The 57,430-nt window shown below is 72.3% G+C and carries 47 protein-coding genes and 1 pseudogene (2 of these 48 cut by a window edge); 28 read left to right on the top strand and 20 right to left on the bottom strand.

Annotated elements, in window-relative coordinates:
* Together IE294_RS05430 and IE294_RS05425 are read left to right on the top strand one after the other, a co-directional pair.
* Positions 1-747, top strand: partial view of an ABC transporter ATP-binding protein gene (locus IE294_RS05430; RefSeq protein WP_189882793.1) — the 3' portion only. Its footprint begins 987 nt before the window's first position; only the last 747 of its 1,734 coding nucleotides appear in the window; its start codon lies beyond the left edge, outside the window; it ends in the stop codon at positions 745-747.
* A complete protein-coding gene (locus IE294_RS05425) occupies positions 747-2,675 on the top strand; it encodes an ABC transporter ATP-binding protein (RefSeq protein ID WP_189882791.1) in 1,929 nt (642 codons plus the stop codon). The genes IE294_RS05430 and IE294_RS05425 overlap by 1 nt, the downstream gene beginning before the upstream one ends.
* Positions 2,676-2,706: 31 nt before the next feature.
* On the opposite strand, the gene IE294_RS05420 is transcribed toward IE294_RS05425, so the two are convergent.
* The gene (locus tag IE294_RS05420) at positions 2,707-3,906 is read right to left on the bottom strand and encodes an RNA polymerase sigma factor (protein WP_306433360.1); all 1,200 of its coding nucleotides are present in this window, start codon (positions 3,904-3,906) and stop codon (positions 2,707-2,709) included.
* A gap of 147 nt (positions 3,907-4,053) precedes the next feature.
* Between IE294_RS05420 and IE294_RS05415 the strand changes: the two genes are divergently transcribed.
* Positions 4,054-4,332, top strand: coding sequence for a hypothetical protein (locus tag IE294_RS05415; protein ID WP_189882787.1), 279 nt, complete (start codon positions 4,054-4,056; stop codon positions 4,330-4,332).
* Positions 4,333-4,338: 6 nt separating this feature from the next.
* Here IE294_RS05415 and dnaG read toward each other — a convergent pair whose 3' ends face one another.
* From dnaG to IE294_RS05395, 4 genes are all read right to left on the bottom strand, one after another.
* Positions 4,339-6,243: a DNA primase gene (dnaG, locus tag IE294_RS05410; protein WP_189882785.1), complete on the bottom strand. Its 1,905-nt coding sequence runs from the start codon at positions 6,241-6,243 to the stop codon at positions 4,339-4,341.
* 47 nt (positions 6,244-6,290) lie between these two features.
* Complete coding sequence (locus IE294_RS05405; RefSeq protein ID WP_189882783.1) at positions 6,291-7,556, bottom strand: NAD(P)/FAD-dependent oxidoreductase; 1,266 nt, start codon at positions 7,554-7,556, stop codon at positions 6,291-6,293.
* Between the two features lie 104 nt (positions 7,557-7,660).
* Positions 7,661-8,935 carry a deoxyguanosinetriphosphate triphosphohydrolase gene (locus tag IE294_RS05400; protein WP_189882781.1) on the bottom strand — a complete coding sequence of 425 codons (1,275 nt, stop codon included), beginning with the start codon at positions 8,933-8,935 and terminating at the stop codon, positions 7,661-7,663.
* A gap of 68 nt (positions 8,936-9,003) precedes the next feature.
* On the bottom strand, positions 9,004-9,786 hold the full coding sequence (locus tag IE294_RS05395) for a sirohydrochlorin chelatase (protein WP_189882779.1): 783 nt from the start codon (positions 9,784-9,786) through the stop codon (positions 9,004-9,006).
* A 155-nt stretch (positions 9,787-9,941) separates the two neighbouring features.
* Between IE294_RS05395 and IE294_RS05390 the strand changes: the two genes are divergently transcribed.
* The 4 genes and pseudogenes from IE294_RS05390 to IE294_RS05375 all read left to right on the top strand — a co-directional run bounded on the left by IE294_RS05390 (position 9,942) and on the right by IE294_RS05375 (position 15,345).
* The gene (locus IE294_RS05390) at positions 9,942-10,625 is read left to right on the top strand and encodes a SanA/YdcF family protein (RefSeq protein ID WP_189882777.1); all 684 of its coding nucleotides are present in this window, start codon (positions 9,942-9,944) and stop codon (positions 10,623-10,625) included.
* Positions 10,626-10,627: 2 nt separating this feature from the next.
* Positions 10,628-12,017, top strand: a pseudogene (locus IE294_RS05385) (membrane-associated oxidoreductase).
* A gap of 110 nt (positions 12,018-12,127) precedes the next feature.
* On the top strand, positions 12,128-14,431 hold the full coding sequence (locus IE294_RS05380) for a molybdopterin oxidoreductase family protein (protein WP_189882775.1): 2,304 nt from the start codon (positions 12,128-12,130) through the stop codon (positions 14,429-14,431).
* 53 nt (positions 14,432-14,484) lie between these two features.
* Entirely contained in the window at positions 14,485-15,345 is an 861-nt protein-coding gene (locus tag IE294_RS05375) for an arylamine N-acetyltransferase family protein (protein ID WP_189882773.1), read from the top strand.
* A 1-nt stretch (position 15,346) separates the two neighbouring features.
* Here the strand turns inward: IE294_RS05375 and IE294_RS05370 are convergent, their stop codons facing one another.
* Positions 15,347-15,775 (bottom strand): gamma-glutamylcyclotransferase family protein, encoded by a 429-nt coding sequence (locus IE294_RS05370; RefSeq protein WP_189882771.1) that lies wholly within the window; start codon positions 15,773-15,775, stop codon positions 15,347-15,349.
* A gap of 150 nt (positions 15,776-15,925) precedes the next feature.
* On the opposite strand from IE294_RS05370, the gene IE294_RS05365 reads away from it, so the two are divergent.
* From IE294_RS05365 to IE294_RS05355, 3 genes are all read left to right on the top strand, one after another.
* Entirely contained in the window at positions 15,926-17,575 is a 1,650-nt protein-coding gene (locus IE294_RS05365; protein ID WP_189882769.1) for a M4 family metallopeptidase, read from the top strand.
* Positions 17,576-17,863: 288 nt separating this feature from the next.
* A complete protein-coding gene (locus IE294_RS05360; protein WP_189882767.1) occupies positions 17,864-18,373 on the top strand; it encodes a hypothetical protein in 510 nt (169 codons plus the stop codon).
* 121 nt (positions 18,374-18,494) lie between these two features.
* Positions 18,495-19,160, top strand: coding sequence for a class F sortase (locus IE294_RS05355; RefSeq protein ID WP_189882765.1), 666 nt, complete (start codon positions 18,495-18,497; stop codon positions 19,158-19,160).
* Positions 19,161-19,180: 20 nt separating this feature from the next.
* Here IE294_RS05355 and IE294_RS05350 read toward each other — a convergent pair whose 3' ends face one another.
* Positions 19,181-19,528 carry a winged helix-turn-helix transcriptional regulator gene (locus tag IE294_RS05350; protein ID WP_189882763.1) on the bottom strand — a complete coding sequence of 116 codons (348 nt, stop codon included), beginning with the start codon at positions 19,526-19,528 and terminating at the stop codon, positions 19,181-19,183.
* A 98-nt stretch (positions 19,529-19,626) separates the two neighbouring features.
* On the opposite strand from IE294_RS05350, the gene IE294_RS05345 reads away from it, so the two are divergent.
* The 4 genes from IE294_RS05345 (at position 19,627) to nirD (ending at position 24,805) form a co-directional block, all read left to right on the top strand.
* Entirely contained in the window at positions 19,627-20,514 is an 888-nt protein-coding gene (locus IE294_RS05345) for an NAD(P)-dependent oxidoreductase (RefSeq protein ID WP_189882761.1), read from the top strand.
* Positions 20,515-20,633: 119 nt separating this feature from the next.
* The gene (locus IE294_RS05340; protein WP_189882759.1) at positions 20,634-21,848 is read left to right on the top strand and encodes an NAD(P)/FAD-dependent oxidoreductase; all 1,215 of its coding nucleotides are present in this window, start codon (positions 20,634-20,636) and stop codon (positions 21,846-21,848) included.
* Positions 21,849-24,458, top strand: a complete 2,610-nt coding sequence (gene nirB / locus IE294_RS05335; protein ID WP_189882757.1) for a nitrite reductase large subunit NirB — start codon at positions 21,849-21,851, stop codon at positions 24,456-24,458. It abuts the gene before it with no gap.
* Complete coding sequence (gene nirD, locus IE294_RS05330) at positions 24,455-24,805, top strand: nitrite reductase small subunit NirD (RefSeq protein WP_189813232.1); 351 nt, start codon at positions 24,455-24,457, stop codon at positions 24,803-24,805. The genes nirB and nirD overlap by 4 nt, the downstream gene beginning before the upstream one ends.
* Positions 24,806-24,851: 46 nt before the next feature.
* On the opposite strand, the gene IE294_RS05325 is transcribed toward nirD, so the two are convergent.
* Positions 24,852-25,835 (bottom strand): NADPH:quinone reductase, encoded by a 984-nt coding sequence (locus tag IE294_RS05325; protein WP_189882755.1) that lies wholly within the window; start codon positions 25,833-25,835, stop codon positions 24,852-24,854.
* 99 nt (positions 25,836-25,934) lie between these two features.
* On the opposite strand from IE294_RS05325, the gene IE294_RS05320 reads away from it, so the two are divergent.
* Entirely contained in the window at positions 25,935-26,519 is a 585-nt protein-coding gene (locus IE294_RS05320; RefSeq protein WP_189882753.1) for a TetR/AcrR family transcriptional regulator, read from the top strand.
* Positions 26,520-26,595: 76 nt separating this feature from the next.
* Positions 26,596-27,363, top strand: a complete 768-nt coding sequence (locus IE294_RS05315) for an SDR family NAD(P)-dependent oxidoreductase (RefSeq protein ID WP_189882751.1) — start codon at positions 26,596-26,598, stop codon at positions 27,361-27,363.
* A gap of 13 nt (positions 27,364-27,376) precedes the next feature.
* On the opposite strand, the gene IE294_RS05310 is transcribed toward IE294_RS05315, so the two are convergent.
* The 4 genes from IE294_RS05310 to IE294_RS05295 form a co-directional block, all read right to left on the bottom strand.
* Positions 27,377-28,210, bottom strand: a complete 834-nt coding sequence (locus IE294_RS05310) for a carbohydrate ABC transporter permease (RefSeq protein WP_189882749.1) — start codon at positions 28,208-28,210, stop codon at positions 27,377-27,379.
* Positions 28,203-29,105 (bottom strand): carbohydrate ABC transporter permease, encoded by a 903-nt coding sequence (locus IE294_RS05305; protein WP_189882747.1) that lies wholly within the window; start codon positions 29,103-29,105, stop codon positions 28,203-28,205. Before IE294_RS05305 ends, IE294_RS05310 begins: the two co-directional genes overlap by 8 nt.
* Entirely contained in the window at positions 29,102-30,349 is a 1,248-nt protein-coding gene (locus IE294_RS05300; protein ID WP_189882745.1) for an ABC transporter substrate-binding protein, read from the bottom strand. The genes IE294_RS05305 and IE294_RS05300 overlap by 4 nt, the downstream gene beginning before the upstream one ends.
* Before the next feature lie 501 nt (positions 30,350-30,850).
* Complete coding sequence (locus tag IE294_RS05295) at positions 30,851-31,216, bottom strand: ATP-binding protein (protein WP_189883343.1); 366 nt, start codon at positions 31,214-31,216, stop codon at positions 30,851-30,853.
* Positions 31,217-31,481: 265 nt separating this feature from the next.
* Between IE294_RS05295 and IE294_RS05290 the strand changes: the two genes are divergently transcribed.
* Positions 31,482-32,738, top strand: a complete 1,257-nt coding sequence (locus tag IE294_RS05290; protein ID WP_189882743.1) for a helix-turn-helix domain-containing protein — start codon at positions 31,482-31,484, stop codon at positions 32,736-32,738.
* Positions 32,739-32,751: 13 nt separating this feature from the next.
* Positions 32,752-33,108: a hypothetical protein gene (locus tag IE294_RS05285; protein ID WP_189882741.1), complete on the top strand. Its 357-nt coding sequence runs from the start codon at positions 32,752-32,754 to the stop codon at positions 33,106-33,108.
* 127 nt (positions 33,109-33,235) lie between these two features.
* Here IE294_RS05285 and ppdK read toward each other — a convergent pair whose 3' ends face one another.
* Together ppdK and IE294_RS05275 are read right to left on the bottom strand one after the other, a co-directional pair.
* The gene (gene ppdK, locus IE294_RS05280; protein WP_189882739.1) at positions 33,236-35,956 is read right to left on the bottom strand and encodes a pyruvate, phosphate dikinase; all 2,721 of its coding nucleotides are present in this window, start codon (positions 35,954-35,956) and stop codon (positions 33,236-33,238) included.
* Between the two features lie 418 nt (positions 35,957-36,374).
* Positions 36,375-37,595, bottom strand: a complete 1,221-nt coding sequence (locus IE294_RS05275) for an ROK family protein (protein ID WP_189882737.1) — start codon at positions 37,593-37,595, stop codon at positions 36,375-36,377.
* A 120-nt stretch (positions 37,596-37,715) separates the two neighbouring features.
* Here IE294_RS05275 and IE294_RS05270 point away from each other — a divergent pair, with 120 nt between their 5' ends.
* The 3 genes from IE294_RS05270 to IE294_RS05260 all read left to right on the top strand — a co-directional run bounded on the left by IE294_RS05270 (position 37,716) and on the right by IE294_RS05260 (position 43,152).
* Positions 37,716-39,302 (top strand): MGH1-like glycoside hydrolase domain-containing protein, encoded by a 1,587-nt coding sequence (locus IE294_RS05270; RefSeq protein ID WP_189882735.1) that lies wholly within the window; start codon positions 37,716-37,718, stop codon positions 39,300-39,302.
* Entirely contained in the window at positions 39,299-41,236 is a 1,938-nt protein-coding gene (locus IE294_RS05265; RefSeq protein WP_189882733.1) for an amylo-alpha-1,6-glucosidase, read from the top strand. The genes IE294_RS05270 and IE294_RS05265 overlap by 4 nt, the downstream gene beginning before the upstream one ends.
* 149 nt (positions 41,237-41,385) lie before the next feature.
* Complete coding sequence (locus IE294_RS05260; RefSeq protein ID WP_373315785.1) at positions 41,386-43,152, top strand: alkaline phosphatase family protein; 1,767 nt, start codon at positions 41,386-41,388, stop codon at positions 43,150-43,152.
* A gap of 36 nt (positions 43,153-43,188) precedes the next feature.
* On the opposite strand, the gene dusB is transcribed toward IE294_RS05260, so the two are convergent.
* On the bottom strand, positions 43,189-44,319 hold the full coding sequence (gene dusB / locus IE294_RS05255; RefSeq protein WP_189882731.1) for a tRNA dihydrouridine synthase DusB: 1,131 nt from the start codon (positions 44,317-44,319) through the stop codon (positions 43,189-43,191).
* A gap of 175 nt (positions 44,320-44,494) precedes the next feature.
* Here dusB and IE294_RS05250 point away from each other — a divergent pair, with 175 nt between their 5' ends.
* Positions 44,495-45,946: an MFS transporter gene (locus tag IE294_RS05250; protein ID WP_189882729.1), complete on the top strand. Its 1,452-nt coding sequence runs from the start codon at positions 44,495-44,497 to the stop codon at positions 45,944-45,946.
* A 41-nt stretch (positions 45,947-45,987) separates the two neighbouring features.
* Here the strand turns inward: IE294_RS05250 and IE294_RS05245 are convergent, their stop codons facing one another.
* Complete coding sequence (locus IE294_RS05245) at positions 45,988-46,860, bottom strand: helix-turn-helix transcriptional regulator (protein ID WP_189882727.1); 873 nt, start codon at positions 46,858-46,860, stop codon at positions 45,988-45,990.
* 190 nt (positions 46,861-47,050) lie between these two features.
* On the opposite strand from IE294_RS05245, the gene IE294_RS05240 reads away from it, so the two are divergent.
* Together IE294_RS05240 and IE294_RS05235 are read left to right on the top strand one after the other, a co-directional pair.
* Positions 47,051-48,478: an MFS transporter gene (locus IE294_RS05240; RefSeq protein WP_189882724.1), complete on the top strand. Its 1,428-nt coding sequence runs from the start codon at positions 47,051-47,053 to the stop codon at positions 48,476-48,478.
* A 160-nt stretch (positions 48,479-48,638) separates the two neighbouring features.
* Positions 48,639-49,691, top strand: a complete 1,053-nt coding sequence (locus IE294_RS05235) for a chitinase (RefSeq protein ID WP_189882722.1) — start codon at positions 48,639-48,641, stop codon at positions 49,689-49,691.
* Positions 49,692-49,760: 69 nt separating this feature from the next.
* Here IE294_RS05235 and IE294_RS05230 read toward each other — a convergent pair whose 3' ends face one another.
* Entirely contained in the window at positions 49,761-51,143 is a 1,383-nt protein-coding gene (locus IE294_RS05230) for a glycine--tRNA ligase (RefSeq protein ID WP_014672583.1), read from the bottom strand.
* Positions 51,144-51,303: 160 nt separating this feature from the next.
* Between IE294_RS05230 and IE294_RS05225 the strand changes: the two genes are divergently transcribed.
* The 4 genes from IE294_RS05225 to IE294_RS05210 are packed head-to-tail and all read left to right on the top strand — an operon-like array spanning position 51,304 to position 54,456.
* Entirely contained in the window at positions 51,304-52,293 is a 990-nt protein-coding gene (locus tag IE294_RS05225; RefSeq protein ID WP_189882720.1) for a metal ABC transporter substrate-binding protein, read from the top strand.
* A gap of 11 nt (positions 52,294-52,304) precedes the next feature.
* Positions 52,305-53,075, top strand: coding sequence for a metal ABC transporter ATP-binding protein (locus IE294_RS05220; protein WP_189882718.1), 771 nt, complete (start codon positions 52,305-52,307; stop codon positions 53,073-53,075).
* The gene (locus tag IE294_RS05215; protein ID WP_189882716.1) at positions 53,075-53,977 is read left to right on the top strand and encodes a metal ABC transporter permease; all 903 of its coding nucleotides are present in this window, start codon (positions 53,075-53,077) and stop codon (positions 53,975-53,977) included. Before IE294_RS05220 ends, IE294_RS05215 begins: the two co-directional genes overlap by 1 nt.
* 59 nt (positions 53,978-54,036) lie before the next feature.
* On the top strand, positions 54,037-54,456 hold the full coding sequence (locus IE294_RS05210) for a Fur family transcriptional regulator (RefSeq protein WP_189882714.1): 420 nt from the start codon (positions 54,037-54,039) through the stop codon (positions 54,454-54,456).
* Positions 54,457-54,478: 22 nt separating this feature from the next.
* On the opposite strand, the gene IE294_RS05205 is transcribed toward IE294_RS05210, so the two are convergent.
* The 3 genes in view from IE294_RS05205 to recO are tightly spaced (at most 40 nt apart) and all read right to left on the bottom strand, a layout consistent with a single transcriptional unit that may run on beyond the window.
* Positions 54,479-55,804: a histidine-type phosphatase gene (locus IE294_RS05205; protein ID WP_189882712.1), complete on the bottom strand. Its 1,326-nt coding sequence runs from the start codon at positions 55,802-55,804 to the stop codon at positions 54,479-54,481.
* Positions 55,805-55,844: 40 nt separating this feature from the next.
* The gene (locus tag IE294_RS05200) at positions 55,845-56,693 is read right to left on the bottom strand and encodes an isoprenyl transferase (protein ID WP_189882710.1); all 849 of its coding nucleotides are present in this window, start codon (positions 56,691-56,693) and stop codon (positions 55,845-55,847) included.
* 30 nt (positions 56,694-56,723) lie between these two features.
* Positions 56,724-57,430 carry the 3' portion of a DNA repair protein RecO gene (gene recO, locus IE294_RS05195; RefSeq protein ID WP_014672589.1) on the bottom strand. Its footprint extends 40 nt past the window's final position, so only the last 707 of its 747 coding nucleotides appear in the window; the start codon falls outside the window, past its right edge; it ends in the stop codon at positions 56,724-56,726.

Genomic DNA, 57,430 nt, shown 5'->3' with positions numbered 1-57,430 from the left:
GCGCACGGGCACCTGGAGATCCGGGGTGCGGGCTTCCGCTACCCGGGTGCCGAGGAGCCGGTGCTGAAGTCCATCGACCTGGTGGCCCGGCCGGGGCAGACGACCGCCGTGATCGGCTCCACCGGCAGCGGCAAGTCGACCCTGCTGGGTCTCGTCCCCCGGCTGTTCGACGCCACCGAGGGCGCGGTCCTGGTGGACGGCGTGGACGTGCGCGAGGTCGAGCCGCACCTGCTCGCCCGGACGGTCGGACTCGTGCCGCAGAAGCCGTACCTGTTCGCGGGCACCGTCGCGACCAACCTGCGGTACGGCAATCCGGACGCCACCGACGAGGAGCTGTGGCACGCGCTGGAGGTGGCGCAGGCCAAGGACTTCGTGCGGAAGCTGGACGGCGGCCTGGACGCGCCGATCGCGCAAGGCGGCACCAACGTCTCCGGTGGCCAGCGGCAGCGGCTCGCCATCGCCCGCACGCTGGTGCAGCGCCCCGAGATCTACCTCTTCGACGACTCCTTCTCCGCGCTCGACTACGCCACGGACGCGGCCCTGCGCGCCGCGCTCGGCCGGGAGACCGCCGAGGCGACCGTCGTGATCGTCGCCCAGCGGGTGGCGACCATCCGGGACGCGGACCGGATCATCGTGCTGGACGAGGGCCGGGTGGTCGGTTCCGGCCGGCACGCCGAGCTGATGGCATCCAACGAGACCTACCGGGAGATCGTGCTCTCCCAGCTGACGGAAGCGGAGGCCGCCTGATGGCCGGGCCCATGGGACGCATGATGGCCGGGGGCGGCCCCGACCAGCGCTCGATGGACTTCAAGGGGTCGGGCAAACGGCTCGTCGCCCAGTTCAGACCGGAACGCCTCACGATCTACGGCCTGCTGCTGTGCGTGGTCATCAGCGTGAGCCTGAGCGTCATCGGCCCGAAGATCCTCGGCCGGGCCACCGACCTGGTGTTCGCGGGCATCGTCGGCCGGCAGTTCCCGGCCGGCGCCACCAAGGAGCAGGTCCTCGACTCCCTGCGCGAGCGCGGCCGGGGCGGGATCGCGGACGTGCTGGGGGGCACCGACTTCACGCCCGGCAAGGGCATCGACTTCGACGCCGTCGGGCACGTCCTGCTGCTCGCGCTCGGTGTGTTCCTGGCCGCCGGCCTGCTGATGGCGGTCGCGACGCGGCTGGTCAACCGGGCCGTGAACCGCACGATGTATCGGCTGCGGGAGGACGTGCAGGCCAAGCTGTCGCGGCTGCCGCTGTCGTACTTCGACAAGCGCCAGCGCGGTGAGGTGCTGTCCCGGGCGACCAACGACATCGATAACGTCGGGCAGACGCTCCAGCAGTCGATGGGGCAGCTGATCAACTCGGTGCTCACCATCATCGGCGTGCTCGTGGTGATGTTCTGGGTGTCCTGGCTGCTGGCGCTGGTGGCGCTCGTCACCGTACCGCTGTCGTTCGTGGTCGCCACCCGGGTCGGCAAGCGCTCGCAGCCGCACTTCGTGCAGCAGTGGCGCACCACCGGCCAACTGAACGCGCACATCGAGGAGATGTACACCGGGCACACCCTGGTGAAGGTGTTCGGGCGGCAGGAGGAGTCGGCCCGGCAGTTCGCCGAGCAGAACGAGGCGCTGTACCAGGCCGCGTTCAAGGCGCAGTTCCACAGCGGTGTGATGCAGCCGCTGATGATGTTCGTGTCGAACCTGAACTATGTGCTGGTGGCGGTCGTCGGCGGTCTGCGGGTCGCGTCCGGCGCGCTCTCCATCGGTGATGTGCAGGCCTTCATCCAGTACTCGCGGCAGTTCTCGATGCCGCTGACGCAGGTCGCGTCGATGGCGAACCTGGTGCAGTCCGGTGTCGCCTCGGCCGAGCGGATCTTCGAACTCCTGGACGCGGAGGAGCAGGAGGCGGATCCGGTGCCGGGCGAGCGGCCCGGGGAGCTGCGCGGGCGGGTGCGCCTGGAGCACGTGTCGTTCCGGTACGACCCCGAGAAGCCGCTGATCGAGGACCTGTCGCTCACGGTGGAGCCGGGGCACACGGTGGCGATCGTCGGCCCGACCGGCGCGGGCAAGACCACGCTGGTCAACCTGCTGATGCGGTTCTACGACGTCTCCGGCGGCCGGATCACCCTGGACGGGGTCGACATCCGGACGATGACCCGGGACGAACTGCGGTCCGGGATCGGCATGGTGCTCCAGGACACCTGGCTGTTCGGCGGCACCATCGCGGAGAACATCGCGTACGGCGCCTCGCGCGAGGTCACGCGCGGCGAGGTCGAGGAGGCGGCCCGGGCGGCCCACGCGGACCGCTTCATCCGCACCCTGCCCGACGGCTACGACACCGTGATCGACGACGAGGGCACGGGCGTCAGCGCCGGTGAGAAGCAGCTGATCACCATCGCGCGGGCGTTCCTGTCCGACCCGGTGATCCTGGTGCTGGACGAGGCGACGAGTTCCGTGGACACGCGCACGGAGGTGCTGATCCAGAAGGCGATGGCCAAGCTGGCGGCCGGCCGTACGTCGTTCGTGATCGCGCACCGGCTGTCGACCATCCGGGACGCGGACACGATCCTCGTGATGGAGAACGGGTCCATCGTCGAACAGGGCGCGCACGAGGAGCTGTTGGCGGCGGACGGGGCCTACGCCCGGCTGTACAAGGCCCAGTTCGCGCAGGCGGTGGCCGAGGTGGACTAGGCACGGGGGGCCGTCGCACGGCGGCGGCCCCTCAGTCCAGATAGCCCCTCAGCTGGTCCGCGAACGCGTGGTCCCGGAGCTTGTTCAGCGTCTTGGACTCGATCTGCCGTATCCGTTCGCGGGTCACACCGAAGATGCGGCCTATCTCCTCCAGGGTGCGCGGGCGGCCGTCGACCAGGCCGTACCGGAGCTGGACGACCTTCCGCTCGCGCTCCCCCAGCGTGGACAGCACCGCTTCCAGGTGCTCGCGCAGCAGCAGGAAGGCGGCGGACTCGACGGGGCTCGTCGCGTCGCCGTCCTCGATGAGGTCGCCGAGGGCGACGTCGTCCTCCTCGCCGACCGGGGCGTGCAGCGACACCGGCTCCTGGGCGAGCCGCAGCACCTCGCCGACCCGCTCGGGCGGCAGGTCCAGATGGGCGCCGACCTCCTCCGCCGTCGGCTCGTAGCCGCGCTCCTGGAGCATCCGCCGCTGGACCCGCACGACCCGGTTGATCAGCTCCACGACATGGACCGGGACCCGGATGGTGCGGGCCTGGTCGGCCAGCGCCCGGGACATGGCCTGCCGGATCCACCAGGTGGCGTAGGTGGAGAACTTGTAGCCGCGCGCGTAGTCGAACTTCTCCACGGCCCGGATGAGCCCGAGGTTGCCCTCCTGGACGAGGTCGAGCATGGTCAGGCCGCGGCCGACGTACCTCTTGGCCACGGAGACGACGAGCCGCAGGTTCGCCTCGATGAGCCGGCGCTTGGCCACGCGGCCCATGACGACGAGCCGGTCCAGGTCCAGCGCGAGTTCGCTGTCCAGGTCGGGGGTGGTGCCGAGCTTCTCCTCCGCGAACAGGCCGGCCTCCACCCGGCGGGCCAGTTCCACCTCCTCGGCGGCGGTGAGCAGCGGGATGCGGCCGATCTCGCGCAGGTACTGGCGGAACAGGTCGGCGGAGGGGCCGCCGGATTCGATCCGGGCGACGGCCGGGACCTCGACGGGTTCCTCGGGTTCGTCCGCGAGCGCGTCGGCGGGCGGCTCCGCCTCGGGCCGCAGGGCGGCACGGCTCTGCGGGGGCACGGCCGCGAGGACGTCCGCCTCCGCGTCCGGCTCGTCCGCGGTGATGCCGGTGGCGCTGGTGCTGCTGTCGGTCTGGGTGAGGGTCTGGGTCTGCACGGGGGCGACCTCCAGGATGATCGCTGCTGAAGGTGTGCGGCAGCGTGCGCTCCGAGGCTCGGGCACCGCCCCCAGTGTGGAGTACGACACAACCCCGCCACGAGGGTCGTGCCGTGACTTTTTGCGTCCGGTCCGTCACCGGCCGGTTACTCGTCTCGTTGGACTATGCGATTGGCAACTGCGGGGTCCTGGGCCCGGCCGGCTCGGGGGAGGTTGGAAGGCATGAGCGAGATCGAGGAGCTGCAGCGGTGTCTGGAGGCGCTGGAGGCACGGGTGGACGAGGTCGAGATGATCCGCACCCTGCGGGATACGCAGCTGGAGCACGGCAAGCTGCTGGAAACGCACGGCAAAGCGCTGGAAGCACACACCAAGACCCTCCAGGAGCACGGCAAGCTGCTCGGCGCCCTGGTCTCCGGTCAGGTGGCGATGATGGAGCAACTCCAGGCCGTCACCGACCACCTCGGCGTCACCCCGCCCGAGCAGCCCGGCGAAGAGAACTAGCCCCCGCTACAGCGCCTCCGCGCCCCGCTCGCGCAGCGCCTGGTCGTACTGCTGGAGGATCCACATCTCGTTCTGTACGGCGGCCAGCTGGGCCGGGTCGCCGGCGCTGGACAGGCGGGTCATCTGGGACTGGATGTCGCGGATGCGGCGTTCCACGGCGCGGCGGCGGATCTGTACGAGGACCGTGCCGGCGTACGTCTCGTCCACCGTGCGGCGCAGGATCGGCTCGACGGCCAGCTCCGTGACCATCGCGCGCACGGTGTCGTCGGGCGCCGCCTCACGGACGCGGACCAGGTACTCCTGCGGGTCGGCCACGCCGTACTCGGCGCCGCCCGCCTCCGCGACGGCCTGGCGCACGGCGGCGTACGGCGGGGCGGTGAACTCGTCTACGCCGTAGGCGTCGAAGGCCGGGGAGACCAGTTCGGGGCGCTGGAGGGCGAGTTTGAGCAGTTCGCGTTCGGCGGCAAAGACCGGGTTGCGCAGGGTCAGGGCGGGCCCGGAGTTCGCGGGGCGGGGCGCCTGCGCCCACTGGTCGTCGGCCGGGCGGCGCCGGTCCTGCTGCTGGGGGCCCTTGCCGTCGCGGGCCCAGCGGGCCAGCTGCGCCACCCGGCGGACCACGAACTGGGTGTCGAGGATGCCGAGCATCCCGGCCAGCTCGACGGCGACCTCGTGCTGGGCACCGCTGTTCTTGATCCGGGCGACGATCGGCGCGGCCTCGTCCAGCGCCGCCGCGCGGCCCGCCGGGGTGTCCAGGTCGTAGCGGCTCACGATCTGGCGGAGCGCGAACTCGAAGAGGGGCGTGCGCGGTTCGACGAGGTCCGCCACCGCCTCGTCGCCCTTGGCGAGGCGCAGGTCGCACGGGTCCATGCCGTCCGGTGCGATGGCGATGTACGTCTCGGCGGCGAACTTCTGGTCGTCCTCGAAGGCGCGCAGGGCGGCCTTCTGCCCGGCCGCGTCGCCGTCGAAGGTGAAGATCACCCGGGCCGAGCCGTTGTCCATCAGCAGCCGGCGCAGGATCTTGATGTGGTCGCCGCCGAAGGCCGTACCGCAGGTCGCGATGGCCGTCGGCACGCCGGCGAGGTGGCAGGCCATGACGTCGGTGTAGCCCTCGACCACCACCGCGCGGCTGCTCTTCGCGATCTCCTTCTTCGCCAGGTCGATGCCGTACAGCACCTGGCTCTTGCGGTAGATCGGCGTGTCGGGGGTGTTGAGGTACTTCGGGCCGTTGTCCGCCTCGTACAGCTTGCGGGCGCCGAAGCCGACGACGTCGCCGCCGATGTCCCGGATCGGCCACATCAGCCGGCCCCGGAACCGGTCGATGGGGCCGCGGCGGCCCTCCTGGGACAGCCCGGAGAGGATCAGCTCCTTGTCGGTGAAGCCCTTGCCGCGCAGGTAGCGGGTCAGGTGGTCCCAGCCCTGGGGGCTGTAGCCGACGCCGAAGTGGACGGCGGCGGCCTGGTCGAAGCCGCGCTCGGCGAGGAACACCCGGCCGGTCTCGGCCTCGGGGCTGGTGGCGAGCTGCTCGGCGTACCACTGGGCGGCGATCTTGTGCGCCTCGACCAGGCGGATGCGCTCACCGCGCTGGTGGGCCGGGTTGTACCCGCCCTCCTCGTACCGCAGCGTGATGCCGGCCTGCGCGGCGAGGCGCTCCACCGCCTCCGAGAAGGAGAGGTGGTCCACCTTCATCACGAAGGTGATGGTGTCGCCGCCCTCCTGGCAGCCGAAGCAGTGGAAGAGACCCTTGCTCGGGCTGACCTGGAAGGACGGCGACTTCTCGTCGTGGAACGGGCACAGGCCCTTGAGGTTGCCGCCGCCCGCGTTGCGCAGCTGGAGGTACTCGGAGACCACGGCGTCGATCGGGACCGCGTCCCGTACCGCCTTCACGTCCTCGTCGTTGATCCGTCCTGCCACGCGTGAATTCTACGGGGGCGCGGTGACAGTCCCGGTGCTCGCGGAGGTCAGGGGGCGAGGCTGTCGAGGGGTACGTGCGGGTCGGAGAGCGCCTCGACGTTCACCTGGGCCCGGGAACGGATGAGCTTCTGGATCGGCTCTGTGACATCCCACACGTTCACGTTCATCCCGGCCAGCACGCGTCCCTCCTTCACCCAGAACGCGATGAACTCGCGCTTGCCGGCGTCGCCCCGGATCACCACCTCGTCGTACGACCCCGGCGGCGCCCATCCGCTGTACTCCATGCCCAGGTCGTACTGGTCGGTGAAGAAGTACGGCACACGGTCGTAGACCACTTCCTCGCCGAGCATCGCGCGCGCCGCCGCCGGGCCGCCGTTCAGCGCGTTCGCCCAGTGCTCGACGCGCAGCCGGGTGTCGAACAGGGCGAGCGGGAAGGACGCCACGTCGCCGGCCGCGTAGATGTCGGGGTCGGACGTGCGCAGCCGTTCGTCGACGACGATGCCGCCGCCGTGCGCCCGGTCGGCGATCTCCAGGCCGGCCGCCTCCGCGAGGGCGACGCGGGGTGCCGCGCCGATCGCCGCGAGGACGTCGTGCGCCGGGTGCTCCTCGCCGTCGTCCGTGCGGGCCGCGAGGACCACGCCGTCCTGGCCGACGATCTCGGTGAGCCGGACACCGAAGTGGAAGCGGACGCCGTGCTCGCGGTGCAGCTCGGCGAAGACGTTGCCCAGCTCGGGGCCGAGCACACCGTGCAGCGGGGTCGGCGCCGGTTCGATCACCGTGACCTCCGCGCCGTAGCCCCGGGCCGCCGCCGCGACCTCCAGGCCGATCCAGCCGGCGCCCGCGATCACCAGGTGCCCGTTGTCCCGGCCGAGGTGGTGCAGGACGCCCTTGAGGCGCTCGGCGTGCGCGAGGCGGCGCAGGTGGTGGACGCCCGCCAGGTCGGTGCCGGGGATGTCCAGGCGGCGCGGCTCGGCACCGGTGACCAGCAGCAGCTTGTCGTAGCGGACGATGGTGCCGTCGTCACCGAAGCGGACCGTCTTCGCCGCACGGTCGATCCGGTCCACGGTCTGGCCGAGGTGCAGCTCGACGTCGTTGCGCGCGTACCAGGCGGGTTCGTGCACGAAGACGCTGTCCCGCTCCTCCTTGCCGAGCAGATATCCCTTGGACAGCGGCGGGCGCTCGTAGGGGTGGTCGCGTTCGTCGCAGATCAGTATCACGCGGCCGGTGAAACCCTCCGCCCGGAGCGTCTCGGCCGCCTTCGCACCGGCGAGACCGCCTCCCACGATGACGAATGTCTGATCCGCGTCGACCACTTGATGCCTCCTCATAAGGGTGCCGCCACATGCGAGCGTCCCGCACGCGGCGTGATGCGGGAAGAGGGTGTGACCCGATCAGGCCACGGAGAGTCATGTTCCTCTCACATATGCCCCGTAAGTCTCGCGTGCAGGGAGAGCGCCGAGGCGTCGGTCAGGGAGGCGATCTGGTCCACGATCACCCGCTTGCGCGTCTTGTCGTCGTCCGCCGCGTCGAACAGCGCCCGGAACTGGGGGTCCAGGCCCTCGGGCGCGCGGGCGGTCAGCGCCTCGGCCAGCTCGGCGACGATGACCCGCTGGTCGGCGCGGAGCCGCTCCTGCTCCGCGCGCTGCATCACGTACCGGTCCGCGACCGCCTTGAGCACCGCGCACTCCATGCGGGTCCCCCGGGGTACGACGAGTTCGGCGTCGTAGCGGGTGAGCGGCCCGGTGCCCCACGCGGCGCGGGTGGCGGCCTCGGCGGCCAGGCAGAACCGGCCGATGAGCTGACTGGTGGCGTCCTTCAGCCGGGCCTGGGCGACCGCCGTGCCGTCGTAGCCGTGCGGCCACCACTCCTCGTCCTGGAGGCGGTCCAGGGCGGCGGCGAGTTCGGCGGGGTCGGTGTCCACGGGGACGTACCGGCCGACGGCGACCTCGAACACCGCCCGCCGTTCCGGCCCGGCGCGCAGGCAGCCGGGGTCGATGTGGCCGGCGTGCAGGCCGTCCTCGACGTCGTGCACCGAGTAGGCGACGTCGTCCGACCAGTCCATGACCTGTGCCTCGAAGCAGGTGCGGGTGCCGGGGGCGTGCCGTCTGACCCAGTCGAACACCGGGCGGTCGTCCTCGTACACGCCGAACTTCGGTGACGCCGGGTCGGTGGGGTGGGTGCCGCGCTGCCACGGGTACTTGGTGGCGGCGTCCAGGGCGGCGCGGGTCAGGTTCAGGCCGACGGAGCCGTCCGGGGTGAACCGTTTGGGCTCGATGCGGGTGAGGAGCCTGAGGGACTGGGCGTTGCCCTCGAAGCCGCCGCAGTCGTCGGCGAACTCGTTCAGGGCGGTCTCGCCGTTGTGGCCGAAGGGGGGATGACCGAGGTCGTGGGCGAGGCAGGCGGCCTCGACCAGGTCGGGGTCGCAGCCGAGGGCGGCGCCCAGTTCCCGGCCGACCTGGGCGCATTCGAGGGAGTGGGTGAGCCGTGTCCGGGGGCTGGCGTCCCATGCCTGGCTCCTGGTGCCCGGCGTCACCACCTGCGTCTTGCCGGCGAGACGCCGCAGGGCGGCGGAATGGAGGATGCGGGCGCGGTCGCGCTGGAAGGCTGTGCGGCCGGGGCGCTTGTCGGGTTCGGGGGCCCAGCGCTCGACTGACGTCGGGTCGTATGCCGTGGAGAGTGCGGTGCCTTCCATGGGTCGACAGTAAGCCCAATCGCCCGCCGTGTTCGGTTTCGCCGGCGGGGGCGGGTGCGGTGTGGCCCTCAGGCAGCCGCCGTGGACCGTTGCGTCAGGCTCTGGTCGTAGCGGTGCAGGACCAGACGCGCCATCGCCCCGTGGGCGCCCAGGGGTGCCGAAGCGATCCACGGCGCCGCCTGCGCGCACTGGGTCGCGAAGCGGCCCGGGGCCGTGAAGTACGACGCCGTCGCCACCCGGTGCCGGCCGCGTGCCGCCAGTGCGCGCACCGCCGTCGGAACCGTCGGGGTCGCCGCCGAGGCGTAGGCGGGGATCACCGGGACGCCCAGGCGGGCGGAGAGGAGGCGGGCCGTGTGGCGGGTGTCCGTGGCCGAGTCGGGGTCGCGGGAACCGGCCGCGGCGAGGACGACCGCGCTCTCGCGGCGGGCGGTGTCGTCCATGGCCGCCGGCCAGCCGGCCTCCAGGAGGCGGGCGTGCAGGGCCTCGGCGAGCAGGGGGTGGGGGCCGAGCGGGGCGGCCATGTGTGCGCGGACCGGTGAGGCCGCCGCCATCCCGGGGATGTCCTGCTTGACGTGGTAGCCCCGGCCGAGGAGGAGCGGGACCAGCACGGCCGGGGTGTCACCGAGGGCGGCGAGGGTGTCCGGGAGCAGGGGCTCGTTCAGCTCGATGTGGCCCAGGTGGACGGGGAGGCCGGGGCGCAGCGCGCGGACCCGGTCCATGAGGGCCCGTACGGTGGTGAGCGCCCGGGGGTCCCGGCTGCCGTGGGCGACCAGCACGAGGGCCGGCGGGGCCGGGCGGCGGCCGGGCGGGGAGCCGAGCCGGCTGGTGCGAAGGGGGGTGGACGCCGTCATGGAAACGATCCTGACCGGGAGACGTTGCGTGCCCGTTGCACGGCCGTCACGGGTATTTTCCGCGGGTTCACCGCGTACGGATGCACGGTGTGAGGCGAACCGGGACGACGCCGGCGGCGTCCTCCCTGATCGGGAGCGATCACTGGGGGGGCCGTATGAGGATGCGTCGACCGCGATGGCCGCGCACGCGAACCGGGCAGCGGCGGCTGGTGCAGGCCGTGATGGCCGGGTGCGTGCTGGCACTGCTGCCGTCGGCCTGGCTGTACGTGTCCACGGCGGACCGGCTGCGCACGACGGCGGACGTACCGCGCACCGAGGTCGCGGTGGTGTTCGGGGCGGGGCTGTGGAAGCAGGGGGAGCCGTCGCCGTACCTCGCGCACCGGCTGGACGCGGCGGCCACGCTGTACCGGGCGGGGCGGATCGAGGTGGTACTGGTCACCGGGGACAACAGCCGGGAGGACTACGACGAGCCCGACGCCATGCGTGCCTACCTCACCCGGCACGGGGTGCCGGACGCGCGGATCGTCAGCGACTACGCCGGGTTCGACACCTGGGACTCCTGTGTCCGGGCGAAGAAGATCTTCGGGGTGGACCGGGCGGTGCTGATCAGCCAGGGCTTCCACATCCGGCGGGCGGTGGCCCTGTGCGAGGCTGCGGGGGTGGACTCGTACGGGGTCGGGGTGGCCGACAAGCACGACGTGACCTGGTACTACGGCGGGACGCGGGAGGTGTTCGCGGCGGGCAAGGCGGCGCTGGACGCGGTCTTCCAGCCGGATCCGACGTTCCTGGGGCGGAAGGAACCGGGGGTCGCCAGGGCACTGGCGGGGACGAGGGACTGAGCATGTGGATCACCGAGCTGACGCCCGCCGAGTGCCGCGTGCGGGACGCCTTCCCGCTCGGCGAGGGGGTCGACTTCCGCCAGGGCGACGACGAGGATCCCGAGCGGGACGGCTCGTGTGGACCGGAGCGCACCCTGCGGGCGGAGGTGCTGCGAGAACTGCTGCTGGACGGGCCGGTGCGGGAGGGGCGGATCGCCGGCCTGACGGTGACGGGCGCGCGGATCACCGGGCGGCTGGACCTCGAGTACGGCACGGTCGGCCATCCCGTCCGGTTGCGTTTCTGCCACTTCGACGAGGCGCCCGATCTGTACGGGGCGCAGGTCGGCGCCCTGGTCCTGACCGACTCGGCGCTGCCGGGGCTGACGGCCGGGAACCTGCGTGCCGACGGGGTCGTGCGGATCACCTGCTGCCGCTTCACGGGGCCGGTGCGGTTGCAGGGAGCGAGGCTGTCCGGGGCGCTCTTCGCCAACGGTGTACGGCTCGGCAGGCCCGGCGAGGTGCCCGAGGAGCCCGTGCTCCAGCTCAACCACGCCGAGGTGGGCACGGACGTCTGGGCCCCGGGTCTGGTGGCGCACGGCAGGGTCCATGTGAACGGGGCGGTCGTCCGCAACCAGGTGAACCTCGACGACGCGGAGCTGAACGCCCCCGGGCAGACCGCGCTGCACGCCGAGGTCCTGACGGTCGGCACCGACCTGCACGGCATGCGGCCGCGCGTCCGGGGCCGGGTGAATCCGGGCGGTGCCCGGATCCCCCGGCAGCTCAATCTCACCCAGGCCCGCCTGTCCCGTCCGGGCGGGCAGGCGCTGCGCGCCGGCAGCAGTGTGATCGGCGAACTGTGGCTGCGGGAGGCCGCGCCCATAGAGGGGTCCGTCACTCTTCGTCGTGCCCAGGTCGGCCTGTTGCACGTGCCGCCCGAGGTGTGGCCGCCCGGGTGCGCTGGCAGATGAACGGCTTCAACCGCAGCCCCGGCGCCACCGCCCACCGCACGGTCGGCGACGACGAGGCCGCGCGCACCGTCCAGCCGGCCAGGCTCCGCCGCCACCGCCGCACCCTGCCGCCGTACGCCCGCTGTGGGGCTGCCTCCAGGACGCGGCCGTCGGCTACGGCTTCCGCCCGATGCGGGCCGCGGGATGGCTGCTGTTGCTGCTGTGCACCGGCACGCTCGCGTTCGCCCTGCGCCATCCCCCGGCGCTCAAACCCTCGGAGGCGCCGCAGTTCAACCCGCTCGTCCACGCCCTCGACCTGTTGCTGCCGATCATCGACTTCGGCCAGGAGAACGCCTTCGCGCCGCGCGGCGGGTACCAGTGGCTGTCGTACCTGCTGATCCCCACCGGCTGGGTGCCGGCCACCACGATCGCGGCGGGCGTCACCCGCTCCCTGAGCCGGCAGTAGGGACGCCCCGGGACCTCACGCCGTCGCCGGTCCGGCGGGGAGGTCGCCGTGCCGGGGGTGTAACCGGGGGCGACCCGGGGCCGTAACACGTACGACGCACGCTGGGCGGCATGGAGAACACCTCGACGCCCACCCACTGCCCGTACTGCGCCTTGCAGTGCGGGATGAACATCACGCCCCTGCCCCAGGGGGGCGTCGAGGTCACCGAGCGCGCGGACTTCCCGGTGAACCGCGGCGCGCTGTGCGGCAAGGGCCGTACGGCGGCCGAGGTGCTGTCGCCTGCGGTGCGGCTGACCGCGCCGCTGGTGCGCGACGGCGGCCGGCTGGTGGAGGCGGGCTGGCCCGAGGCCCTGGACCGGATCGCGGAGCGGCTCGGGGCGACGCGGGAGCGGTACGGCGCCGACGCGCTGGGGGTGTTCGGCGGGGGCGGGCTGACCAACGAGAAGGCGTACGCGCTCGGCAAGTTCGCGCGGGTGGTGCTGGGCACCTCGCAGATCGACTACAACGGCCGGTTCTGCATGTCGTCGGCGGCGGCGGCCGGTACGAAGGCGTTCGGTCTCGACCGGGGGCTGCCGTTCCCGCTGGAGGACATCCCGGGGACCGGGTGTGTGATCCTCGTCGGGTCCAACCCGGCCGAGACCATGCCGCCGTCGCTGCGGTTCTTCACGGAGCTGCGGGAGAACGGCGGCACGCTGATCGTCGTCGACCCGCGCCGGACCCGGACCGCCGAGCAGGCGGACCTGCACCTCGCCCCCCGGCCCGGCACCGACCTCGCCCTCGCGCTGGGCCTGCTGCACCTGGTGGTGGCCGAGGGACGCACGGACGAGGAGTACATCCTGGAGCGGACCACCGGGTGGGAGGAGGCCCGGGCCGCGGCGATGGCGCACTGGCCGGAGTACGTGGAGCGGATCACCGGGGTGCCGGTGCCGCAACTGCGCGCGGCGGTGCGGATGTTCTGCGAGCCGGAGGCGGCGATGGTGCTCACCGCGCGCGGCCCGGAGCAGCAGTCCAAGGGCACGGACACGGTGGGCGCCTGGATCAACCTGTGCCTGGCGACCGGCCGTGCGGGCCGCCCCTTCTCCGGGTACGGCTGTCTGACCGGGCAGGGCAACGGGCAGGGCGGACGCGAACACGGGCAGAAGGCCGACCAGTTGCCCGGCTACCGCAAGCTGGACGACCCGGCGGCACGGTGGCACGTGGCCGGGGTGTGGGGCGTGGACCCGGACAGCCTGCCGGGCCCCGGGCGCAGCGCCTACGAACTCCTCGACGCCCTCGGCACGGACGTCCGGGCGCTGCTGCTGATGGGCTCCAACCCGGTGGTGTCCGCCCCGCGCGCGGCCCACATCGAGCGGCGTCTGCGCTCGCTGGACTTCCTCGCGGTGGCCGACGTCGTCCTCTCGGAGACGGCGGAGCTGGCGGACGTGGTGCTGCCGGTGACCCAGTGGGCGGAGGAGACGGGCACGACGACCAGCCTGGAGGGCCGTGTGCTGCTGCGCCGCCGGGCCGTCGCTCCCCCGCCCGGTGTCCGCAGCGACCTGTACGTCCTGCATGAGCTGGCCGGCCGTCTCGGGGTGGAGAAGGGCTTCCCGGCCGACCCGGAGGAGGTCTTCGAGGAACTCCGCCGCGCGAGCGCCGGCGGCCCGGCGGACTACTCCGGCATCACCTACCGCCGCCTGGCCGAGGAGAACGGCGTCTTCTGGCCGTGCCCGGAGGGTTCGGGCGAGACGGGGGGTACCGGTGTGGCCGACGGCGAGGACGCGGTCCCGGACACACTGCCGGACGGCCCGGGGCCGCACCCCGGCACCCTGGCCGACACCCGGCCGGCCCACCGCACGGCGGCAGCCGGGGTCACCGCGGCCGGCGCCCCCCTCGGCGCGCCCACGGGCGACGTCCGCTCACTGCCCGGCGCTCCCGTGACGGCCGCCGGCCCCGCCGGCGTGCATCCCGGCACCCCACGCCTCTTCCTCGGCCGTTTCGCCACCCCGGACGGCCGGGCCCGGTTCGTGCCCGTGGTGCACCGGGCCACGGCCGAGGAACCGGATGCCGAGTACCCGCTGCTGCTGACCACCGGGCGGGTGGTGTCGCAGTACCAGTCGGGGGCGCAGACCCGGCGCGTGGCGGAGCTGAACGCGGCGGCGCCCGGACCGTTCGTGGAGCTGCACCCGCGGCTCGCGGCCCGGCTGGGGGCGGCCGACGGTGATCCGGTGGCGGTGGTGTCCCGGCGCGGCCGGGCCGTCGCGCCCGCGCGGATCACCGCTGCCATCCGGCCGGACACCGTCTTCATGCCCTTCCACTGGCCGGGCGAGGGCCGCGCCAACACGCTCACCAACCCGGCCCTGGACCCGACCTCCCGGATGCCGGAGTTCAAGTCCTGCGCGGTGCGGGTGGAGGTCCTGGGTCCGGCGGAGCAGTGAGGTCCGGTCCGCCGGACGGGGCACGGGCGGCGGGGCTCGCATAGGTTCGGGGTATGTCCGACACCGACCTGACCGAACCGAGCGAGCCGTACGACCTCGACGCCTATCTCGACCGCATCGGCTTCAAGGGCGAGCGGCGGGCCGACCTGGCCACCCTGCGCGGGGTGCACCTGGCGCACGCGCTGTCGCTGCCCTTCGAGAACCTGGACCCGGTGCGGGGCACGGCTCCCTCCCTCGCGCCCGCCGACCTGATGGCCAAGATGATCCACGGCCGGCGCGGCGGCTACTGCTACGAGCACGACATCCTGCTCCGGCTGGCGCTGGAGGCGCTCGGTTTCCGGGTGGCCCAGCTGGCCGCACGGGTCGTGGTGGGTGCGCGGACGCCGGAGAGCCGGCCGCGGACGCACGCGATGCTCCGGGTCGAGGTGGCGGGCGAGCCGCTGCCGTACCTGGCGGACGTCGGCTTCGGCGCGCCGGGCGCGCTGCTGCTGCCGGTGCCGCTGGTGACCGGCACCGAGTTCGAGGGCGCCGGCCGTCGGCACCGGCTGGTGCGGCTGCCGCACGACGGGCCGCTGGAGCTGTGGGAGTTGCAGGTCCGCGACCCTCGGGGCGGTCCGGGCGAAGGGGCGTGGACCGGGCAGTACGCGTTCACCCAGGAGCCGTTCGCCGCGCCCGACCTGGAGGTGTTCAACTGGTTCGTCGGCACCCACCCCCGGTCCCCGTTCACCCGCCGTCCCTACCTCCAGCGCACCACCGCCGATCGCCATCTCTCCCTGGACGGCGCCCTCTTCACCGAGACGCGCGCCGACGGCACGGTGACCGGGCGCACGCTGGCCGGGGAGGCGGAGGCGCGGCGCGTGGTGGAGGAGGAGTTCGGCATCGAGGTGCCCGAGGGGGTCACCCTGCTGTCCTGACTCAGCGGCGGGAGAGCCAGTCGCCGTCCGCGATGCGGGTGCCGGTGGCGCGCAGCCCGGCGGCGACGCGCGGGGCGGCCAGGTAGACCCAGGCCCGGACGGTGCCGCCGGCGGTGCGTACGGCGTCCCGGGCGAGGCGTTCGTAGAGGTTGCGCGGGTCGCCCGGCACGTACTCCTCCAGCCGGTCCAGGGCGGCCAGCAGCTCCTCGTACGCCTCGGGCCGGGCGGTGACCAGTTCCCCGCGCACGGTGCCGCCGGGCTCCTCCACGGCGTAGGGGTAGCCGGGGCCGTCGTACAGCACGGCGCCGCTGAGGCGGGCCGGTTCCTCGGCGAGGGTGCGTCCGCGCAGGAAGAGGTCGTGGTTGGCCTCGCCGGGGCGGAGCGTGCCGTAGACGAAGAAGGGCAGGGGGCGGGGGTCCTCGGCGATCACGGAAACGATTCTGGACCCTCGCCGGCTCCCCACACATCTCCCCGAAGATCCATGGACGCGCTATGGACATGACATGTCATGCCCTCTTAAATCTCGGTGACAGGTCAGCGCCATCCCCACTCCCAGCCTGGCGCCTCCCCGAGGAGACAGATGAGCCGGATACGGCAGCACATCCGAGGAACCCGCCGCACAGCCACCGCCGGTGTCGCCCTGACCACCGCGACCCTGCTGGCCGTCAGCCTCTCCCCCGCCGCCCACGCCGACGCCAGACCCACCCGGGCCACCGCGATCGAGAACGCGGCGTCGGCCCTCCTGGCCCACGCGACGACCCTGGGCCTCACCGCTCCGCAGGACACCAGCGTCCGGGACGTGGTCGTGGACAAGGACGGCACCCAGCACGTCCGCTACGACCGCACCTACCGTCAGATCCCGGTCCTGGGCGGCGACTTCGTCGTCCACCTCGCCCCCGACGGGGCCTACCGCGGCGCCGACCGGGCCACCCGGCAGGCGGTCTCCGTGCCCTCCGTCACCCCGCGGGTCTCCGGCCCCAAGGCCGCCGGTCTCGCGGTGAGCGCCCTGCGCGCGGCCAACCGCGGCACGACGCTGAAGCAGGCCAAGGCCAAGCCGGTGCTGGTGGTCGACGCCCTGCACGGCAGCCCGAAGCTGGCCTGGCGCACCGACGCGGTCGGCCTGGACTCGCTCGGCAACCCCGTCGCCCGGACCGTGCTGACCGACGCGCGCACCGGCGCGCAGATCGACGCCTGGGACAGCATCGAGACGGCCACCGGCGACGGCACGGCCCTCTACAGCGGCACGGTCGCGCTGGAGACGACACAGTCGGGGACGTCGTACCAGCTCAAGGACCCGACGCGGGGCAACACCTACACCGGTGACGCCGAGGGCAAGACCGACCTGTGCATCTTCGGCATCTGCTTCAGCCGGGCCCCCGCGACCCTGTTCACGGACGCCGACAACCACTGGGGCTCGGGCACCACCGCGGACCGCGCCTCGGCCGCCGTCGACGCCCAGTACGGCACCAACGAGACCTGGGACTACTACAAGAACATCCACGGCCGCAACGGCATCGCGGGCGACGGCAAGGGCTCGTACAACCGCGTCCACTACGGCAGCAACTACAACAACGCCTTCTGGGACGACAGTTGCTTCTGCATGACGTACGGCGACGGTGACGGCACCACCTTCGGGCCGCTGGTCGCCCTCGACGTCGCCGGGCACGAGATGACCCACGGCGTGACGTCCAAGACCGCCGCGCTGACCTACTCGGGCGAGTCGGGCGGGCTGAACGAGGCCACCTCCGACATCCTCGGCACGATGGTGGAGTGGTACGCGAACAACTCCTCCGACACCGGTGACTACCTCATCGGCGAGAAGATCGTGAAGCCCGGCTTCGGCAAGGCGGCGCTGCGCTTCATGGACAAGCCGTCCAAGGACGGGAGTTCGGCCGACTACTGGAGTTCGTCGGTCGGGAACCTGGACGTCCACTACTCCTCGGGCGTCGCCAACCACTTCGCCTACCTGCTCGCCGAGGGCAGCGGCGCCAAGACCGTCAACGGCGTCGCCTACGACTCGCCGACGTACAACGGCTCGACGGTCACCGGCATCGGCCGGGACAAGGTCGGCAAGATCTGGTACCGGGCGCTGACGGTCTACATGACCTCCTCGACGAACTACGCGGGCGCCCGCACGGCCACCCTCAACGCGGCCAAGGACCTCTACGGCGCGGGCAGCACCGAGTACAACGCGGTGGCCGCCGCCTGGAGCGCGGTCAACGTCGGCTGAACCGGCGCGGCCTCCCCGGCCGGCCGCCCCTGCCGCCGACGGCCCCGGCTGTCGGCCACGGGGTGCGGCCGGCGGGTGGGGGCCAATCGTGTGCTCTTCGCACCCGGCCCCTCACACGGCCCTGACCTGCCGGAACACCCTCCGGCTAGGCCGTGTGGGGGGCCTTGCGCGCCACCCGTTCACCGCATTCCCGGCGCCGCCTCGGGAAGCGGATCCCCGCGACTGCGACTTACCTCGGTAGGGCAGGGGCGCACCCCTGGACGAGTCGGACAAGCCCTGGGGAGCACCATGCGACGCACTGCCCGTCTGCTGGCCGGTACCGCGCTCGCCGTGGCCGCCGCGGCACCCGCCCACGCGGCCGGAACCGGCCGTCTGGACCTGTACCCGGCGACCGTGGCACCCGGTGGCCAGGTCACGGTGAACACGGCCGCGTGCGGGGACACGGGGGCCGCGACCGGGGACGCGGGCGCGCTCGGTGCCGGAACGTTCATGCTGGCGCCCACCGCGCACGAGGGTGAGGCGATCGGACAGTTCCGGGTGCCGCCGGGCGCGCAGCCGGGGACGTACGAGATCGTCGCCCGGTGTGCCGAGGGCGACCGGCAGGTGGCGGGCGACCTGGTGGTGGCGTTGAGCGCGGTGCACCAGCAGGTGCTGCCGCGGGGAAGCGTGAAGACGGGGGTCGGCGGCGGACTCGGCCCCGACCCCGTACAGACCGCGGCGGGTGTGACGGCACTGGCCGTCGCCGCCGCGGGCGGTACCTGGCTCCTGCATCGCCGGGCGAGAGGCGACGGGATCTGACGGACACCCTCCGCTGTCCGTCCGCCGGTACCGCACATCCCGCCCCCTCCGGGTCCGACGCCCCTCGCGGCCCGGAGGGGGAAGGGGTCTTCGGGGTCCGCCCCCGGGAGAGGGGATTGGCATGCGCGAGGGCGCCGGGAAGCGCAGGACCGCTCGGAGCGCCGGGACCGCCCGGCTCGGCGACACCGCCATAGCCGCCGTCACCGTGGTGGCCCTCGGCTCGGGCGTGTGGCTGCTGGGCGGCGGCACCGGCCCACACGCCCCACCGCAGCCGTCCGCCGCCGAGGGCCGCCCCGACCCGGGCGGTGCGCGGGTCGCGGCGCCCGGACTCGCGCCGTCCCCGCCGCTGCGCATCCGCATCCCCGCGATCCGGGTGGACGCGCCCCTCATGGGCCTGGCCCTCACCCGCTCCGGCAGCCTGGACGCGCCGCCCGCCAAGGAGAAGAACCTCGCCGGCTGGTACGAGGCCGGCACCACCCCCGGCGAGACGGGCACCGCGATCGTCGCCGGCCATGTCGACAACACCGAGGGCCCCGCCGTCTTCTACGACCTCGGCGCGCTCAAGCGGGGCGCCCGCGTCGAGGTGGACCGCCGGGACGGCACCGTGGCCGTGTTCACCGTGGACGCGGTGGAGGTGTACTCGGCCCACGACTTCCCCGACGACAAGGTGTACGGCGCGGCCCCCCGCCCCGAACTCCGCGTCATCACCTGCGGCGGGGGCTACTCCAGGACCACCGGCTACCAGGGCAACGTGGTGGTGTTCGCCCACCTGACGGGCAGCCGCTGAAGGCTTCGGGCCCAAACGGCTCAGCGCGGTGCCGGTGCCCCGCCCAGAACGTGTCTCCTGCCCCAGCTGCCGAGCGGCTCCAGCGCCTCGTTCAGCTGGAGGCCGCTCCGGGTGAGCGTGTACTCGACGCGGGGCGGCACCTCGTCGTACTCCTCGCGGTGCACGACCCCGTCGGCCTCCAGTTCGCGCAGCTGCGCGGCGAGCACCTTCTCCGTGACGCCGGGCAGCCGCCGGCGCAGCTCACCGAAGCGGCATGTGCCGCGTTCGCCCGGCACCCACAGGATCGACACCTTCCACTTGCCGTCGATGATGTCCATCGCCGCGTCGGTCCCGCACAGGTACGCCCCCGGCCGCCGTCCCACCGGCATGGTCCTCCCCCTTCCGGCCCGCATGCTTTCCCGCTGGTAACCACCCACTTGGAAGTACGTACTTCTGCGCGGCGGCTCCACGGGCGAGCCTAGTCGCCATGACCGACACATCCCTCTCCTCCGTGCCCCCCACTCCGCTGACCCTGCTCGGCACCGGCGCGATGGGCACCGCGCTCGGGCGGGCCTGGCTCGCCGCCGGGCATCCGCTGACCGTGTGGAACCGCACGCCCGGGCGGACGGCCGCGCTGACCGCCGAGGGCGCGGTGGCGGCGGGGAGCGCGGCCGAGGCGGTGGCCGCGAACCGGCTCGTCGTGATCTGTCTGCTGGACGACGCCTCGGTGGGCGCCGCCCTGGACGCCGCCGAGCCGGCCGGCCGGGACCTGGTGAACCTCACCACCGGCACCCCCGCCGACGCCCGGGAGCGCGCCGCCTGGGCCCGGAAGCGGGGCGCCCGGTTCCTGGACGGCGGGATCATGGCCGTACCACCGATGATCGGCGCGCCCGGCGCCTTCGTCCTCTACAGCGGCGACCCGGAGCTGTTCGAGGAGCACCACGAGACCCTCGCCGTCCCGGCCGGCACCGAGTACGTCGGTGCCGACCCCGGTCTCGCCGCGCTGCACGACGTGGCGCTGCTGAGCGGGATGTACGGCATGTTCGCCGGGATCACCCACGCGTTCGCGCTGCTGCGCGGGACGCGGGTGGCGCCCGGGGACTTCGCCGCGCTGCTCGTGCCCTGGCTGAACGCGATGGCCGGCACGGCCGAGGAGACGGCCGGCCGGCTGACGTCCGGTGACTACACCACCGGGGTCGTCTCCCACCTGGCCATGCAGGTCGCCGGCAGCGGGACGCTGCTGCGCACGGCCGCGGAACAGGGCGTGAGCGCGGAACTGCTCACCCCGTTCCTGGACCTGATGCGCGACCGCGTGGCGGCGGGCCACGCCACGGAGGACACCACCGGCCTGGTGGACCTGCTGCGCACCCGCTGACCGCGCCTTCGCGACCGCCGGGCCCCTCACATCCAGGGCGCCGCCCCGCTGAGGGCAGCGTTCCTCCCGGGAAACAGACGTGATGCCGCCGGGTAACGTCGGGGCCGCACGCTCGGGACATGACCTCGAATACGCGTGTGGTGGTGATCGGCGCCGGCCTCGCGGGCGTACGGCTCGCCCGGCGGCTCGGCGAGCTGGGCACGCCCGCGCTGCTCGTCGGCGAGGAGGAGCACGCGCCGTACAACCGGGTGCTGCTGGCCGAGGTCCTGGCCGGCCGGTACGCCCCGGAGGTGATCGCCCTCCCGCCGCCCGCCGGCCTGCTGCGCACCCGGGTCACCGGCATCGACCGGGCCGCCCGGACCCTCGCCTGCGCCGACGGCACGTCGATCGGATACGACGCCCTGGTGCTGGCCACCGGCTCCAACCCGGTGCTGCCGCCGCTGCGCGGCCTGTTCAGCCCCGACCGCCAGCTCCCCGAGGGCGTCCACGCGTTCCGCACCATGGACGACTGCCTGGGCCTCGGCAAGGCCGTGCGGCCCGGGGTGCGGGCGGTCGTCATCGGCGGCGGGCTGCTCGGCGTCTCCGCGGCCCGCGCGCTCGCCGTGCGCGGCGCCCAGGTGGTGCTCGCGCAGCAGGCCGAGCGGCTCATGGAGCGCCAGCTCGACCCGGATGCCTCCCGGCTGGTGCTGCGGCACCTGACCGAGCTGGGCGTCGAGGTGCACACCGAGTGCCGGGTGCGGGACGTGGCCCTCGTCGCCGGCGCGGTCCGCTCGGTGGAGATGGCCGACGGGTACGCGCTCGACGCCGACCTCGTGGTCCTCGCCTGCGGGGTGCGGCCCCGCACGGGTCTCGCCGAGCAGGCGGGCCTCGCCGTCCACAAGGGCGTCCTCGTGGACGACGAGCTGCGCACCTCCGACCCGCACATCCACGCCATCGGCGACTGCGCCCAGCACGACGGCACGGTCTACGGCCTGGCCGCCCCGGCCCTGGAACAGGCCGACGCGCTCGCCGAGCTGCTGGCGGGCGACGCCCGTGCCCGCTACACCGGCACCCGCTCGCTGACCCGGCTGACCCTCACCGGTCCCGACTCCCCCTTCGACCTCGCCGCGTTCGGCGAGACCGAGCCGCGCGCGGGCGACGACGTCGTGCGGATCGCCGACGCCACCCGCGGCACCTACCGCAAGGTCGTCGTCCGCGACGACCGCCTGGTCGGCGGGGTCCTCGTCGGCGAACTCGGCACCGTCGGCGCGCTCGCCCGCGCCTGGGAGACAGCGGAGCCGCTCCCCGACGACGGCCCCCTGCTCCACCTGCTCACCAACGATGGAGGCTCCTGAATGACCGCCACCCCGGGGGCCACCCCCACGATCGTGCTCGTCGGCCACGGCATGGTCGGCCAGCGCTTCCTCGAAGCGCTCGCCGAGCGCGGCCTGACCGCCACGCACCGCGTGGTCGTGCTGTGCGAGGAACCGCGCCCGGCCTACGACCGCGTCCAGCTCACCTCGTACTTCTCCGGCAGGACGCCCGAGGACCTCTCCCTGACCGACAGGGGGTTCATCGAGGACCACGGCATCGAGCTGCACCTCGGCGACCCGGCGGAGACGATCGACCGCGAGGCGCGCACCGTGACCGCCCGCTCGGGTCTGGTCGTGGACTACGACGTCCTGGTCCTGGCCACCGGCTCCTACCCGTTCGTGCCGCCGGTGCCGAACAAGGACGCCACGGGCTGCTTCGTGTACCGGACCATCGAGGACCTGCTGGCGATCGAGGAGTACGCGAGGACCCGGGCGACGACGGGTGCCGTGGTCGGCGGCGGTCTGCTCGGCCTGGAGGCCGCCGGGGCGCTCAAGGGGCTCGGACTCGACGCGCACATCGTGGAGTTCGCGCCGCGCCTGATGCCGGTGCAGGTGGACGACGGCGGTGGCGCGGCCCTGCTGCGGACCATCCGGGACATGGGCCTGACCGTCCACACCGGTGTGGGCACCCAGGAGATCGTGACGGACGACTCCGGTGCCGTCACCGGCATGAGGCTGTCCGACGGCTCCGAACTCGCCACCGACATGGTGGTGTTCAGCGCCGGCGTCCGCCCCCGCGACCAGCTGGCCCGCGACGCGGGTCTCACGGTCGGCGAGCGCGGCGGCATCGCGGTGGACGAGCGGTGCCGGACCGTGCGCGACCCGCACGTGTTCGCGATCGGCGAGTGCGCGCTGGCCGCCGACGGCCGGGTCTACGGCCTGGTCGCACCGGGCTACGAGCAGGCGGAGACGGCCGCCGCGACCATCGCGGCCGACGAGGCCTCCTTCACCGGCGCCGACCTGTCCACCAAGCTCAAGCTGCTCGGTGTGGACGTGGCCTCCTTCGGCGACGCGCACGGCACCACCGAGAACTGCCTGGACGTCGTCTACTCCGACTCCCGCGCGGGCCTGTACAAGAAGCTGGTCATCGGCGCGGACGGCACGCTGCTCGGCGGCATCCTGGTCGGCGACGCGGAGGCGTACGGCACCCTGCGCGCGCTCACCGGCTCGGTGCCGCCCGTCTCCCCCGAGTCGCTCGTCCTGCCCGCCACAGCGGGCTCGGGGGCCCCGCTCGGCCCGTCCGCGCTGCCGGACGAGGCGATCATCTGCTCCTGCCACAACGTCAGCAAGGGCACGATCCGCGGTGCGGTCACCGAGCACCGGTGCACCACCGTGCCCGAGGTCAAGAAGTGCACCAAGGCCGGTACCGGCTGCGGCAGTTGCGTGAAGGTGCTGGGCCGGCTGGTCGACGCCGAGCTGGAGGCGTCCGGCGTCGAGGTCGACAAGGGCCTGTGCGGCTGCTTCTCCCAGACCCGCGAGGAGCTGTACGAGATCGTCCTGGCCCTGCGCGTCACGTCGTACCGGGAACTGCTGGACCGCCACGGCCGCGAGGGCGCCCGGGGCGGGGACGGCTGCGAGGTGTGCAAGCCGGCCGTCGGCTCGATCATCGCCTCCCTCGCCCCGGCGATCGGCGCCAGCGGCTACGTCCTGGAGGGCGAGCAGGCCGCGCTCCAGGACACCAACGACCACTTCCTCGCCAATCTCCAGAAGAACGGCTCGTACTCGGTGGTGCCGCGCATCCCCGGCGGGGAGATCGCGCCCGAGAAACTGATCGTGATCGGCGAGATCGCCCGGGACTTCGGCCTCTACACGAAGATCACCGGCGGTCAGCGGATCGACATGTTCGGCGCCCGTGTCGAGCAGCTTCCGCTGATCTGGGCCCGGCTGGTGGACGCCGGCTTCGAGTCCGGCCACGCCTACGGCAAGTCGCTGCGCACGGTGAAGTCCTGCGTGGGCTCCACCTGGTGCCGCTACGGCGTGCAGGACTCGGTCCGGATGGCGATCGACCTGGAACTGCGCTACCGGGGCCTCAGGTCCCCGCACAAGCTGAAGTCGGCGGTGTCCGGGTGCGCCCGCGAGTGCGCGGAGGCCCAGTCCAAGGACTTCGGGGTGATCGCCACGTCCAACGGCTGGAACCTGTACGTCGGCGGCAACGGCGGCGCCACCCCGCGCCACGCCGACCTGCTGGCCCAGGACCTGTCCGACGCCGAACTGATCCGGCTGATCGACCGGTTCCTCATGTTCTACATCCGTACGGCCGACCGTCTGGAGCGCACCAGCACCTGGCTGGAGCGCATCCCGGGGGGCCTGGAGCACGTACGGGACGTGGTGGTGCACGACGCGCTCGGCATCTGCGACGAGTTGGAGAAGCTGATGCGGGCGCACGTCGCGCACTACCGCGACGAGTGGGCGGAGACCGTCAACGACCCCGAGAAGCTGGCCCGGTTCGTGTCCTTCGTGAACGCCCCGGACACCCCGGACCCGGTCGTCTCCTTCGTCCCCGAGCGCGACCAGATCAAGCCCGACCTGCCGCTGCTGAACATCGGCCTGCGGCCCGCCGACGACGTCCTGGAAGGAAGCGCCCAGCGATGACCCTGGCAGTTGAGACGACCGACCTGAAGGTCCAGCTCCAGCTGGCTGACGGCTGGTTCACGGTCTGCGACCTGAGCCTGCTGGTCCCGGGCCGCGGAGTGGCGGCCCTGCTGCCGGACGGCCGCCAGGTGGCCCTCTTCCGCGACCGCGCGGACCGGCTGTACGCCGTCGACAACCGCGACCCCTTCACCGGCGCGGCCGTCCTCTCCCGCGGCCTGACCGGCACCCACCAGGGCCGCCCGTTCGTGGCGTCCCCGCTGCTGAAGCAGCGCTTCGACCTGGTCACCGGGGAGTGCCTGGACGACGCGTCGGTGCGGGTGGCCGCGTACGAGGTGCGGGCGCTGTAGCGGTGGCGTGGGCCGGCGGGGCCTGCGGACCGGGCCGCGGGCCAGGTCAGGTCAGGTCCGTGCGCAGCACGACCCGGCGGCCCCGCAGCTCCCCGCTCTCCATCCGCGCGTGCGCCTCGGCGGCGGCGCCCAGCGGGAGCACCTCCACGTTCCGGGGGCGCAGCAGGCCCCGCGCCAGCAGGTCGTTGACGGCGGTCGCGGCGGCGGCGAGTTCGACGGTCGTCGCGTGCGAGATGACGAAGCCCACGACGGAGCCGCCGTTCATGTACAGCGGTCCGGCGGGCAGCACGGGCCGGGTCCCGGCACCGGCGAGCAGCACCACCCGGCCCCGGCGGGCGAGCAGGCCGACCGAGGTCTCCAGGTCGTTCACGCCCGCCGTGTCCAGGTACACGTCGACACCGGCCGGCGCCGCCCGGCGGATCCTCCCGGTCAGCTCCGGGTCGCGGTAGTCGAACACCTCGGCCGCGCCCGACCCGGCGCAGTACCCGGCGTCCCGTGCGGCGGCCGTGGCGAGGACCCGGGCCCCCGCCCGCGCGGCGAACGTCACCAGGGCGCTGCCGACGTTGCCCGCGGCACCCGCGACCAGCACGGTCTCGCCGAGGCGGAGCCGGCCGTGGACGAACAGGGCGAGGTACGCGGTGGCGGCCGGGTGCAGCGCGGCCACGGCGAGGTCCGCATCGACGCCGTCGGGCAGGGGGTAGAGCCGGTCGGCCGCCACCACCGCCTGCTCGGCCGCCGCGCCCTGCCGCCCCTCGTGCCCGAGGCTGTTGCACCACACGCGGTCGCCGGCCCGGAAGCCGGTCACGCCGGGTCCCGCCCGCGCGACCGTCCCCACCAGGTCACGGCCGATGACGAACGGGAAGTCCACGGCCGTGACGAAGACCCCCGACCGGACGAAGGCGTCCACCGGGTCCACGGCGGTGGCGAGCACGTCCACCAGGACGTCGGTCGGGCCGGGGCGGGGCGCGGGCAGCTCGCCGTACCGGATGACGTCCGGGGGACCCAGTTCCTGGATGTACGCGGCGCGCATGGTCTTCCATGCTGCCACCGGGGGCCGGACCGCGCGCGGGCGCCCGGTGACCGACGCCGGTTCTTGACCGAACGGTTCAGATAAACCTACGCTGCCCGCATGGCCAGGACCAAGGAATTCGACCCCGACGCAGCGCTCCAGTCGGCCCTGGAGCTGTTCTGGCGGCGCGGCTACGAGGCGACGTCGATGGCTGACCTGGTCGGGCACCTGGGCATCGGCAGGGCCAGCCTGTACGCCACCTTCGGCAGCAAGCACGAGCTGTACCTGCGGGCCCTGGACCGGTACGGGCAGACGCAGGACCCGGTGCTGACGCGCGAGCTGTCCCGGCCCGGCCCGGTGCTGCCGGCCGTGCGCGGGCTGGTCCGGCGGTTCGCCGCCGAGGCCACCGCCGAGGCGACCCGGGAGCAGGGCTGCCTGGTCACCAACACGGCGGTCGAACTGGCCCCGCACGACCGCGAGGCCGCCCGCCGGGTGGAGCGCAGCTGGGACACCGTCGAGACCCTGCTGCACTCCGCCCTCGTGCGCGCCCGGGCGCAGGGCGAACTGGCCGGGGACCGCGACCCGCTGACCCTCGCGCGCATGCTGCTGGTCCTGCTCCAGGGCCTGCGGGTGGTCGGCAAGGCCTCGGCGGACCCGGCCAGGGTCCGGGACGCGGCGGAGCAGGCCCTGGCCCTGCTGGACTGACAGCGCGCCCGCGCGGGTCCCGCCGTTGTGCGCGACCTCAAACTGAACCGTTCGGTCAAGAAAAGGGAACCTCACCATGACGCACCGCTTCACCGGCCGGACCGCCCTCGTCACCGGCGCCGGCTCCGGCATCGGCCGCGGGGTGGCCCTCGCCCTGGCCCGGGAGGGCGCCCGCGTCGTCGTCGCCGGCCGGCGCCGGGACCCGCTGGACGAGACCGTGGCGCTGATCGAGGCCGAGGGCGGCAAGGGGCTCGCCGTCACCGCCGACGTCTCCCGCGCCGACGACCTGCGAGCCCTGGTGGACGCCGCCGTGGACCGGTTCGGCTCGCTGGACGTGGCCGTGAACAACGCCGGGGTGCTTCAGGGCCGGGGGCGGTCCGTGGGCGACCTGGCCGAGGAGGAGTGGCGCCGGATGCTCGACATCAACGTCACCGGTGTCCTCCTCGCCCTCCAGGCCGAGATCGCACGGATGCGGACGCAGCCGGGCGGCGGTGCCATCGTGAACATCGCCTCCCGGATCGGCGTGCACAGCCGGCTGCCCGGCACCGCCGGCTACGCGGTCAGCAAGGCGGCCGTCTCCGTCCTCACCCGCGCCGCCGCCCTGGACCACATCGCCGACGGCGTGCGCATCAACGCGGTCAGCCCCGGCCCCACCGCCACGGACATGTCGTTCCGGGACGGGGAGACCGAGGCCGGCCGGGACGCGCGCATGCGCACCGAGGTGCCGCTCGGCCGGGTCTCCACCGTCGCCGAGGTGGCCGCCGCCGTGCTGTACCTGGCCTCGGACGACGCGGCCTCGGTGGTCGGCACCGACCTCGTGGTCGACGGCGGCGTCACGGCCTGAGCCCTGACTCCCGTCAGTCGATCCCGGACCGCTCCACCCCGGCCACGATCCAGCGCTGGAAGCACAGGAACACCAGGAGCAGCGGCAGGATCGACACGGCCGCCGCGACGAACAGCTCGTGCAGCCGCACGACCTGGGCGGTGGTGAACGAGGACAGGGCCACCTGCACCGTCCAGGCGCTCTGGTCCTGCCCGATCACCAGCGGCCACAGGAAGGAGTTCCACGCGCCGAGGAACACGATGGTCCCGACGGCCGCGAACACCGGACGGGCGTTGGGTACGACGACGAGCCAGTACGTCCGCCAGTACCCGAGCCCGTCCACCTGCGCCGCGTCCTCCAGCTCACGGGGGAAACCGAGGAAGTACTGCCGGAAGACGAAGCAGGCGAAGGCCGGGAACAGCGTCGGGACGATCAGTCCGCGCAGGGTGGAGATCCAGCCGAGGGACGACACCAGCACGAAGCTGGGCACGAAGGTGACGGCCGCCGGGACCAGCAGGGTGCCCAGGACGGCGTAGAAGACCTTGTTCGCGTGGCGGTAGGGGATGCGGGCGAGGCCGTAGCCCGCGAGGGAGGCGAGGAGCAGGGTGCCGAAGGTGGTGGCGACGGCGATCAGCGCGGAGTTGAGCAGGGACCGGGCGAAGGGCACGGACGGATCGGCGAACAGCTCGCCGACGTTCCCCCACCGCACCTGGCGGGGGAAGAAGGTCCACTCGGGGGAGGTGATGTCCTCCTCGCCGGCCAGCCCGTTGCGCACGAGCAGGTAGAAGGGGATCAGGAAGAGCAGGGCGAGCGCGATCAGCAGCACCAGCCGCAGCGCCCGCCCGGCCCGCACCAGGGCGTCATCCATCGGCGTCCGTCCTCCCCAGCCGCAACCAGCGCGCCTGCCCCAGCGTGACGACGGCGATGACCAGCGCGAGGATCACCGCGCCCGCGCTGCCGAGCCCGAGGTTCTGCCCCTGCCCGAGGGCGGTGTAGTAGAGGTAGACCAGCGGCGGCCTGGCGTACGGCGGATAGCCCCGGGCGTCGGACAGCAGGTTGTAGAACTCGTCGAAGGCCTGGAAGGCGCTGACGACGAGCAGCAGCACCACCGCGACCGAGGTGGCCCGCAGCTGGGGCAGGGTGATGTGCCGCAGCACCGTCCAGCCGGGCCGGGCCCCGTCCACGGCCGCCGCCTCGTACAGCGCCGGGTCGATCCGCTGGAGCCCGGCGAGGAACAGGATCATGTAGAACCCGGCCTGGAGCCACAGCCGTACGGTGACGATGACCAGCCAGTACCAGGGCGGATCGGTGGTGGACAGCCAGGCGACGCTGTCGCCGCCGAACCACCCCAGCACGCTGTTGGCCAGCCCGAACCGGACCCCGCTGAAGAGCGACATCTTCCAGATGAGCGCGGCCACGACATAACTGCACGCGGCCGGCAGGAAGAACACGGACCGGAAGAAGGCCCGGGCGGTCCTGAGCCGATTGACCATCAGGGCGAGGGAGAGGGAGAAGACGTAGGTGACGGGCACGATGAAGGCCGTGAAGACGAGGAACGTCTTCAGGCTGTCCACGAACGCCCGGTCCCGCAGCATGGCCGTGTAGTTGTCCAGCCCGACGAAGCGCGTGGGCGTGACCGTGTTGTGCGCGTCGAAGAAGCTGAGCGTCACGCTCCACAGCAGCGGGACGTACGTGAACAGCGCGAGCCCGAGCGCGAACGGCCCGACGAACACCCAGAACCACAGCGCCCCGCGCCGCCTCACGACGTCTTCTTCACACGGTCGAGTTCGGCCGACACCTTCCGTACGACGGCCCGCAGTTCCCGCTCCGGACCGGCCCCGTCCTTGATGATCCGGCTGAGCGCGTCCTGGTAGGCGGTCTGGCTCGCCGGGGTCCACAGCAGCGGCTGGGCGTAGCCGTGGTCGGTGGTGAAGCGGACGGCGTCGGCGGCGGGACCGTCCTTGAGGGCGGTGGCCTTCTCGGCTAGGGAGATCCGGGCGGGGATGTGGAACCCGTAGGAGAGCGCGAAGTCCTCCTGGTGGTCGGTGCGTTCGACCCAGAGCCACTTCACGTACCGTTTGGCCGTCTCCTTGTGCCGGCTGCGGGCGCTGACGGCGGCGCCGTACGCACCGACGGGCACGGAGGGCCGCCCCTGGCTGCCGTCCCGCGGGAAGGGCAGCACCCCGAAATCGTCACCGAGTTCCTCGCGGACCCGCGGCAGCGCCCACAGCCCGGTCCACTGCATCGCGGTCAGCCCCTGCACGAAGGCGGACGGGTCCGCCCAGTCGCTGGGCGCGCCGAGGAGCAGGGACTTGTCGGCGCACAGCCGGTGCAGCTTGCCGAGGGTGCGGGCGGCGGCGGGATCGTCGAAGCCGACCTCGCCGTCGTCGCCGACGAACCGGAATCCGGCCGCGTAGAGGGGGGTCCCCCCGAGCACGCCCGCTCCCCCGTCGTTCCCGAGGAAGAGCCCCTTCACCTTGCCGCTGGTGAGCCGGTGCGCGGCGTCCACCAGGGCGTCGAGGGTGGTGGGCGGCTCGACACCGGCGTCCGCCAGCAGGCTCTTGCGGTAGTAGAGCATCTGCATGTCGATGACCTGCGGAATGGCGTACACCCTGCCGTCGTGGGTCTTCGGCGTGAGCACGGCCGGATTGAAGTCCTCCTTCACCTCCGCCACCAGCTCGGTGAGGTCGAGCACCTGTCCGCCCCGGATCTGGTCGAGGGTGGGCCCGTTGACCTCGAAGACATCGGGCCCGGAGTCGGTGAGCAGCGCGGCGGCGGTCTGCTGGTCGTAGTTCCCCGGCCGCCACTGCACCGAGACGCGCGCCTTCTTGAAGCCGGCGGCGTACCGCCGCACGGCCCGCTCGGTGCCGGGCTCCCCGTACTGGTGGTACCACTGCGCCAGCTCCGGCCCCGAACCACCGCCGCCCCGGCCGGTGTTGGACCCGCAGGCCGTGAGCACCCCGGCACCCACGCCTGCGGCCAGCAGATCCCTACGCCTGATCGTCATCGTGCCCCCTGACGTCCGTCACCGATGCACGGCCCAACGATCAACCATGCCCGCCGATTACGAAAGACGAGTTGCGGCCGTGTGTCACCGGGTCCGATCGCAATGGGCGGGCGGGCCCGTCCAACAGCGCAGTGCCCCGCCACCGAGGGCGCCGACAGCGGGGCGCGGGCTTACTCGACCGACAACGGACACGCAGGTGTCCGGGGCCTCCAGCCACACGCGCTGTCCGTCTCGATCAACGGTCGGCCCGAACCGGTCCCGCGACGGTCGGCCCCGGTCCTCCCACCACCGGTAGGCCGCCTCGATCTCGTCCCACAGGCGACGTGGCCCCGGTGACCAGCAGCAAGGCCGGCCCGGTCCTCTTGTCGCCAGGCGACAGGTGGCCGGCCGAGGTCCTTCCGACCGAAACCTTCGGCTCCTAGCCGGACTCCGCGTACCTCACCACGGAGAGAGCCAGGACCATGACGAGCACGACGTAGAGGATGACCTCGATCCGCTGCCTCACTGCGTGGCCTTCAGGCGTAGTTCTGCCCATACGACCTTCCATGTCCGGTGCTGGTCGTACCCCCATCGGTCACACAGGGCGTCGACCAGGACAAGGCCTCGGCCACTCTCTGCACCCGAACCGGGCTGCCTCATGTCGGGCAAATCTCGGCAGGTGTCTGAGACGCCGATTCGTACGCGGTCTTCGGTGAGTCGGCGGATGGTGATCCGGCTGGCACGACAGCGGGTGTGCTCAATCGTGTTCGTCAGCAATTCGTCAACGACCAGCGTTGCTGCGTCCACCAGTTCCTCTATGGCCCAAGCACTCAGAGCGGAGGCGATGAGCAACCGGGCGCGCCGGGCGGACTCCGGCTCACACGGCATCGTTTCCGAATAGCTGGGAACGCCTGTCGCCCCAGGTCTGGCAGCAGCTTCGTGCACGGACTTGGTCCCTCCAGGTGGAAGCCGTCCTCCACGAGTGCGGACGGCCGTCTGCTTCACCACCGCCGTGCGCGGCCACGCTCCCGGCGGTGGTGACCACACAACCGCAGTGCGTGCCCGGCACCCAGAGCGAAGCCTGGGCGTTTCCCAGGCACTGTCCCCGCGCAGACGCTGTGATCTGCGACGATCTGATCAGGCAGGGGAGGCGATGATGGCCAGACGGCGAGAGCTCGCTGATCAACGGGTGGCACGGGGCTACTCTCAAGAAGAATTCGCCGCCCTCCTGGGAGTGGCCACGTCCACGGTCGTACGGTGGGAGGGAGGGCGCTCAGCACCACGGCCGTACCAGCGCCCCAAGATGGCGGCGCTCTTAGGCGTGACCCGAGCCAACCTTGACCAGCTCCTCTTCTCAGTGAAGACGGTCACGGCCGCCCCCGAGGGCACCTCGTACCCCGCTTCATTCGGCGATCCTGTCGATATGAGACGCCGCGACCTCCTTGGACTACTCGCCGCCACGAGTGCGCTCGTCGCCCTACCCGAAGCCTCCATCTCTGCTGCCCCGGGGCGGGGCTCCGCCGCCGTACCGGGCACAGGAGAGGAGGTGATTCAGCAGCTGTGGCGGGTCTACGGCCTCACCGGAGACAAACACACGCTCTATCCGATTGTTCGGCATCAACTGGCAGCGCTCGCCGCCGAGATCGAAGTCGCACATGGCGGTACCGAACGCGAGCGCCTCAATGTGCGGGTCGCCGATCTCTACCAGTTGGCCGGAGAGTTGTTCTTCGACGCACGTGACGACGCCTTGTCCGCGCACTGCTACACCCTGGCCGCAAGCGCGGCGAAGGAGGCGTGTGCGTACGACCTGTGGGCCTGCGCTATGACGCGGCACGCCTACGTCGAGTTGTACGCGGGTCGGGCTGCGTCGGCGGTACCACTGTTGTCGGCAGCCTCGCGCATCGCTCGTCTGGGCGACAGCACTCTTTCCACTCGATACTGGGTGTCCGCCGTTCAGGCGGAGGTGCATGCCGCCTTGGGCGACTTCGACGCGTGCGTCCGCGCTCTCGACGCCGCTGAGGAGGTGCACACCCTGAGCGGCCAGATGCACAACGGCGGATGGCTCCGGTTCGACGGCTCGCGTCTTGCCGAAGAACGCGGAGCCTGCTACGTGACACTCGGTCGCCCCGATATCGCCGAGAACGCGCTGGCATCTGCGCTGGCAGAGGAGTTGAGCCCACGACGGCGTGGTGCCGTCCTGGTCGATCTCGCTGCGGCAGGAGCCCATCGGGGTGACGTCGACCAGGTAGTGCACTACGCCGACAAGGCTCTTGGCGTGGCGGGACAGACGCACTCGGGATACCTGTCCACCAAGCTCAGCGGTCTGTGTCCGCGGCTCACCGCGCTGCCTGCCGATTCCCGAGTTTCAGAACTGCACCAGCGGATCGCGGCGCTGTCGCGTGCCGCCTGACGAAGGGAACTTCATGAGTGAGGACGGCCGGATCTTCCGGGAGGCCTGGATCGCCGGTGTGCGCAAGCACTTCCCGGGCGAGCCGAAGCCCAGTTATGTGACGCCTTGGGAGGAGACGCCCGAGTGGGAGCGGGCGGCGGCCTCTGCCGTGTGCGGCCAGGTCCGGGAACTCGTCCGCGTCAGCGCGGGGCGCTCCGCTCGCCTGAGCCGCGAACAGAAGGGTCAGTTCGTCGCGGTGTGCTGGGCGGCCCAGATGTACCAGCACTTCGAGGACCCGAAGCCGGGGTACGTCGCCGGCTGGGGCGACCTTCCCGAGTGGCAGCAGGAGACCGACGCCGACATCTTCGAGGCCGTCGAGCGGAGCGGGTGACGCGGCCGCACCGCACAGAGGGGCGACACCCCCCGCACTGGGGTGCCGCCCCTCCTCTTTCGTGCGCCGGGGCCGCCGCCGATCGGTGAGGGTCGGGGACCGACGGCGGCTCCGGGGACCGGGTGGGTCAGCGGTGGTCGCTGCCCGCCGACTGGGTGGCCGCGCGGCCCGCTTCCAGGCGGGCGACCGGGATGCGGAACGGGGAGCAGGAGACGTAGTCCAGGCCGGCCTCGTGGAAGAAGTGGACCGACTCCGGGTCACCGCCGTGCTCGCCGCAGACGCCGAGCTTGAGGTCGGGACGGGTCCGGCGGCCCGCCTCGGCCGCCGCCTTCACCAGGGAGCCGACGCCGTCCTTGTCGATCGTCTCGAACGGGCTGACGCCGAAGATGCCCTTCTCCAGGTACGCCGTGAAGAACGAGGCCTCCACGTCGTCCCGGCTGAAGCCCCACACCGTCTGGGTCAGGTCGTTCGTGCCGAAGGAGAAGAACTCCGCCGCCTCCGCGATCTGACCGGCCGTGAGGGCGGCTCGCGGCAGCTCGATCATCGTGCCGATCGCCAGCTTCAGCTTCGTACCGGTCGCCGCCTCGACCTCGGCGATGACCCGGTCCGCCTCCTCGCGGACGATCTCCAGCTCCTGGACCGTACCGACCAGCGGGATCATGATCTCCGCACGCGGGTCGCCCTTGGCCGTCTTGCGCTCGGCCGCCGCCTCCGCGATGGCGCGGACCTGCATGGTGAACAGGCCGGGGATGACCAGGCCCAGGCGTACGCCGCGCAGACCCAGCATCGGGTTCTGCTCGTGCAGGCGGTGTACGGCCTGGAGCAGGCGCAGCTCGTTCTCGTGCGGCTCCTGGCGGGACTCCGCCAGGGCCACGCGGACGGAGAGTTCCGTGATGTCGGGGAGGAACTCGTGCAGCGGCGGGTCCAGCAGACGGATCGTCACCGGGAGGCCGTCCATCGCCTCGAAGAGTTCGACGAAGTCCTTCTTCTGCAAGGGCAGCAGGGCCTTCAGGGACTCCTCGCGCTCCTCCTGCGTGTCGGCCAGGATGAGGCGTTCGACCAGCTCACGGCGGTCACCGAGGAACATGTGCTCCGTGCGGCACAGGCCGATGCCCTGGGCGCCGAAGCGGCGCGCCCGCAGCGCGTCCTCGGCGTTGTCCGCGTTGGCGCGCACCCGCAGCCGGCGCTTGCGGTCGGCGAAGGCCATCATGCGGTGGACCGCCTCGACCAGCTCGTCGGCGTCGTCGGCGCCCGGGTGCATGCGGCCCTCGAAGTACTCCACGACGGGAGAGGGGACGACCGGGACCTCGCCCAGGTAGACCTTGCCGGACGAGCCGTCGATGGAGATCAGGTCGCCCTCCTCCACGACGTGTCCGCCGGGGACCGTCATACGGCGGCGCTTGGTGTCGACCTCCAGCTCCTCCGCGCCGCAGACACAGGTCTTGCCCATGCCGCGGGCGACCACGGCCGCGTGGGAGGTCTTGCCGCCGCGGGAGGTGAGGATGCCCTCGGCCGCGATCATGCCGTCCAGGTCGTCGGGGTTGGTCTCCCGGCGGACCAGGATCACCTTCTCGCCCGAGCGTGACCACTTCACCGCCGTGTACGAGTCGAAGACCGCCTTGCCGACCGCCGCGCCCGGCGAGGCCGCGATGCCCCGCGCGACCTGCTCGACCTTCGCCTGCTCGTCGAAGCGCGGGAACATCAGCTGGGCGAGCTGGGCGCCGGTGACGCGCTGGAGCGCCTCCGTCTCGTCGATGAGGCCCTGGTCCACCAGCTGGGTGGCGATGCGGAAGGCCGCGCCCGCCGTGCGCTTGCCGACGCGCGTCTGGAGCATCCAGAGCTGGCCGCGCTCGATGGTGAACTCGATGTCGCAGAGATCCTTGTAGTGGTTCTCCAGGGTCTCCATGATCCGCATGAGCTGGTCGTACGACGTCTTGTCGATCCGCTCCAGCTCGGCGAGCGGCACGGTGTTGCGGATGCCCGCGACCACGTCCTCGCCCTGGGCGTTCTGGAGGTAGTCGCCGTAGACGCCCTGGTGGCCGGAGGCGGGGTCGCGGGTGAAGGCGACGCCGGTGCCGGAGTCGGGGCCCAGGTTGCCGAAGACCATCGAGCAGACGTTGACGGCCGTGCCCAGGTCGTGCGGGATGCGCTCCTGACGGCGGTACAGCTTGGCGCGGTCGCCGTTCCAGGAGTCGAAGACCGCCTTGATGGCGAGGTCCATCTGCTCGCGCGGGTCCTGCGGGAAGTCCCGGCCGGCCTCCTTCTTGACGATCTTCTTGAAGGTGGTGACCAGCTTCTTCAGGTCCGCGGCCTCCAGGTCGGTGTCGACCGTGACCTTCTTGGCCGCCTTCGCCTTGTCCAGGGCCTCCTCGAAGAGGTCGCCGTCGACGCCGAGGACGGTCTTGCCGAACATCTGGACGAGGCGGCGGTAGGAGTCCCAGGCGAACCGCTCGTCGCCGGCCTGGGCCGCCAGGCCCTGCACCGACTTGTCCGACAGACCGATGTTCAGGACCGTGTCCATCATGCCGGGCATGGAGAACTTGGCGCCGGAGCGGACGGAGACCAGCAGCGGGTCGTCGGCCTGGCCGAGCTTCTTGCCCATCTTCGCTTCGAGGGCTTCGAGGTGCGCACTCACCTCGTCACGCAAGTCCGCGGGCTCCTCGCCGCTCTCCAGGTAGACCTTGCAGGCCTCCGTGGTGATCGTGAAGCCGGGAGGGACCGGGAGACCCAGGTTGGTCATCTCGGCGAGATTGGCACCCTTGCCGCCGAGCAGGTCCTTGAGGTCCTTGTTGCCCTCGGTGAAGTCGTAAACGAACTTCGCTGCCTGGGGTTCTTTGTTTTCCGACACGGGTCTCGACTCCTTGAGGCCACGGTGGCTGCCCTGATGGCCAGGAACATACCCAGATCGAAGGTGCCTGGGTACGTCCACTTGCGCGTCATGCGCCTGTAACCACTCGTCCGCCAGCGGATCGAAAGTCAAGGCTTGGCAAGCGAAGCCGGCCGTATGTTTTCACTTCTTGAAGACGGCAGTGCCTACAGGTGCAGTTTTATGCTCAGATGAGCGGGCCCCGGCACGACTGATTTCGATCGATGAACGATCAAGGGGTGGCACCGAGTGCCACCCCTTGAGGAAGTGCAGCCGCGCATGATCCGCTCATCTGAGCGCGACCCTTATCAAGGGTGGCGAGAATCACGCTGCCACAGACCGCTCCGTTTCACCATGCGGACCGCTCGGCGGACACCCGTCGGCGGCGGAAACACCCCTGTCACACACCCATCTCCGACAGCCGCTGCTCCACCCGGTCCGGCGCGTACAGGTGCTCCACCACCAGCGCGCCGGCGCCGATGAGCCCGGCCCGGTCGCCGAGCCGCGAGGTGACGACGTCCAGGTGGGCCGTGGAGCGGGGCAGCGCCCGCTGGTAGAGCAGCTCGCGCACGCCGGTCAGGAAGGGCGTTCCGGCCAGATCGCCCGCGATCATCAGCACGCCCGGGTTGAGCAGGGTCACGACCGTCGCCAGCACGTCCCCGACCTGCCGCCCGGCCTCCCGGGCCAGCGCGGCGGCCTCCGGGTGCCCGGCGGCCAGCAGGTCCCGCACGTCCGAACCGGAGGCGGCCGGCACCCCGGACGCGGCCAGCCGGCGGGCCACGGCACCCCCGCTCGCGACCGCCGCGAGACAGCCGTACGAGCCGCACCGGCACAGCGCGTCGGCGCCGACCCGGATGTGCCCGATGTCGCCCGCGCCGCCGTCGACGCCCCGGTAGACCGAACCGTCCACGATCACCCCGGCCCCGATGCCGGTGGACACCTTGACCAGCACGAAGGCCGTGCAGCCGGGGTGTCCGGTGCGCTGTTCGCCGTACGCCATGAGGTTGGCGTCGTTGTCGACCAGGACCGGCACCGCGGGGGCCCCGGTGCGGTCGGTGAGGGCGCGGGAGAGGCGGCCCCGTATGTCGTAGCCGTCCCAGCCCGGCATGATCGGCGGCTGGACCACCCGGCCGGTCTCGCTGTCCACCGGGCCCGGCACCGCCAGCCCGATCCCGCACACCTCCTCGGCGCGGCGCCCCGCCTTGGCCAGCAGCTCGGCGAACCAGTGGCCCAGCTCGCCCAGCACGGCGTCGGGGCCGTCCTCGACCACCAGCGTGCCGGCCTGCTCGGCGAGGATCTCGCCGGTCAGGGTGAGGACGGCCGCGCGGGCGTGCCGGGTGTCCAGGTCGGCGGCGAGGACCACCGCGTGGGAGCCGTCGAACTCCAGGGTGACGGAGGGGCGTCCGCCGAGCGGCGAGCCGACCGGGCCGCCGGCGCCCTCGCGCAGCCAGCCCGCCCGGAACAGCCGGTCCAGGCGCTGGCCGACGGTGGCCCGGGACAGTCCGGTCGCCTGCTGGAGCGCGCCGCGCGTCACGGCCCGCCCGCTGCGCACCAGTTCGAGCAGATCGCCGGCACCCGCCTGGCTCCCGCTCCTGCCGGTCCTCCCCGGACGTCCGGTCATGCGCACCCCCTTGTGCTTCTCCAGTCTGCATTACATATTGAGTTTTGCGTGTTAAATAGACGTAACCCTACGGTGGCCGGGGCAGAACCGCGTCGGCCGGACGTCTTCGGGGAGCCCCGAGTGGATCGCACCGCCCAGCTCACTGCCCGTTCCACCCCGTACGAGACGGCATACGACCCACCGGCCACGGCCACCACCCCGGCCACGACGGCGTCCCTGCGCACGAGGGCCGCCCGGGTGCTGGAGGCGAACTGGACCGGCGCGTCGACGGTGCCCTCCCGCGACCTGTATCCGCACCAGTGGTCCTGGGACTCCGCGTTCATCGCCATCGGGCTGCGCCACGTCTCGCCGCGGCGGGCGCAGACGGAACTGGAGACGCTGCTCGCGGCCCAGTGGGGCGACGGTCGCGTCCCGCACATCGTGTTCAACCCCTCCGTACCGCTCGACGCGTACTTCCCGAGCCCCGACTTCTGGCGCTCCGCCACCGCCGGGCGCACGGCGGGCGCCCCGCGCACGCTACAGACCTCCGGCATCGTGCAGCCACCGGTGCACGCGCTGGCGGCCTGGCTGGTGCACCGCGCCGACCCCGAACTGTCCCGGGCCCGCGGCTTCCTGGCCCGCGTCCACCCGCGGCTGGCCGCCTGGCACCGGTACCTGCTGCACCGCCGGGACCTGGGCGGCGCCGGGCTGGTGTCCGTGGTCCACCCCTGGGAGCAGGGCATGGACAACAGCCCCTGCTGGGACGCCCCGCTGGCCCGGATCACCCCGGCCCCGGCCCGCTCCTTCCGCCGCGCCGACCTCGACCACGGCGCGGCCGAGGACCGGCCGACGGATCTGGACTACGGGCGGTACGTGCGGCTGGCCGCGGACTACCGGGACGCCGGGTACGCCGACGGGGGCGGGGAGTTCGCCGTGGAGGACCCGGCGTTCAACGCCCTCCTCATCGCCTCCGAGCACGCGCTCGCCCGGATCGCCGAGGAACTGGGCGCGACCGGCTCCGCCCGCCGGGCCCGCGCGCAGCGGCTGACGGCGACGCTGGTGGAGCGGCTGTGGGACGCGGAGACGGGGATGTTCCTGTGCCGGGACCTGCGGGCCGGGGGCGCCCTCTCCGGGCGCGGTGCCTCGGGTTCCGGGCGGGGTGTCACCGGGCGCGGGGCCTCCGGTTCCGGGGCCGGGGGCGAGCCGCGTGTCCCCGGTTCCCGTCTCCTTCCCGAGCGCGCTGTCTCCGGTCTGGTGCCGTTGATCCTGCCCGGCCTCCCCCGCGACATCGCCGCCGCCCTCGTCCGTACCCTGCGCGGACCGCACTTCTCGGTCGGTGACCGCACCCGGCTCGTGCCCAGTTACGACCTCCTCGGCGAGGCCTTCGACCCGCACCGCTACTGGCGCGGACCGGCGTGGTTCAACACGGGCTGGCTGCTGGAGCGCGGCCTGCGCACGCACGGCGAGACGGCGGCGGCCGAGGCCCTGCGCCGGGCGGTGCTGGACCTCGCCGACGCCACCGGTTTCGCGGAGTACGTCGACCCGTACACCGGCGCGCCCTGCGGAGCCACCGGCTTCGGCTGGACGGCGGCCCTCGCGCTCGACCTGTGCCACCGGCCGGCCGTGCGGCACGAACGTCAACATCTGGACAAGAGCATACAAAGAGTCGTACCCCCCACGGACACCGGAACGTTCGACAGGAGTGACAGAGGAGGTCACCGGGGATGACGGACCGGCATCATCTGCTCGTGCACGGCGCCACCTTCGCCGCCGTGGGCGACCGCGGCGACATCAGCGGGGTGCGGGGCGGCAGCTCCCCGGACGGGTTGTTCGTCCGGGACGCCCGGCACCTCAGCCGCTGGCAGCTCACCCTCGACGGCGCGGTGCCCGAGGTGCTCACCCCGGTCACGGACGGGGACGAGACGCGCTGCGTGCTGGTCCCGCGCGGCGGCCGGCAGGAGCCCCCGGCGTACACCCTCTTCCGTGAACAGGCCGTCGGGGACAGCTCGTTCGTGGAGTCCGTGAAGATCACCAGCAACCGCCCGGTGCCCACCACCGTACGGCTCGCGCTCACCGTCGACGCCGACTTCACCGACCAGTTCGAGCTCCGCTCGGACCACCGCACCTACGCCAAGCCCGGGGCCCTGCGCTCCCGCGAAGTCCTCCCCGACGGCATCGAGTTCACCTACCGGCGCGCCGAGTGGCGGTCCTGTACGACGATCACGGCCGACCCGGCCCCCGACGCCGTGGAGGAGACCGGCACCGGAGCCCGCCGCCTGGTGTGGACCCTCGGCCTCGCGCCCCACGGCACGACCGAGCTGCTGCTGCGGGTGATCGCCCGCCCGCACGGCGAGAAGCGCGCCCTGCGCGTACCCCGCGACCCCGCCGCCGTGCAGGAACACCTCCTCGCGGAGGAAGCCCGCTTCATGGAGGGCGTGGCCTTCCCGACCGGCTGGCCGGAGCTGGCCGCCGCCTGCGCCCGGGGCCTCGCCGACCTGGCGGCGCTCCAGGTCCCGGTCACCGGGCCGGACGGCGAGGACCTGCGCGTGCCGGCGGCCGGCGCCCCCTGGTTCCTCACCCTGCTCGGCCGCGACGCGCTCCTCACCTCGCTGTTCGTCCTGCCGTACCACCCCCGGCCGGCCGCCGCCACGCTCCTCGCCCTGGCCGCGACCCAGGCCACCGGCTCCGGCCGGTCCCCGGTCGCCCAGCCCGGCAAGATCGTGCACGAGGTACGGCACGGCGAGCTGGCCCACTTCGGCCAGGTGCCGTTCGGCCGCTACTACGGCTCGGTCGACGCCACCCCGCTGTTCCTGATCCTGCTCGGCGCGTACGTCGAGCGGACGGGGGACACGGAGCCGGCCCGGCGCCTGGAGCCGCACGCGCGGGCCGCCGTCGGCTGGATGCTCGACCACGGCGGCCTGACCTCGCGCGGCTATCTCGTCTACCGCGCCGACGAGGGCGGCCTCGCCAACCAGAACTGGAAGGACTCCCCCGGCGCGATCTGCTGCGCCGACGGCACCCGGCCCACCGGCGCGGTGATGGCGGCGGGCGCCCAGGGCTACGCGTACGACGCGCTGCGCCGCACGGCCGGGCTGGCGCGGACGGTGTGGGGCGACGAGACGTACGCCGCGCTGCTGGAACAGGCGGCGGCCGACCTCCGCGACCGTTTCCAGCGGGACTTCTGGATGCGGGAGCAGTGCTTCCCGGCGCTGGCGCTGGACGGGCAGGGCCGGCAGATCGACGCGCTGGCGTCCGACGCCGGGCATCTGCTGTGGTCGGGGCTGCTGGACAAGGAGTACGGCGAGGTGGTGGGCCGGCGGCTGCTGGAGCCGGACTTCTTCTCGGGCTGGGGCGTCCGCACGGTGGCCTCCGGCCAGGCCGCGTACCACCCGCTGTCCTGTCACCGGGGGTCCGTCTGGCCCCATGACAACGCGCTGATCGCCCTGGGCCTGGCGCGGTACGGGCTGCATGACGAGGCCCGTACGGTCGCCCATGCGCTGATCGACGCGGCGACGGCGGGCGGGCACCGGTTGCCGGAGGTGCTGGCGGGGTACGGGCGGGCTCCGCACGGTACGCCGGTGCCGTATCCGCACGCGTGCGGGCGGGGGGCCCGGTCCGCCGCAACGCCGCTCGCCCTGCTGACGGCTGTCGGGGGCGCCTGAGGGCGTGGGGTTCGGCGGTGGGGCGCGTGGGGGTCGTGGGCGCGGCTCCCCGCGCCCCTTCGCGGGAGCTGACGTTCCGTCGGCTGTGTTGACCAGGTGTTTGCCCGGCCCTCGTGAACGGTGCTTCCCCGTGGGCCGTACGGAAGGGCATGAGCGCGCTCCCGTCTGCCTCTGCCGAGGACGTGGCCGAAGAAGTCACCGAACCCGCCGCACGCACGTTCCGCCGTCCCTGGGCCACATGGCAGGCGTGGCGCAGGCACTGGCGGGAGGGCCATCCCGAGGCGGCACGGGCCCTGTCCGTGACCGTCACCGTGCTCGCCGCCGCGCTGGTCGTCGCCGCGCTGGTGATGCCGAACACGGTCGTCCGGCTGGGGCCCGCGAAGTTCCTCCGCATACCGGCCGAGGCCGTCGTCGGGGCGGCCGTGCTGCTCGCGCTGCCGCGGCGGCCCCGGGTGGTGCTGGCGGCGGTGTCCGGGGTGCTGCTCGGGGCCGTGACCGTTCTCAACGCGCTGGACATGGGGTTCGGCCAGTACCTCGGCCGCGACTTCAACGTCGTCCTGGACTGGGGTCTGTTCGGGGACGCGGAGTCGTACCTGGAGGACTCCCTCGGGCGGACGGCCACCCTCGCCGCCGTGGCCGGGCTGATCGTGGTCGTCCTGCTGCTCTTCGTACTGCTGGCCCTGGCCGTGGTCCGGCTGAGCGACCTCCTCGCCCGGCACCCCGGCACCGCGACCCGCGGCACCCTGGTCGCCGGGGTCGTCTGGATCACCTGTTCCTCGCTCGGGCTCCAGGTGGCGGGCGTGCCGATCGCCTCGGACCGCACCGCGACCGCGCTGAAGGTCCAGGCCCGCCGGGTCTCGGACACGCTGAAGGACGAGGCGGAGTTCCGGAAGGTGGCCCGGGTCGACGCGTTCGGGAACACGCCGGGCAGTGAACTGGTCCCCGACCTGCGCGGCAAGGACGTGATCTTCACCTTCGTCGAGAGCTACGGCCGCAGTGCGATCGAGGACCCGGTCATGGCGCCCGGCGTGGACCGGACACTCGACGTCCGCACCAAGGCCCTGGCCAAGGCCGGCTTCCGCGCCAAGAGCGGCTGGCTGACCTCGGCGACGTACGGCGGAGGCAGCTGGCTCGGCCACTCCACCACCATGTCGGGCCTGTGGATCAGCAATCAGCAGCGCTACCGCACGGTGATGGCCAGCAACCACCTCAGCCTGACGGAGGCGTTCAGGAAGACCGGCGCGTTCGACACGGTGGGGGTCATGCCGGGCGTGCAGAAGGGCTGGCCGGAGCAGAAGTGGTACGGCCTGGACAAGGTCTACAACGCCTTCCAGCTCGGCTACCGGGGGCCGAAGTTCAGCTGGTCGACCATGCCCGACCAGTACGCGCTCCAGCAGTACCAGGAACGGGTGCACAGCAAGCGGCCGGCCGGCGGCAAGGCACGGATGTCCCTGCTCATCCTGACGTCCAGCCACCAGCCCTGGGCGCCCATCCCGAAGAGGGTGGGCTGGGACCAGCTCGGTGACGGCTCGGTCTTCGACGGCATCCAGGCGGCGGGGAACAAGCCGGCCGACGTCATCGCCGACACCGCCAAGTCCCGCGAGGAGTACGGCAAGTCGGTCCAGTACTCGGTGACCGCGCTGACCGAGTGGCTGGAGCGGTACGGCACCGAGGACACGGTGCTGGTCTTCCTCGGCGACCACCAGCCGATCGCCCGGGTCAGCGGCAACCACGCCAGCCGGGACGTGCCGGTGTCGATCGTCGCCAAGGACCCCAGGATGCTGGACAAGATCGCCGGCTGGAACTGGACGGACGGGCTCCGCCCCGCCCACGACGCCCCGGTGTGGAAGATGAGCTCCTTCCGCGACCGCTTCCTGACGGCCTACGGCTCGACTCCCCACCCGAAGAACGGCTGACGAGACCGGGGTCCACGGGCGGAGCCCCGGGGGCGCTCACCCGCCCGACGTGTCGAGCTCCGCTTCCTCGGTGATCCCGGAGCAGTCGTACGGATCCTTGAGCCACCCGTCCGGCAGCACCACCCGGTTGTTGCCGGACGTACGCCCCCGCGGCCCCTCCGCGCCGACCGGCCACGCCTGGTCCAGGTCCAGCTCGTCCAGCCCCGCCCGCAGCTCCTGGAGGGACGACGTGATCGCGAGCCGCTTGCGCATCTCGGACCCGACCGCGAACCCCTTCAGGTACCAGGCGACGTGCTTGCGGAAGTCGACGACGCCCTTGGACTCGTCACCGAGCCACTCCCCGAGCAGGGTCGCGTGCCGCACCATGACGTCGGCGACCTCCCGCAGCGTGGGCCGCAGGAAGTCGTCCCGCCCCTCGAACCCGGCGACCAGATCCGCGAACAGCCAGGGCCGCCCCAGGCACCCGCGCCCCACGACCACCCCGTCGCACCCGGTCTCCCGCACCATCCGCAGCGCGTCCTCGGCGGACCAGATGTCGCCGTTGCCGAGCACGGGGATCTCCGGCACGTGCTCCTTCAGCCGCGCGATGGCGTCCCAGTCGGCGGTGCCGCCGTAGTGCTGGGCGGCGGTGCGGCCGTGCAGGGCGATGGCCGTCACGCCCTCCTCGACGGCGATGCGGCCGGCGTCGAGGTAGGTGATGTGGTCGTCGTCGATGCCCTTGCGCATCTTCATGGTCACCGGCAGGTCGCCGGCCCCGCTGACCGCCTCGCGCAGGATGGCCCGCAGCAGGTTCCGCTTGTAGGGCAGGGCCGAGCCGCCGCCCTTGCGCGTGACCTTCGGTACGGGACAGCCGAAGTTCAGATCGATGTGGTCGGCCAGGCCCTCCTCCGCGATCATGCGGACGGCCTTGCCGACGGTCGCGGGGTCGACGCCGTAGAGCTGGATCGAGCGCGGCTGCTCGCTCGGGTCGAACCTGATCAGCTGCATCGTCTTCTCGTTGCGCTCGACCAGCGCCCGGGTGGTGATCATCTCGCTGACGAACAGCCCCTTGCCGCCGCTGAACTCCCTGCACAGGGTGCGGAAGGGCGCGTTCGTGATTCCCGCCATGGGTGCGAGCACGACGGGCGGTGTCACGGCGTGCGGGCCGATGGAGAGCGGATGGGTCATCGTCAGGACTCCGGGACGGATCTACGGCACAGGACGGACACGGGAACACCGGGCAAGGACCCATTGTCCCTCACCCGCCGCGCGGTTCGTCCGCGGGCGCCGCCGGCCGACACCCGGAGACCCTGCATGACTCATTAGTTAGACACACTATTGAGTTCGGCGTACGATGGGACCCATGCCAGAGCTGAGCCCTCGCCGACGCCTGCTCGTGCTCCTGATCTGCTGCATGAGCCTGCTGATCGTGAGCCTCGACAACACCGCGCTGAACGTGGCCCTGCCCTCGATGCAGCGCGACCTGCACGCCACCACCTCCGGCCTGCAATGGACGATCGACGCCTACACGCTGGTCCTGGCCTCGCTGCTGATGCTGGCGGGCTCCACGGCCGACCGGATCGGCCGCAAACGCGTCTTCATGGCGGGCCTGGTCGTCTTCACCGCCGGCTCCGCGCTGTGCTCCGTCGCCCCGAACCTGGAACTGCTGATCGTCTTCCGTATGGTCCAGGCGGTGGGCGGCTCGATGCTCAACCCGGTCGCCATGTCGATCATCACCAACACCTTCACCGACGCCCGGGAACGCGCCCGTGCGATCGGGGTGTGGGGCGCGGTGGTCGGCATCTCCATGGCGGCGGGTCCGCTGGTCGGCGGGCTGCTGGTGCAGTCGGTGAGCTGGCGCTCCATCTTCTGGGTCAACCTCCCGGTCGGCCTCGCGGCCCTGCTGCTCACCCTCCGCTTCGTCCCGGAGTCGCGCGCGCCCAAGGCCCGCCGTCCCGACCCGGTCGGGCAGCTGCTGGTGATCGCCCTGTTCGGCTCGCTGACGTACGCGATCATCGAGGCACCGGAGTCGGGCCCCGGCCCCGTGACGCCGTTCGCCGTGGTCGCCGTGGCCGCGCTGCTGGCCCTCCTGTGGTACGAGCCTCGCCGCGACGAACCCCTCATCGACCTGCGCTTCTTCCGCTCGGCCCCGTTCAGCGGCGCCACGGTGATCGCGATCAGCGCGTTCGCGGCCCTCGGCGGCTTCCTGTTCCTGTCCACCCTGTACCTCCAGAACGTGCGCGGTCTGGACGCCCTGCACGCGGGCCTGTGGATGCTCCCGATGGCCCTGCCGACGTTCCTGTGCGCCCCGCTGTCCGGCCGCCTGGTGGGCAGCCGCGGCCCACGGCTGCCGCTCCTGGTGGCGGGCGCGGCGATGACCGCGAGCGGTGTCCTGTTCGCCGCGTTCGAGGCGGAGACCTCCGACACCACCCTCCTCCTCGGCTACGTCCTCTTCGGCATCGGCTTCGGCTTCGTGAACGCGCCGATCACCAACACGGCCGTCTCCGGCATGCCGCGCACCCAGGCCGGTGTCGCCGCCGCCGTCGCCTCCACCAGCCGGCAGCTGGGCCAGACGCTCGGCGTCGCGGTCATCGGCGCCGTCCTGGCCTCCGGCATCGGCTCGTCCCCGTACCGGCAGGTGTTCGTCTCGGCGGCCCGCCCCGGCTGGTGGATCCTCACCGGCTGCGGCCTGGCCGTCCTGGTCCTGGGCCTGCTGACCAGCGGCCACTGGGCCCGCCGCACCGCCGAACGCACGGCCGAGAGCCTGCGGTCACCGGAGGTGCGCCAGGTCATGGAAACCGCGGAACGGGCATAGCGGCGAAGACCCGGCGGGGCACCGCTCGGCCCCGCAGCGGGTCAGCGCCCGCAGGCGATCTCGTACAGCTTCGCCAGCCGCTTGCGGGTCTCCTCGTTCCTCGGCGTGTACGTCACCATCCGGGCGCCCACGTCGGGGGCGAGCCACAGGTCGGTGTGCTCCAGGCTGAGGCGGCCCACATGGGGGTTGAGGAACTCCTTGGTCTTGGAGCGGGCGTCGACCACCTCGTAGCGCTTCCAGTTCTCCCGGAAGGCGGGTGACTCGTCCAGCCGCTTCAGGAGCATCTTCCAGGCGGGCTCGCCGAGGTGGCCGGCCAGGGCGGCGCGCAGCCGGGCGGCCATCAGGCGCTGGGTCTCCTCCAGGTGGACGACCGCCGCCTGCCACTGCTCGTTGGTGTGGACGAGGAGCATGCAGTTGCGGTCCTCGGGCGGGACCGCGTCCAGGTCGCCGAGGAGGAGGCCGTAGGTGCGGTTGTAGGCGAGGATGTCGTACCGGCTGTTCTGGATGCAGGCCGGGATCGGCTCCAGCACGGTCAGCATCTCGCGCAGGGCGGGGGTGACGCTCGGGCAGTTCGCCGCCGGGGTGGGGTCCGTCGCGCCGGCCAGCTGGAAGAGGTGGGCGCGTTCGCCGGCGTCCAGGCGCAGGGCGCGTGCGAGGGCGTCGAGGACCTGGACGGAGACCTGGATGTCCCGGGCCTGTTCGAGCCAGGTGTACCAGGTGACGCCGACCGCGGAGAGGTGGGCGACCTCCTCGCGGCGCAGCCCGGGGGTGCGGCGGCGGGCCCCGCGCGGCAGGCCCACCTGTTCCGGCGTGATGCGCTCCCGTCTGCTGCGCAGGAACGCGGCCAGCTCGTGCCGACGGATCTCCGCTCCCCGGGCGGGCCGCGCCCGGGTTTCCTGGACCGAGGTCGTCATGGCTCCAGGGTGCCGGGCCGGCCAGCCTGTTTCCAGGTGCTTCCAGTACCAGGACAAGGGCCGCCGACCACCAGCGTGACCCGGGACCCGGCCCGGGATCCTGCGCCGCCTCCGGGTGGTTCCGGGTAGTTCCGCTACCAGGATGAGGAGACTCTGGTACCAGCCTGGGCGGTGTTCCAGGCTCGGGAGCATGAGTGAAACCGTCACCGCCCCCGCCGTCCGGCCGACGGCGGCACCGCCCGCGCTCACCGGGCCCGGGCTGTTCACCGTCCTGCTGGCCGCGGCGCTGCCGCTGGTCGACTTCTTCATCGTCAACGTCGCCCTGCCGACCATCGGCACCGGTCTCGCCGCCGGCGAGGCCGTGCTGGAGCTGGTCGTCGCCGGGTACGGGGTCGCGTACGCCGTGCTGCTCGTGCTCGGCGGGCGGCTCGGGGACCTGTTCGGCCGGCGCCGGCTCTTCCTCGCCGGGATGGCCGCCTTCGGGCTCACCTCGCTGGCCTGCGGGCTCGCGCCCGGCGCCTGGAGCCTGGTCGCGGCCCGGGTCGCGCAGGGCGCCTCGGCCGCCGCGATGCTGCCGCAGGTGCTCGCCACCATCCAGTCCGCCACGAGCGGCGCGCGCCGGGCCAAGGCCATGAGTCTCTACGGCGCCACGGCCGGGCTGTCCATGGTCGCCGGGCAGATCCTCGGTGGGGTGCTGGTCGCCGCCGACATCGCCGGGACCGGGTGGCGGGCCATCTTCCTCGTCAATGTGCCGGTGGTCGTGCTGGGGCTCGTGCTCGCCGCCCGGTGCGTGCCGGAGACCCGGTCGCAGCACCCCGAGCCCGTGGACGGGCCGGGCACCGTGCTGCTGGCGGTGTCCCTGCTGACGCTGCTCGCGCCGCTCACCGAGGGCCGGGCGGCGGGCTGGCCGCTGTGGACCTGGCTGTCGCTGGTCGCGTTCCCCTTCGCGGCGGGCGCGTTCTGGGTGGTGGAGCGGCGGGCGGACCGGTCGGGGCGGACCCCGCTGGTGCCGCCGAGCCTGTTCCGGGTGCCGTCCATGCGGCGCGGTCTGGAGCTGATGGTGCCGTTCTCCATCGGCTTCAGCGGGTTCATGTTCGTGATCGCGCTGGCGTTGCAGCAGGGTGCCGGGCTCGGACCGGTGCCGGCCGGGCTGGCGCTGGCGCCGATGGCCGTGGCGTTCCTGCTCGTCTCGCTCGCCGGGCCCCGGCTGATCGCCCGCTTCGGCACCCGGGTGGTCACGGCCGGGTCCGTGCTCCAGGGGGTGGGCGTGCTGCTGATCGTGCTGGCCGCGTGGCGGGACTGGCCCCGGCTGGACGTCGTCTCCCTGCTGCCGGGCGCGGCGGTGGCCGGTGCGGGGCAGGCGCTCCAACTGCCCAACGTCATGCGGCTGGTGATGTCCGAGGTGCCGCCCGCGCGGGCCGGGGTCGGCAGCGGGGTGATGGTCACCACGCAGCAGTCGGCGCTGGCGCTCGGGGTGGCCACGCTGGGCACGCTGTTCCTGACCCTGGTCCCGCATCTGGGCATGCGGGACGCGCTGGTCAGCACGTTGCTGGTGCAGTTGGGCGGGATCGTGCTGACGGGGCTGCTGAGCCTGCGGCTGCCGCGGACGGTGGGCTGAGCGGGGGCCGCGCGCGGCCGGGCGGCGCGCGTACGCCGGGCCGTTCGGTCCGGACCCGCGGGCGGGGTTTGGTCCAGACCTATTGACTAGAGGTCTGGACCACGAGCACTGTCATGTTTGCGACATGGCCCACGCTCACCGACCCCCACCGGGAGGCCCCATGCTCCGCCGTACCCTGCGCGTCCTCACCGCCGCGCTCACCGCGGCCGTCCTCGCCCCGCTCGCGATCGCCACCGCGCCCGCCGCCTCCGCCGCCGACACCTGCGCGCTCAAGCCGAGGCCGGCGGGCAAGGTGCTCCAGGGGTACTGGGAGAACTGGGACGGCGCCGCGAACGGCGTCCATCCGCCCTTCGGCTGGACCCCGATCACCGACTCCCGCATCCCCGCCCACGGCTACAACGTGATCAACGCGGCCTTCCCGGTGATCCGCTCCGACGGAACGGCCCTGTGGGAGGACGGCATGGACGCCGGCGTGAAGGTGGCCACGCCCGCCGAGATGTGCGCGGCCAAGGCGTCGGGCCAGACGATCCTGCTGTCCATCGGCGGCGCGGCGGCCGGAATCGACCTCAGTTCCTCCACCGTGGCCGACCGCTTCGTGGCGACGATCGTGCCCATCCTGAAGAAGTACAACTTCGACGGCATCGACATCGACATCGAGACGGGCCTGGTCGGCAGCGGGAACATCGGCCGGCTCTCCACGTCCCAGGCCAACCTGATCCGCATCATCGACGGAATCCTCGCGCAGATGCCGTCCGGCTTCGGCCTGACGATGGCCCCGGAGACGGCGTACGTCACCGGCGGCAGCGTCACCTACGGCTCCATCTGGGGCGCGTACCTGCCGGTCGTCAAGAAGTACGCGGACAACGGCCGCCTGTGGTGGCTGAACATGCAGTACTACAACGGCAGCATGTACGGCTGCTCCGGCGACTCCTACGCGGCCGGCACCGTGCAGGGCTTCACCGCCCAGACCGACTGCCTGGACAAGGGCCTGGTGGTGCAGGGCACGACGATCAGGGTGCCGTACGACAAGCAGGTGCCCGGCCTGCCCGCCCAGTCCGGCGCGGGCGGCGGCTACATGTCCCCGTCCCTGGTCTCCCAGGCCTGGAAGCACTACGGAACGTCGCTCAAGGGCCTGATGACATGGTCGGTCAACTGGGACGGCGCGAAGAACTGGACCTTCGGCGACAACGTCAAGGCGCTCCAGGGCCGCTGAGCGAGGGCGGACGCAACGGATGCCGGACGAGTCCGCGCTGGCGGCTCGCCCGGCATCCGGCGGTGGTGACTAGGCGCCGACGAGACGCTGGGCCAGGTAGCCCTCGATCTGGTCGAGCGACACGCGCTCCTGCTTCATGGAGTCACGCTCGCGGACGGTGACCGCGTTGTCCTCCAGCGTGTCGAAGTCGACGGTCACGCAGTACGGCGTGCCGATCTCGTCCTGGCGGCGGTAGCGGCGGCCGATGGCGCCGGCGTCGTCGAACTCGATGTTCCAGTTCTGCCGCAGCGCCTGGGCGAGGCCCTTGGCCTTCGGGGACAGCTCGGGGTTGCGCGACAGGGGCAGCACGGCGACCTTCACCGGGGCCAGGCGGTGGTCCAGGCGCAGCACCGTGCGCTTCTCCATCTTGCCCTTGGCGTTCGGCGCCTCGTCCTCGACGTAGGCGTCGAGCAGGAAGGCCAGCATGGTGCGGCCGACACCCGCCGCCGGCTCGATGACGTACGGCGTCCAGCGCTCGCCGGCCTCCTGGTCGAAGTAGGAGAGGTCCTGGCCGGAGGCCTTGGAGTGCGCGGAGAGGTCGTAGTCGGTGCGGTTGGCGACACCCTCCAGCTCGCCCCACTCCGAGCCGCCGAACTGGAAGCGGTACTCGATGTCGGCGGTGCGCTTGGAGTAGTGGGAGAGCTTCTCCTTCGGGTGCTCGTACCAGCGCATGTTCTCCTCACGGAGACCCAGGCCGGTGTACCAGTTCCAGCGCTGCTCCATCCAGTACTCCTGCCACTGCTCGTCCTCGCCCGGCTTGACGAAGAACTCCATCTCCATCTGCTCGAACTCGCGGGTGCGGAAGATGAAGTTGCCCGGCGTGATCTCGTTGCGGAACGACTTGCCCATCTGGGCGATGCCGAACGGCGGCTTGCGGCGCGAGGTGGTCTGGACCTGGGCGAAGTTGGTGAAGATGCCCTGGGCGGTCTCGGGGCGCAGGTAGGCGACGGAGCCGGAGTCCTGGGTCGGGCCGAGGTGGGTGGAGAGCAGACCCGAGAACTGCTTGGGCTCGGTGAACTGGCCCTTGTTGCCGCAGTTCGGGCAGTTGATGTCCGCGAGGCCGTTCGCCGGGGCGTGGCCCTTCTTCTCCTCGTACGCCTCTTCCAGGTGGTCGGCGCGGAACCGCTTGTGGCACGCGGTGCACTCGGTCAGCGGGTCCGTGAAGGTGGCGACGTGGCCGGAGGCCACCCAGACCTCGGGGGCCAGGATGACGGACGAGTCGATACCGACGACGTCCTCGCGCGACGTCACCATGTAGCGCCACCACTGGCGCTTGATGTTCTCCTTCAGCTCGACACCGAGCGGTCCGTAGTCCCAGGCGGCACGCTGTCCGCCGTAGATCTCACTACAAGGGAAAACGAAGCCACGGCGCTTGCTCAGGCTGACGATGGTGTCGATCTTGTCGGCGGCCACGGTGCTCTCTTCATTACGACGACGGGCGTTGAAGCGAGATGCTTCCAGCGAATGATTCAGGTTACCGGCGCATGCTCCCCCACGACCAAATCGGCCCCTGCCCGGACCGCCTGACGAGCGTTGTTGACAACGGTTTCCATCTTTGTTGAAAATGACTGTCATGAACGCACGACGACGCACCCGGTCCCGCGCGCAGCGCCTCATACCCGCCGCCGCGGTCGCCGCGGCCACCGCCCTCGGGATCGGCACGCTGTCCGCCTGCTCCGGCGACAAGGCGGTCGCGGCCAACACGAGCAAGTTCGACGTCGTCGCGTCGTTCTACCCGATGGCCTTCCTCGCCGACCGGATCGGCGGGGACCACGTCCACGTCACCACCCTCACCTCGCCCGGCCAGGAGCCGCACGACCTGGAGATCAGCCCCCAGCAGATCGCCTCGCTGGAGGAGTCCGACGCGGTCCTGTACCTGAAGAACCTCCAGCCGTCCGTCGACGACGCGGTGGCCCAGTCCCCGGTCAGGACGAAGATCGACGCGGCCTCCCTGACCACGCTGGAGGACCACGGCGACGAGGTCGGCGGCCACGCGGCCGGGCACGAGGGCCACGAGGGCCACGAGGGCGGGGAATCCCCCGGCAAGGACCCGCACATCTGGCTCGACCCGGTGCGCTACGCCCAGGTCGCCGAGGGCGTCGGCAAGGCCTTCGAGAAGGCCGACCCGAAGCACGCCTCCGACTACAAGAAGAACACCGCGGCCCTGGTGAAGCAGCTGGACGAACTGAACACCCGGTTCAAGGAGGGCCTCGCGGACACGAGGACCAAGGTCTTCATCACCACGCACGCCGCCTTCGGCTACCTCGCCGAGCGCTACGGCCTCACCGAGGAGGCCGTGAGCGGCCTCGACCCCGAGTCCGAGCCGAGCGCCGCCCGCGTCCGGGACCTGGAGAGGATGGCCAAGGCCGACGGCGTCTCCACGGTCTTCTACGAGACGCTCGTCAGCGACAAGACCGCCCGGACCCTCGCCCGCGACACGGGCCTGAAGACCGACGTCCTCGACCCGATCGAGGGCATCACCGGCAAGTCCCGCGGCAAGGACTACTTCGCGGTCCAGCGGGCCAACCTCAAGGCGCTCCAGCAGGCACTGGGCGCCAAGTGACAGGAGACGAGATGACCAGCGAGCCTGTCATAGCCCTGCGCGGCGTGACCGCCGAACTCGGCGCGCGCCCCGTGCTGCGCGGCATCGACCTCACCGTCGGCCGCGGCGAGGTCGTCGCGCTGCTCGGCGCGAACGGTTCCGGCAAGTCCACGGCGATCCGCACGATCATCGGCCAGGTGCCGTTGAGCGGCGGCACGATCGAGCTGTTCGGCACCCCGCGCCGGTCCTTCGGGGACTGGGCGCGCGTGGGTTACGTACCGCAGCGGACGACGGCCGCGGGCGGGGTCCCGGCGACGGTCACCGAGATCGTCTCCGCGGGCCGGCTGTCCCGCACCCGCTTCGGCGTCTTCCGCAGGAGCGACCGGGAGGCCGTGCGCCGGGCCCTGGAGCTGGTCGGCATGGCGGACCGCGCCAAGGACTCCGCGGGCGCCCTCTCCGGCGGCCAGCACCAGCGGGTGCTGATCGCCCGCGCGCTGGTCGCCGAGCCGGAACTGCTGATCATGGACGAGCCGATGGCGGGCGTCGACCTGGCCAGCCAGGAGATCCTGGCGCGCACCCTGAAGCAGCAGGTCGAGGCCGGTACGACGGTCCTGCTCGTGCTGCACGAGCTGGGCCCGCTGGAGCCCCTGATCGACCGGGCGGTCGTCCTGCGCGACGGCTGTGTGCTGCACGACGGCCCGCCGCCGCGCGCGGTTGGCCAGCACGCGCTGCCCGGCCACGACCACGTACACCCGCACGCACCGGCGGGCGCCGAACCGATCCGCACGGGACTGCTGAGCTGATGGACTTCCTGAACTACGCCTTCATGCAGCGGGCGCTGCTGGCCGCCGTGCTCGTCGGCATCACCGCGCCCGCGATCGGCATCTACCTGGTCCAGCGCCGCCAGGCCCTGATGGGCGACGGCATCGGACACGTGGCCCTGACGGGCGTCGGCCTCGGCTTCCTGCTGTCCACGTCCCCCGTGTGGATGGCGACGGCCGTCTCCGTCCTCGGCGCGGTCCTCATGGAACTGATCCGCTGGTACGGCAAGACGCGCGGCGACATCGCCCTGGCCATGCTGTTCTACGGCGGCATGGCCGGGGGCGTGATGCTGATCAACCTCTCACCGGGCGGCTCCACCGCCAACCTGACGTCGTACCTGTTCGGCTCCCTGTCGACGGTGTCCGAGTCCGACGTGACCGCGATCTGCGTGCTCGCCGCGTTGGTCCTGGTGGTCACGCTGGGCCTGCGCCGCCAGTTGTTCGCGGTCAGCCAGGACGAGGAGTTCGCGCGGGTCACGGGTCTGCCGGTGCGCGCGCTGAACCTGCTGACGGCGGTCACCGCGGCCGTCACCGTGACGGTCGCCATGCGGGTCGTCGGCCTGCTGCTGGTGTCCGCGCTGATGGTCGTCCCCGTGGCGGCGGCACAGCAGCTCAGCCGCAGCTTCACCGTCACCTTCGTGATCGCGGTGGCGATCGGGGTGGTGGTGGCCGTCAGCGGCACGGTCACGTCGTACTACCAGGACGTCCCGCCCGGCGCCACGATCGTCCTGCTGACCATCGCCGCGTTCCTCGTGCTGACCGCGCTGACCGGCCCGCTGGCCCGGCGACGCGCCCGCGCCGCCGCCGCGGCCCAGCCCGCCGGGGACCCCGCGGAGTGCGCGATTCCGGCCGCGCGGGGCGCCGGCGACGAGGTCGGCGTCTGACCGCCGGCGGCCCGGGCTGGCAGAATGGCCCGGGCAGCAGCAGACGTGAGGAGGCAACGGTGACGACCGCTGGACCGCCCGTGAAGGGCCGCGCGACCCGCCAGCGTGCAGCCGTGGCGGCGGCCCTGAACGAGGTCGACGAGTTCCGCAGCGCGCAGGAACTGCACGACATGCTCAAGCACAAGGGCGACTCCGTCGGCCTGACCACGGTCTACCGCACCCTCCAGTCCCTCGCCGAGGCCGGCGAGGTGGACGTCCTGCGCACGTCCGACGGCGAGTCCGTCTACCGCCGCTGCTCCAGCGGCGAGCACCACCACCACCTGGTCTGCCGCGCCTGCGGCAAGGCGGTGGAGGTGGAGGGCCCGGCGGTGGAGAAGTGGGCCGAGGCGATCGCCGCCGAGCACGGTTACGTCAATGTGGCCCACACGGTGGAGATCTTCGGCACGTGTTCCGACTGCGCCGGCTGCACGCAGGGCTGACCGCCGGGGCGCCCGCTCCGGCTCACCTCCGCCCGAAGCAGCGCTCCAGCTCGTCCAGGTCGTAGAAGGCGCTGCCCTTCGCGACCGGACGGCAACCCGCCTTGAACGCCGTCTCCTTCTCGTTGTAGAGCATCCGCACCAGCCAGCGGTCGCCCTTGCGGAAGACGTCCCACTGGATGTTGGCGCCCAGCGGGGAGACGGTGGCGCCCCGCCACGGGTTGTCCGCGTAGGTGTACGGCTCCCCCGGCGTCGCCGGCTTCGTGCTGCCCGGCAGACCCATCAGCGCGGCCAGCGGGATGATCTCCTCGGCGTGGGTGAAGCGCAGCTCGGCGCCGAGCCGGCTGGTGCCGGCGCGCTTGGCCTCGACCTGCCGGAACAGGTCGTCCAGCAGGACGTCCGCCATCTTGTAGGTGATGTCGCTGTCGGCGAAGCCGGGACCCTTCTCGTAGAAGTCCTCCGCGTCCCCGAGATACCCGAACCAGGCCGCGTCCGTACGGGAGACGAACCGCTCCATGCCCCAGCCCGCTCCGCCCGGACTCTCCTCGATCATCGCGGGGGCGATGGCGTACAGGTTGTAGACGGCCTCCGCGGCACCCACCTGGTCGGTGATCCGCTCCACGAAGGCGTCCTTGAAGATCTTCCGCAGCACGCCGCGGGCGGCCTGCCGCGTCCGGGGCCGGCCGGTGATCCGGCCCAGGGTGTCCTTGAGGCGCTGGTCGCCCGCGATGTAGTCGCGGTAGGCGGCACCGCCCGCCGCCTTGTGGAAGTACAGCAGGTCCTTGTCGGTCCGAGCCGGCCCGATGAGCGGCTCCAGCGCCGGGTCGGCCTCGGCGAGGGCGTCCGTGAACGCGGTGCCGCTGTCCACGGCCCGCCCCTGCCCGGAACTGACGACGTCGATCCGCTCCCCGTCGTCCGCGATCTCCTTGAACAGGGCGGGCAGCCGCCGCTGCACGCGTACGGCCGTGTCCGCCAGCTCCCGCTTGCCGCGCCCGCTGAGGTTGCCGTAGCCGACCTTGGCCATGGCGGCCTCCAGGGCGCGGACCGTCGGGCCGAACTCCTCACCCTTGCCGGTGAGTTGTCCCTCCGCCTCGGCCTGGTCCCACAGCGCGAGGACCAGGTCCCCGTCCTCGCTGTCCGTGGCCGTTCGGGAGCCGTGCCGGGAGACGTTCTCGGTGAAGACCGGCTCGAACCCGGCCGGGGGCCGCTGGTAACCGTGCGGGTCCTGCCGCGGCGCGTAGGGCGCCTTGGTGCCGTAACTCCCGCGGTGCGCGGGACCTTCCACCGCGTGCGCGGGCAGGACGGTGAGCAGCAGGGCGCCGAGGGCGAGGACAGGGGTCAGACGTCTCATGAGTCCCGTATCCTCGGCGGCCCGCGTGAACCCCCGGTGGCTACGAGGAGGAATCGCCCTTCATGGCGGCTTCCATGGCGAGCAGTTCCTCGTTCGGGACGGCGCCGCCGAAGCGGCGGTCGCGGGAGGCGAACTCGACGCAGGCCCGCCACAGGTCACGGCGGTCGAAGTCGGGCCACAGCACGTCCTGGAAGACCATCTCGGCGTACGCGCTCTGCCAGAGCAGGTAGTTGGACGTGCGCTGCTCGCCGCTGGGCCGCAGGAACAGGTCGACGTCCGGCATGTCCGGGTAGTACAGGTACTTCTGGAGGGTCTTCTCGTTGACCTTCGACGGGTCGAGCCGGCCCGCCTTCACGTCCTCGGCGAGCCGCTGCGCCGCGTCGGCGATCTCCGCACGGCCGCCGTAGTTCATGCAGAAGTACAGGGTGAGCAGGTCGTTGCCCTTGGTCTGCTCCTGGGCGACCTGGAGCTCCTTGGCCACCGACTTCCACAGCTTGGGCATCCGGCCCACCCAGCGCACCCGGATGCCCAGCTCGTCGAGCTGGTCGCGGGTCTTGCGGATGAAGTCGCGGTTGAAGTTCATCAGGAAGCGGACCTCCTCGGGCGACCGCTTCCAGTTCTCGGTGGAGAAGGCGTACAGGGAGATGTTGCGGACCCCGATCTCGATGGAGCCCTGGAGCACGTCCAGCACCCGCTCGGCGCCGACCTTGTGCCCCTCGGTGCGCGGCAGCCCCCGCTCCTTGGCCCACCGCCCGTTGCCGTCCATGACGATCGCCACGTGGTCCGGGACCAGCTCACCCGGGAGCTTGGGCGCGCGGGCACCGGACGGGTGCGGCTCCGGCGCCTTGTACTCGCGCCGCTGGCGCCCCAGGATCCCGCGTACGACCATGTCCTTCTCGTCTCCTCGACCGTGCCGTGCTTACTTCTCTACGTACCGCAGGGAGCGCAGCCCGCGCTCCAGGTGCCAGTGCAGGTAGGCGGACACCAGCCCGCTGCCCTCGCGGACGTACCGCGCCTCGCACGCGTCCGCCGTCTCCCAGTCTCCCGTAAGCAGCGCCCCCAGCAGTACCAGGGTCTGCGGGGACGGTACGACACTGCCGGGCACCCGGCAGTCCACGCAGACGGAGCCGCCGGAGGCCACGGAGAAGAACCGGTTCGGACCGGGCATCCCGCACTTCGCGCAGTCGCCGAAGCTGGGCGCGTAGCCGTTGACGGCGAGGGAGCGCAGCAGGAAGGCGTCGAGGACGAGGTGCGGCGCGTGCTCGCCGCGGGCGAGCGTCCGCAGGGCGCCGACCAGCAGCAGGTACTGCTGGACGGCCGGCTCGCCCTCGTGGTCCGTGAACCGTTCGGCCGTCTCCAGCATGGCGGTCCCGGCGGTGTAGCGCGCGTAGTCGGTGACGATCCCGCCGCCGTAGGGGGCGATGGTCTCGCTCTGGGTGCACAACGGCAGCCCGCGCCCGACCAGCTCGCTGCCCCGCGCGAAGAACTGCACGTCGACGTGGGAGAAGGGTTCGAGCCGGGCGCCGAACTTGGACTTCGTACGCCGCACGCCCCGGGCGACGGCCCGCACCCGGCCGTGGCCGCGCGTGAGCAGCGTGATGATCCGGTCCGCCTCACCCAGCTTCT

This window comes from Streptomyces canarius, from assembly GCF_014650735.1.
Lineage (GTDB): Bacteria > Actinomycetota > Actinomycetes > Streptomycetales > Streptomycetaceae > Streptomyces > Streptomyces olivaceoviridis.
This window is presented reverse-complemented; position numbering and strand designations above follow the sequence as displayed.

Coding starts and splice junctions, on each gene's coding strand:
- IE294_RS05310 (WP_189882749.1), bottom strand. CDS start 28,210: ATGGATGACGCCCTGGTGCGGGCCGGGCGGGCGCTGCGGCTGGTGCTG.
- IE294_RS05290 (WP_189882743.1), top strand. CDS start 31,482: ATGATGGCCAGACGGCGAGAGCTCGCTGATCAACGGGTGGCACGGGGC.
- IE294_RS05225 (WP_189882720.1), top strand. CDS start 51,304: ATGAACGCACGACGACGCACCCGGTCCCGCGCGCAGCGCCTCATACCC.
- IE294_RS05205 (WP_189882712.1), bottom strand. CDS start 55,804: ATGAGACGTCTGACCCCTGTCCTCGCCCTCGGCGCCCTGCTGCTCACC.
- nirD (WP_189813232.1), top strand. CDS start 24,455: ATGACCCTGGCAGTTGAGACGACCGACCTGAAGGTCCAGCTCCAGCTG.
- IE294_RS05390 (WP_189882777.1), top strand. CDS start 9,942: ATGAGGATGCGTCGACCGCGATGGCCGCGCACGCGAACCGGGCAGCGG.
- IE294_RS05360 (WP_189882767.1), top strand. CDS start 17,864: ATGCGACGCACTGCCCGTCTGCTGGCCGGTACCGCGCTCGCCGTGGCC.
- IE294_RS05200 (WP_189882710.1), bottom strand. CDS start 56,693: ATGGTCGTACGCGGGATCCTGGGGCGCCAGCGGCGCGAGTACAAGGCG.
- nirB (WP_189882757.1), top strand. CDS start 21,849: ATGACCGCCACCCCGGGGGCCACCCCCACGATCGTGCTCGTCGGCCAC.
- IE294_RS05250 (WP_189882729.1), top strand. CDS start 44,495: ATGCCAGAGCTGAGCCCTCGCCGACGCCTGCTCGTGCTCCTGATCTGC.
- IE294_RS05395 (WP_189882779.1), bottom strand. CDS start 9,786: ATGACGGCGTCCACCCCCCTTCGCACCAGCCGGCTCGGCTCCCCGCCC.
- IE294_RS05295 (WP_189883343.1), bottom strand. CDS start 31,216: ATGCCGTGTGAGCCGGAGTCCGCCCGGCGCGCCCGGTTGCTCATCGCC.
- IE294_RS05275 (WP_189882737.1), bottom strand. CDS start 37,595: ATGACCGGACGTCCGGGGAGGACCGGCAGGAGCGGGAGCCAGGCGGGT.
- IE294_RS05425 (WP_189882791.1), top strand. CDS start 747: ATGGCCGGGCCCATGGGACGCATGATGGCCGGGGGCGGCCCCGACCAG.
- IE294_RS05235 (WP_189882722.1), top strand. CDS start 48,639: ATGCTCCGCCGTACCCTGCGCGTCCTCACCGCCGCGCTCACCGCGGCC.
- IE294_RS05220 (WP_189882718.1), top strand. CDS start 52,305: ATGACCAGCGAGCCTGTCATAGCCCTGCGCGGCGTGACCGCCGAACTC.
- IE294_RS05240 (WP_189882724.1), top strand. CDS start 47,051: ATGAGTGAAACCGTCACCGCCCCCGCCGTCCGGCCGACGGCGGCACCG.
- IE294_RS05245 (WP_189882727.1), bottom strand. CDS start 46,860: ATGACGACCTCGGTCCAGGAAACCCGGGCGCGGCCCGCCCGGGGAGCG.
- IE294_RS05415 (WP_189882787.1), top strand. CDS start 4,054: ATGAGCGAGATCGAGGAGCTGCAGCGGTGTCTGGAGGCGCTGGAGGCA.
- IE294_RS05345 (WP_189882761.1), top strand. CDS start 19,627: ATGACCGACACATCCCTCTCCTCCGTGCCCCCCACTCCGCTGACCCTG.
- IE294_RS05300 (WP_189882745.1), bottom strand. CDS start 30,349: ATGACGATCAGGCGTAGGGATCTGCTGGCCGCAGGCGTGGGTGCCGGG.
- IE294_RS05215 (WP_189882716.1), top strand. CDS start 53,075: ATGGACTTCCTGAACTACGCCTTCATGCAGCGGGCGCTGCTGGCCGCC.
- IE294_RS05320 (WP_189882753.1), top strand. CDS start 25,935: ATGGCCAGGACCAAGGAATTCGACCCCGACGCAGCGCTCCAGTCGGCC.
- IE294_RS05400 (WP_189882781.1), bottom strand. CDS start 8,935: ATGGAAGGCACCGCACTCTCCACGGCATACGACCCGACGTCAGTCGAG.
- IE294_RS05365 (WP_189882769.1), top strand. CDS start 15,926: ATGAGCCGGATACGGCAGCACATCCGAGGAACCCGCCGCACAGCCACC.
- IE294_RS05340 (WP_189882759.1), top strand. CDS start 20,634: ATGACCTCGAATACGCGTGTGGTGGTGATCGGCGCCGGCCTCGCGGGC.
- IE294_RS05375 (WP_189882773.1), top strand. CDS start 14,485: ATGTCCGACACCGACCTGACCGAACCGAGCGAGCCGTACGACCTCGAC.
- IE294_RS05380 (WP_189882775.1), top strand. CDS start 12,128: ATGGAGAACACCTCGACGCCCACCCACTGCCCGTACTGCGCCTTGCAG.
- IE294_RS05355 (WP_189882765.1), top strand. CDS start 18,495: ATGCGCGAGGGCGCCGGGAAGCGCAGGACCGCTCGGAGCGCCGGGACC.
- IE294_RS05315 (WP_189882751.1), top strand. CDS start 26,596: ATGACGCACCGCTTCACCGGCCGGACCGCCCTCGTCACCGGCGCCGGC.
- dusB (WP_189882731.1), bottom strand. CDS start 44,319: ATGACCCATCCGCTCTCCATCGGCCCGCACGCCGTGACACCGCCCGTC.
- IE294_RS05325 (WP_189882755.1), bottom strand. CDS start 25,835: ATGCGCGCCGCGTACATCCAGGAACTGGGTCCCCCGGACGTCATCCGG.
- IE294_RS05350 (WP_189882763.1), bottom strand. CDS start 19,528: ATGCCGGTGGGACGGCGGCCGGGGGCGTACCTGTGCGGGACCGACGCG.
- IE294_RS05265 (WP_189882733.1), top strand. CDS start 39,299: ATGACGGACCGGCATCATCTGCTCGTGCACGGCGCCACCTTCGCCGCC.
- IE294_RS05260 (WP_373315785.1), top strand. CDS start 41,386: ATGAGCGCGCTCCCGTCTGCCTCTGCCGAGGACGTGGCCGAAGAAGTC.
- IE294_RS05285 (WP_189882741.1), top strand. CDS start 32,752: ATGAGTGAGGACGGCCGGATCTTCCGGGAGGCCTGGATCGCCGGTGTG.